Raw genomic sequence first — 45,040 nt, forward strand, 5'->3', positions numbered from 1 at the left:
CTGCAAAAAGACCAGCTTTACCGTAATAGAAAATCATCCAGAGAAGTACTAGCACTAGCGCAATACCAAATGACAGCATACCGCTATCGATAGCTTCCTGTCCTAATGAAGGACCAACGATTTCACTTGAAATAATCTCTGCTGAAGCTGGAAGTTTACCCGCCCTTAATACATTGGCTAAATCTTTTCCTTCTTCAATACTGAAATCTCCGGTAATTTCACTTCTCCCTCCAGAAATCGCTCCAGTAGAAACACCAGGAGCAGAATACACCACGTTATCTAAAACAATAGCGATTTGAGTTTGATTATTCGACGCATAGCCCGTCATTTCTTCCCAAATCTTAGCTCCGGTACCGTCCATTTGCATAGAAACGGCAACACGACCTACCTGATCGTAAGTTTGCTGTGCATCGGTAATCACACTACCACTTAATGGTGGTTGATTTTCTCTATTTGATTTTAATGCATATAATCCCGTAGCATTCGTTTCGTCATCTGGAACTCCCCATACAAATCTGGCATAACGTTGTTCAGCAGGAAGAAGATTTCTAACCTGAGGCATTGATAAATAACTATTTACCTTTGCCGTATCCTGAACATTAAAGTAGGCTAAAACAGGACCTCCTTGCGCACCAGGGCCGATTACTAAATCAAATAAAGGATTATTGGTTTGTACGGCAGTACTATCTTCAGCATCCGCAAGTAAATCATCAATATCACTATCGGTTTGTTTAGTTGTATCTATAACCTCGGTCGCTTTCTCCTCTTCAGAAACCACATTCTTTAACACCTGATTTGCCTGCGCTAAGAAACCACCGAACTCAGTATTTTTAAATACATGCCAAAATTCTAATTGTGCTGTACTTTGTAATAAATTCTGAATACGATTCACATCCTTTGCTCCAGGAAGCTCTACCAGAATTCTTCCTGAATTCCCTAAACGCTGAATATTTGGTTGAGTAACACCGAATTTATCGATACGCTTACGTAAAACTTCGAACGCAGAAGTAATAGACTCGTCTACCTTTCTTCTAATAATAGGCTTAACCTGATCATTAGACATATCATAAGTGATATCATCGCTTAAAGTTTTATTGGCGAAGATATCTGGAGACGCTAATTTAGCATCAGGAATAGCATCAAATTTCTCGAAGAAAATATCGATATAATCATCCTGACTGGTTACTGATTCTTCTCTAGCTTCAGTAAGTGCTTTATTAAAAGCAGGATCTTTAGAATCATTCGCCAGGCCTCTAATAATATCTTCTACAGAAATTTGCAGGATAACGTTAATACCACCTTTCAGGTCAAGACCTTTATTTAATTCCTTATCCTTTGCAGTATTATAAGTAATCCCGGCTATAATATCCTTATTCCCAACGGAATCAAGATATTTCTGCTCGGCCTGATCTCTTAAATCCGAATAATTCTCTACACTCGCGTCAATTTTCTGAGCGGCAAATTCTTCTGCTTCACTTTCAACATTATTGGTAATGTATGTAAACGATAACTGGTAAATACACACTAAACCAAATAAAATTGCAAAAACTTTAATAAGTCCTTTATTCTGCATTATTCCTCAAATTATAATTATATAGGTCTTTTTTAAAAACGGACAAATATAGCGTTTCAATAATGAAATCCCAATAAATTCTTTTTGAAAATTTTAACTTTTAAACATAAAAAAAAGCCACATAATTTGTGGCTTTTTGATTTATCATCAAGCATTATATGATTACAGCTCTAATAAGCCGTTAGTCTTTTTAACACCTTCTGCACTCTCTTTAATTTTAGCTTTTTCCGCATCATCCAGCTGAATCTCCACAATTTTTTCTAATCCATCTTTACCGATAATAGCAGGCACTCCTATAGATATATCATTTAAACCATACTCTCCTTCTAAGAAGGCTGAACATGGAAAAATTTTCTTTTGATCGCAAGCAATAGCCTGAACTAATGCAGAAACTGCTGCACCCGGCGCATACCAAGCGCTTGTACCTAATAGTTTGGTTAAAGTCGCTCCACCAACTTTAGTGTCTTCTGACACCTGATTTAAACGCTCTTCCGAAAGGAAAGCTGAAACAGGAACACTATTACGAGTGGCTAGCCTTGTAAGAGGTACCATACCGGTATCACTGTGTCCACCAATTACCATCCCATCTACATCAGAAATTGGGGCTTCTAAGGCCTCTGCCAATCTATATTTAAAACGAGCGCTATCTAATGCTCCTCCCATTCCGATGATTTTATTTTTTGGAAGCCCGGTAGTTTTATGTACCAAATACGTCATCGTATCCATTGGGTTACTCACAACGATTAATGTAACATCTGGCGAATGCTTGATAAGATTACTTGCAACTTCTTTTACAATACCTGCATTAATCCCGATAAGCTCTTCACGAGTCATACCTGGTTTTCTTGGGATACCACTGGTAATTACAGCTACATCACTACCTGCTGTTTTAGAGTAGTCATTTGTACTACCTGTAATTTTAGTATCAAAACTATTTAAAGAAGCAGTTTGCATAAGATCCATAGCTTTACCTTCCGCATATCCTTCTTTAATATCTAATAAAACAACTTCTGAAGCGAAGTTTTTAATGGCAACGTATTCAGCGCAGCTAGCACCTACTGCACCAGCTCCTACTACTGTAACTTTCATTTTATGAATTTATCGATTAATACTATCCCAAAAATACGAATTATGAAAATGCTTTACTAATAAAGACCAGTTAAATACTTGGAGACTATAGGCTAAAATTATTTTTTCTGAGTTCATACCCAAAAAAGGGATTTATTTAAAATAACAAAGCCCCGAAATTTTCCGGGGCTTTGTTCAATGTGATAAAATATTATTTCAATTAAGCATCGATATTAGCATATTTGGCATTTTTCTCGATAAACTCTCTACGTGGTGGAACTTCGTCTCCCATTAGCATAGAGAAAATACGATCTGCTTCTCCACTATTATCAATTGTTACCTGTCGTAATTTTCTACGCTCAGGATCCATAGTGGTATCCCAAAGTTGTTCGGCATTCATTTCTCCCAGACCTTTATAGCGTTGAATCTGGATCCCGCCACTGTATTCGTCAGCAATTTCATCACGCTCCTTTTCATTCCATGCGTAACGCTTTTTGCTTCCTTTTTTCACTAAATAAAGTGGTGGTGTTGCGATATAAATATGTCCCTGCTCAATCAACTCTTTCATATATCTAAAGAAGAAGGTTAGAATCAAGGTTTCGATATGGCTACCATCGACATCCGCATCACACATAATTACGATTTTATGATAACGCAATTTGGACAGGTTAAGCGCCTTACTATCTTCCTCGGTTCCAATTGTAACTCCTAAAGCAGTATAGATATTCTTAATCTCTTCATTATCAAAAACCCGATGTGACATGGCTTTTTCCACATTCAGTATTTTACCCCTAAGCGGTAAAATTGCCTGAAAATTACGGTCACGGCCCTGTTTCGCCGTTCCACCTGCCGAATCCCCCTCTACAAGAAACACTTCACACTTTTTAGGATCCTGCTCTGAACAGTCGGATAATTTTCCAGGTAAGCCCCCGATACTCATGGCTGTTTTACGTTGCACCATTTCACGGGCTTTTTTCGCAGCGTTACGTGCCTGAGCAGCAAGAATTACTTTTTGAACAATGGTTTTGGCATCATTAGGATTCTCTTCGAGATAATTCTCAAGCATTTCTGAAACTGCCTGAGATACCGCTGAAGTTACCTCACGGTTACCTAATTTAGTTTTGGTTTGTCCTTCAAACTGAGGTTCTGCAACTTTTACTGAAATAATAGCAGTTAACCCCTCTCTAAAATCATCTCCTGTAACTTCAAATTTCACCTTTTCAAGTAAACCTGAAGCATCAGCATATTTTTTTAAAGTTGTAGTTAATCCCCTTCTAAATCCAGAAAGGTGTGTCCCTCCCTCATGGGTATTAATATTGTTTACGTACGAATGAAGGTTCTCGTTAAAGGTGTCGTTATAAACCAGTGCTACTTCAACAGGAATACCGTTCTTTTCACCCTCCATGCTAATCACATCAGCAATAATCGGTTCTCTTGTTCCGTCCAGAAAACGAATAAATTCCTTTAGACCTTCCTCAGAATGAAATTCTTCTGAAAGAAATTCTCCTTTTTCGTCTTTTTCTCTTTTATCGGTAAGAACAATCCTTATCCCTTTATTAAGAAAAGCCAACTCTCGCATACGTTTCGCCAGAGTCTCGTAACTATATTCTAAAGTTTGCTGAAAAATTGAGGGATCAGGCTTAAAAGTAACTATAGTACCGCTAAGCTCTGTTTCCCCAACAGGTTTTACTGGGTACATAGGCTTCCCTATTTCATATTCCTGCTCCCAAATCTGTCCATCTCTATAAACTGTAGCTTTTAAGTGTGTGGATAATGCATTCACACAACTAACACCTACTCCGTGAAGACCACCTGAAACTTTGTAAGAATCTTTATCAAATTTTCCTCCTGCACCAATTTTAGTCATTACAACTTCTAATGCAGAAACTCCTTCCTTTTTATGTAGATCGATAGGGATACCTCGACCATTATCCTCTACAGTTATCGAATTGTCTTCGTTTATATCAACTTTTATAGCATCACAGTGCCCTGCCAATGCCTCATCGATTGAGTTATCAACAACTTCATACACCAAATGGTGCAAACCTCTTACACCAGTATCTCCAATATACATCGAAGGTCGCATGCGAACATGCTCCATCCCTTCTAACGCCTGTATACTATCCGCCGAATACTTTTTCTCTTTGGCTTCTTCGCTCATACTATATCAATTAAGTTCTTCTCTTTTATGAATAACGAACAAATATAACAAAACGTTAATTTCTTTATACCTCTACCTGACAACAAAGCCTTTAAGTTATCAACAATTTGTGCAAAAAAAGCCCATGACACTATTGGGAAATCCCAGGCGTCACGGGCATAACAAACCACACGTTTACTTGAATATTTTTAAAACTTCACAGTGAATTGAACTAAACTAACTTAGAGTACGCCTCGGAGCATTTAATCCCGAATCGAGTAAACTAAGATTCAAACAAAATTTATAAGCACAAACTTAAAATTCGGGAACGAATATCTACAATTACTTACAATTATTAAACCATAAAGAACATTTTAATTACATTTAAAAATTTAATCTACGCAATTAGAAAATCACGTAAACATATTTTCTGGTAATTCCCAAATTGAGTTTACCAATGTAACTTCTGTAAATTTTAACAGGTTATAAACAGCCTAATTCCCAGCAGCTATTATATTTACTCAAAACATAAATGATAAAAGTCTTATGAAAAAATTACTGATACTGACTATTTTAGGTTTTGGCCTTAGCTTGCCTTCTAGCCTTATAGCCCAAACACAAGGACCTAACTTTGCCAAGATGGACGTTAGTCCTATGGACATTGCCCTTTATCGCAATGATAATAATGAACCTGTTGCAAGGGTAATCTATAGCCGACCTCAAAGAAGAGACCGGGAAGTTTTTGGAAAACTGGTTCCTTACGGTGAAGTTTGGAGAACAGGAGCAAACGAAGCTACTGAAATCACCTTCTATAAAGATGTAATGATTGCTAGTGCAAAAGTAAAGGCAGGAACTTACACGTTATATTCAATTCCTAACGAAAAAGAATGGACAATAATTCTTAACAAGAAAACACTTACCTGGGGAGCTTACGAATATAGTGACGAACTGGATTTAGTAAGAATCAATGTTCCTGTTAGACAAATGCAAAATCCTATCGATGCACTTTCTATGGCCTTTGAAAAAGAAGGCAACAATACTGCAAATCTACTTATTGGATGGGATAAATATTATGTAAAAGTTCCTATTGAAGTTGCAAAATAGTAGCAATAGTACCTAATCAAAAAACATGGTACAAGCATCTGCCGGCAGTATCATCTCTTTTAAAGGTGCTAATAAATTAAAAAAGGCGCTCTGTTTAAACAGAGCGCCTTTTATTTAAGGTATATTAAGATATTTATGTGTTTGTAAGGACACTTTCCACTTTGGGTTTCGCATTACATAATCTACGATAAGCGGAATCATTTTTTCACGGTTACTCCATTCTGGTTGTAAATATAAAATACAGTGTTCCCCTACCTGAGCCGCCTGCTCTTCAGCAAACTTGAAATCATGCTTATTGAAAATAATTACTTTTAATTCGTTAGCTACTGGATAAATCTCTGGTTCCGGTAATTTTATCTTTTTAGGCGATAAACAAATCCAGTCCCAAATTCCCGTAAGAGGGTAAGCACCAGAAGTTTCTATATGAATTTGGCAGCCTTGCTTTTTAAGACTATCAGTAAGCGTAGTCATATCCCATGTTAAGGGCTCACCACCGGTTATTACAATAGTCTTACTGTATTTCAATGCATTTTCCACAATCTCACCCACATGTGTTGGTGGATGCAAACCGGCATTCCAGCTTTCCTTAACATCGCACCAATGGCAACCCACATCACAACCCCCTATTCTTATAAAATAAGCAGCAGTACCTTTATGATATCCTTCTCCTTGTATAGTATAAAACTCTTCCATTAAAGGAAGCATAATACCTCTATCTACCAGCTCCTGTGTCTCTTCTGTAATCATAGCCTGCAAAGATATGTAATCTTTCACTTTATGATGCATGCCTTTTCGATAAATCTAAATCACTGCTATATCGCTCCTTTTAGATCAAGATACTGTGTTGCCTTCCTAACTTTCTTCATAAAATTTACCCCCGGGTCTATCTTATTTGTCCTATAATTATCATCCTTTTCTAACCATAGATTTGAATTTTCAAAAGTTTTATACTCATAATGCCCAATAAGATATTCTATCGTTTCATATTTTGCTTTCAAATACTCAACCAGCCAGATATTCGATTTTAATTGCGCTTTAGTTAAAGGCTTTTTTGCACCTCCTACATTTTCTACTCCTATAGCAACATGATTCAACCCAATAACATGTCTTGCCATCCAGGTCTCTGGCATCAATCTATAAATTTGACCATCTCTATCAATCAAAAATTGAATAGAAACATTTAACGTACTTGCATCTTTAATCTCAGTTCTCGCGTTCGGTAGATGTACATCGTCAAACGCATCAAAGGATTTTTTAAAGGAAGGAATGGCCGTCCAGTGCAAAACAATCATTCTAGGTGTAATAATTGGCTCTTTTTGCGCTATACCATAATGTTGCTCTAAATATTCTAAACTTAATTGCTTTCTCTCTTCTGTAAATTGAATTGGTTTATCAATAATTTCTTGCGAAAAAAGTATTGATTTCACAACAATATTAAACAGCAGAAAAATTATAATTGATCTATTGATCCCACCAAACTCGCCCATAAATCAAGTCTTCTCCGTTAAACTGCCTATTTACCGCCTCCTCATAGTTATCAGAATTATTGAAAGATTCATTATCAGGGTAACTTAAACGTAATGGGATTTCAGCTCCATTAGGAGTCGTAAAACCAGTTGGAAATCCTGTTCTCCGCCATTCAGACCAGGCTTCGTAACCATGCATGTATAAATGAACCCATCTTTGGTTGGCTATACTTGCTATAGCGTTGTTCGCATCGAAGGCAACTTCTGGCTGGCTTAAGAATGAATCTACACCTTCACTACTTCCCGTCCACTGTAAAAATGACTGCTCTATAGCCATATTATAATTCTCTTCAGCACTTTCTCCAACCCAACCACGTGAAGCGGCTTCAGCAATTGCAAAATAAACCTGAGCAGCAGTGACAAGATAAACAGGCGCGTCCTGAGCATAAATAGCTGAACCTAAAAGAGAATATTCTTCTGTCCCTATCGCCTCTTCTTCCCCATATCTAAGCCCTACAAAATTATTATTCGCTCTTGCAGGATTTCCATACACTTCTAATCTTGGATCATCAAAAGGCAACATATGAGAAACCAGTTTCTCTGTTAACGCCCACCATTCTCTATTTTGGTTCACTACCTGTCCATACCAGTAATTCTGATTATTTGCTTCTGCCAAATGACTGTATACCAGATTATCAGCATTATCTAAAATTACTCCATCGCTCAAAGCTTCTTTGAATTCGGTTTGCGCAAGATCGGGATCCACTTCAGATAATCTTAAAGCCATAAATAACCTAATGGTATTTGCCAGCTTACGCCATTTATCCATATTTCCATCGTATACAATATCGTTATTGATTTTTCCAGCCATCATCATAGAAGTAGCTTCTTTTAGTTCTTGAAAGAGATCTAAATAAATTGATTGCTGAGTATCATAAACTGGTGTAAAATTTTCTGATCCCATCAAAGCTTCTTTATAGGGTACATCACCCCAACGATCTGTAATATTCCAGTAAAAATAAGCTCTAAGAATTTTGGCTACTGCCACCTGATTATCCACTGGCCCTTCCGTAGAACTTAAATTCTCCTGATTATTTAAAACGGTTTGTAAATTTTCCAAAGGCCCCTGATAATAAGAATAAAAACTTGTACTTTCTTGTGGATACAAAGAAGTTCCTACATACTGTGTTTCTGCGAGATATTGAGCGAAAAACTCACCTCTGGGCGATGAGGATAGGCCAGGCAAATAAAGCTCTGCATTAGCTATTAACTGGGTACCTGAAGCCTGGCTGGGAAGATTAGGATTTATATTAATATCCTCGTCGAAATTATCACAACTCTGAAAAACCAAAGCCAGTAATAAAATACTATATATTTTTTTTATCATTTTTATTTTGCTTAAAACGTAATATTAAGATTGATTCCATAAGATCTAACGGTAGCCAACTGTCCCGACTCATACCAACTAATCGATTGTGATCCGGTAGAAATTGCCGAGGGATCAATACCGTCTGGCGCATTTTGCCAAATCATTGCAGGGTTGCGCGCTATAAAAGCCACATTTACAGCCTCAAAAGGAAGCACCTCCATTATTTTTGCTCCAAAAGTGTAGCCTAATCTTAATTCGCTTAATTTAATGTATGAAGCATCATATAACCACTCTTCATAAATCCTTCGACCTAACACATTCCTATAGTAAGAACGTGCATCTACAAAATTTTCTACTTGTTCTCCAGTTTCTGCTGAAATACCAGCTACTCGCACTCCTCCTCCATCTTCTAATGCATCTCTAACATTCATTCCGTTTTCATTGATTGCTACTGTTAAAGGATCCTGTCCCGTCCTTACCCCTAACATTTTAGATCGACTAAAAAACTGTCCGCCTCCCTGAAAATCGATCATTGCATTTAGGCTTAAGTTTTTCCATCTAATAGTATTTTGAAAACCACCGGTAAAATCGGGCAAAACCGTTCCAAAATCATGAGTAGCATCAGTGTACAAAGGCATCCCATTATCATCGATCAAGATATCGCCAGTCGCTTCATCTCTTTGGTAAGCCTGCCCTACAAGACTCCCAAAAGGTTTGCCCTCATAAGAGTTCAGATAACTGGTCACACTAGAATAGGTTGTAGCACCATAAGTATAAACATCGATACCTGGAGCAAGCTCGACTACTTCACTTTTATTTCGGCTTATATTAAAAATCGCATCCCAGCTAAAATCATTGGTCTGAATTGGTTTTCCTGATAAGCTAATCTCTACACCATCATTTTCTATCAACCCTGCATTGATAGTACTCGATTCATAACCGCTAGCTCCAGAGACATCTAGGCTTATTATCTGATTTTTATTACGCTGCTTATAATATGTAAAGTTCAATCCCAGTCTATTTCCAAAAAAGCGCAGATCCAACCCTGTTTCATAAGAATGAGAGAATGAAGGTTCTATATCTGGATTATTTAAATTATCTGGAACATATAGTGTATTTATTCCATCATAAACAGTTCCTACTCCATAAGCCACTGTAGTTCTATAGGGACTTAGATCTGATCCAGCCTGGGCATAACTTGCTCGAAACTTACCAAATGACAGGATATCCAAATTTATTAGCTCACTAAATACCAAACTACCAGAAATTGAAGGATACCAGTACGAATTATTATCTTCTGGCAGAGCCGAAGAATTATCATTTCGAATAGAGGCATCCAGAAAATAAGTATCCAAATAACCTAAAGAAACCATAGCAAAAAGGCTACGTATTTGTTTTTCCAACTTGTACGATGTCGTAGATGGACGATCTATAGAAGCATCAATATTATAAAATCCAGGGGCAGAAAGCCCACCAACAGTCGCCTGCGATAGATACGAATAATTTCTATTAAATATATTCCCTCCCAGGGTTCCATCTATGGAAATAGCGCCAAACTTCTTATTGTATTGTGCCAGCAACTCATAATTCCATTCTTTATTTTGGTATTTCCCAACAGAGTAAGAAGGCACTCCGGTACCGCCAAATGCAGTACGATTTTCGATATTCTGAGTATACATATCAGACCGAATCGCTCCTCTTATCTCCAGTTCCGGCAAAATATTATAACTTAAAGTTACATCCCCAAAAAACCGATCTCTACTATCGTTCGACAAGTTCTCGTAGGCATTAAAATAAGGGTTATTCCAGTATAAAGGATTAAAATTCGTGATTTCACCGGTCTCTGAATCCGGTCTTCTTAAATTCCAGTGCAATATCGTACCATCATCATACCTATAATCTTTTAACCTATCCATATCAAGATTTCTTTGAAACCACTGGTTAAGATATGCTACTCCGTATTCTGAACCCTGCCCTGGTCTCTGCGCTTCATTTCTGGCATAATTAATAGTAGTAGAAACTGTTAGATTTTCCGCCAAATCCAAACTTGCATTTACCCCGAGGTTATTCCTATTAAGCTCTGTATTGGGTTCTACCCCTTCAATTCGGGTATCATTAAGACTTAAACGATATGTCGAATTTTCATTTCCTCCAGATACGGTTACTCCATTATTTAAGTTCACTCCCGTTTCATAATAATTTTTAACATTATCTGGGTGCGGTACAAATGGTGTTAACTGCCCATAAGTAGGATCTTGTGGATAAAAACTAAATACCTGGCGTACCGGCGTACCATCCATTCTAGGCCCCCAACTTTCATCTACGTTAAGGTCTACATAAGGATCGCCATTAGGTAAAGTTCTAAATGACTGACTAGATCCTCCTCCATACATATTTTGCTTGGGAAGAAAATTACCTGCAAATTCCAACATCAAAGAAGAGTTTACCTGTACCCTAACTTCTTTTGGTCCTTTTTTACCTTTTTTGGTAGTAATCATGATCACACCGTATTGCCCCCTAATACCATACAACGCCGAAGCTGCAGGACCTTTCAAAACATTTACAGATGCTATATCACTAGGGTTTATATCCTGAGCAAGGTTCCCATAATCTGCTCCTGAACTCCCAGAGAAATTACTGTTTGAAATTGGTGTACCGTCGATAACAATTAATGGTTCATCTCCACCATTAATAGAATTTACACCTCTGATCTTAATTTTTTGGGTTCCTCCCATACTTGCCCCCGAGGAACCGGTTACCTGAACACCAGCTACCCTTCCTGATAATGTCCCCAAAACATTTTGCTGATTTGTAATATTCAGATCTTCCCCTTCTACTTCTTGCGTGGCATAACCCAGAGACTTTTTATCTCTTGAAATTCCTAATGCCGTCACCACAACTTCATCAAGACTTTCGGTATCCTGAACCAAGCTTACATTTAATTCCTCCTGTCCACTAATTTCAATCTCCTGACTTACGAAACCAATTGCAGAAAATACCAATATAGCATTTGGCATAACCTCTAAACTATATTTACCTTGCATGTCTGTAACGGTCCCATTATTGGTACCTTTTATAATAACATTTACTCCAGGTAAAGGCATATTATCCTCTGAGACTTTTACAGTTCCAGAAATAATTCGATTTTGTGCAAAAAAGGGAGTCGTTATCATAATGCTCATAAGAGCGAAAAGAATTAATTTTTTCTCCATTCCTTTTGTGTTAAATTTTAAAATTACAAAAAGAAATATACGTACTTTATGATTTTATTCACATTTATAATCAACAATAAAAAAATTTTTAACAAAAAAATGCTTTTAAAGCTAAAAAAAATAACATTGCCATTTTAAACCGTTAAGATTCTAAAAAATGCAAATTAAAATAAAACTCTTCTTTCTCTTACTCTCCATTTCCTGTCTTAGCTGCGCCTCTTTAAAAAACACAAAAAATATTAGTCAGATTTTTGACCATTCGCCTGCTTTTAAACAAGGTTTTACAGGACTCGTAATTTATGATCCAGGAAGTAACAAGATTTTATTCGATAAAAACGGCAATAAATACTTCACCCCGGCCTCAAACACAAAATTATTCACCTTTTACACAGCACTTAAAATTATAGGTGATTCTGTGCCAAGCTTAAAATATGCAACTCACGGAGACAGTCTAATTTTTAAAGGAACAGGCGACCCTGGTTTTCTTTATGCCGAATTTGATGCTAAAAATACACTTGATTTTTTACGAAATTCCGATAAAAAGCTGTTCTTACTTTCCCCTGGCTTTACTGAAAAAAGATTTGGTCCCGGTTGGGCATGGGATGATTATAATGATTATTATTCGGCAGAAAGAAATGCCTTCCCACTATATGGAAATGTAGTTGAATTTCGGTTTAAAAATGGTCAAAATTTACCCAATAGCTATCCGGTGATCTTTAAAGATTCAATTTCTACCGAAACAATTAAAGACTTAGGAATGGGTGTTTACAGGGATATCGACAGTAACGTCTTCAGGTTAAAAAACATAAAAAGAAAGGAAGATGCTACCCGTGCTGTACCTTTTATTACATCTGAATTTACTTCTGCTAAATTATTAAGCGATACACTGCAAAAAGAAGTTATGCTTTTGCAGCAAAACCCGAAAAACTTAGCGTTAGATCGAATTATATACAATACCTCTTCAGACAGTTTATATAAAAAAATGCTTCAGGATAGTGATAATTTTATTGCAGAACAGCTTTTACTGGTTGCAGCAGGAGAAATTTCAGACACTTTAAAAACAGCTATTGCAATAGATTATGCTCAGAAAAATTTATTAAGCGATCTTCCTGACAAAATAAACTGGCATGACGGCTCTGGCCTAACTCGCTACAATCTTTTTACTCCACGCAGTATTGTGAAGTTAATTTCAAAAATCACTGATGAAATTGGGGAAGAAAAATTTAAAGCCTTATTACCGGCAAGTGGTGAATCCGGCACGCTTAAAAATTTCTATAAAGCAAGTAAACCTTATATTTACGCTAAAACGGGGACACTTAGAAACAATCACTCACTAAGCGGACTTTTAATCACCAAAAGCGGAAAAACCTTATATTTTAGTTTTATGAACAGCAACTACATCGTTCCTAATTCGCAGCTTAAACAAGCAATGGAAGAAGTTTTAACCACTGTTCGTGATCAATATTAATACTTGAAATACTCATCATGCAAAGACGTAAATTTCTACAAAATATTGGACTAAGCAGTCTTGCTATTCCTTTAAGTTCCTATGCGACCACAAGTTTCTATAGAAATTATGAATCTAAATATATCATTAAACCTAAGGCTTTAAAAGTAGGAGATACTATAGGAATTGTGAGTCCGGCAAGTGCTATTTTTGAAACCGAACCTTATCAAATCGCTAAAGAATCTTTTGAAGCGATGGGACTAAAAGTAAAGTTTGGCGAATTTGTCAAAAATAGATATGGTCACCTGGCAGGTACCGACAAAGAACGGGCGGGTGAATTAAATGCCATGTTTAAAGATAAATCTATAGATGCGATTATTGCTTTACGCGGTGGCTCTGGTTCTGCCCGAATTCTGGAACTTTTGGACTACCAGGCCATTAAAGAGAATCCAAAAATCTTTATTGGCTATAGTGATATTACCGCTTTACATTTGGCTATTTTCGAGAAAACAGGTTTAGTAACTTTTCACGCTCCGGTGGCAGTTTCTACCTGGAACACTTTTAGCGTTTCCCATCTAAAAGCTATTTTATTCAATAAAGAAAGTCCGCTATTGGAGAATCCAAAATCACTTGGCGATAATCTCACGCAGATCGCCAATCGAACACGTACTATAACACCGGGAACCGGAAAAGGTAGGCTATTAGGAGGCAACCTTTCTGTGTTAACAGGGATTATGGGCAGCAAATATTTCCCTGACGACTGGAATAACAAAATTTTATACATCGAAGATGTTGGCGAAAAAGTATATGCTGTAGATCGCATGATGACGCAACTACAACTTGGCGGTGTTTTTAAGCAAATTACAGGTTTTATTTTTGGGAAATGTACAGAATGTGACCCTGGAGGAAGTGGCTATGGAAGCTTGACTCTGGAAGAGGTACTGGACCATTATATTAAACCTTTGGACATTCCGGCTTTTAGCGGAGCCATGATCGGACATATCGATGATAACAGCACGATCCCTAATGGAATTGAAGCTAAAATAGATGCTAGCGCGGGAACAATTCAATTATTGGAAGCCGCCGTAATCTAATTGCATACTAAAAAAATCTTTGCCCGCCATTACAAGGTATTGTTTACTTTTATAAAAATTTAAGAAATCTAAACCGATTGAAATCCGAAAAATTTAGCAGGTATTTTATATTCAGGAAATACCAAAATTTAAGTTTTTCCGTTAATCCAGATACGCCAAATTCAATAAATAGAAAAGTAATTAAATTAACTATGAAGAAACACTTACTGGCAATTTTCACTTTAACTGCCATATTCCTAAGTTCTTGCCAAAAAGATGAAAACAATCCCTTTTTAATTACCGCCACACAGGTTGGAAAATTAAAAAAAGACATCAAAATCAATCAGTTAGATTCGTTATATCACGAAGATTCCCTGGTAAAAGAAACCAGTGGTCCAATGCAATTAAGAGCAACGAATGAGGTTAAGGTTTTCGAAAAAGGAGGCGATCCTTTGCTCATCCTTGAACCTGCACAGGAATTCGATAGCACAAGCACTATTGGTTATATACGAGTTTTGGACCCACGATTTAAAACCAAGGCGGGTTTAAATACCGCAAGTACTTTTAAAGATATTGTAGAAAATTATCAAATCTCAAGAATTGAGAACACGATTAGTTCAGCCGTGGTATTTCTAGACGAAATAAACGCCTACATCACCATTGATAAGAAAGAATTACCATCCAGTTTACGTTATGATACCGATACACAAATCAGATCTTCACAAATTCCAGATGATGCTAAATTTAAATATTTTATGATCTACTGGGACTAAGATATCAATCATGCAAAAATTAAAGATTCTCATATTCTGTAATATATTCATCGCTTTTAGTTGTAACACTCCTCCAGATTATGAGAATCTCCCTTTAAAAGACAAAAACGGAAATTACCAGGCCGTAGTCGAAATACCTTCTGGCACTAACCTAAAACTGGAGTTTAATCATTCATCAAAGAAGTTTATTCCCGATCAACGAAACGGAATCGACAGGATTATAGAATTTCTCCCTTATCCCGGCAATTACGGTTTTATTCCTTCAACTTATTCAGATCCTGAAAAAGGTGGTGATGGGGATGCCTTGGATGTGCTTATTTTAGGACAATCTGTAAAAACAGGAGAGATTATCCCCATAAAACCAATAGCAGTTTTAAAATTACTGGATGAAGGAGAGCAGGATGATAAGATTATCGCCGTACCTGCGCTAAAAAAAGATCAAATTTTTAAAGCTGAGTCTTATAAAGTTTTCCTAAACAATTATCCCGAAGCTAAAGAAATTATTGAGCTTTGGTTTTTAAGCTATGATAAAGATAATAATCTGAAAATAAAAGGATGGGAAGATGAAAATGAAGCTATAAACCAAATTAAAAAATGGTCTATTCCATCTACATAGAATTTTCTAAAAAGCCTTACAATTTGTTAATTACAAACTGAATATCAGTTAATTATATAAATTAGTGCAACAATTAAATAAAATCGACAATTATGATTAAGATTTTTGCACTTATATTAACCGTAGGAGGCGCTATTGCACTAGTGATGGGAATATTAGGTATCTTTGGTAGCCTTGCGTTAGCATTAAGCCCGTGGGCTTTGAGCATTATTGGGTTTATTTTTTTTTAGCGGGTATTAGCCTTCTTAAATATAGAAAAGACACAGATGTGATTCAGGCAGAGAATAAAAAAGATTTATAATCCGCAGCGATTTAATACAAAAAGAAAGGAGGCAAATTGCCTCCTTTCTTTGTATATAATAAATGATTGGTTATTTAGTCCACATTATCATGTAAAAACGAATTGTTTCTTCTAAACTGAAGATCGTTATTTTCGTCTTGCCCTAAACTGGTTCTGGACATTTTATTCTCACCGTAATTTGTGCTATCCAGATTAATCCCGGCTCTTTTATAAGCAGGTTGTTTTTCAATTTCCTCTATCTGCGAAGCATTACCTCTAAACTTATAATTAAATTCCTTCATTTTAGCGCGACGCTCTGCAGCACGTTCTACCACATGCTCTGGAATTGGATTATTAAAAGGATTTTCATCCTGCTCCTCTTGCTTTTTTGGTGTTGGCTGTACCGTACGCTTCTCAAAAGCAATAGTTTCATCTTTAGGTGCTTCGCTCTCTTGTTTCTTTGCAGGCTTAGAGTTTTCTAATTGCTGCTCGAATTCCATATAATCATCCAGGCTATATCTTTTTACCGTTCCGTTAGAAGCATTCTCAGTGGCTGGAATAACTTCTACCGGCTCGTTTACTTCGATATTCTTTACCTCGTAACTGGGCTCTTCAGCATCTTCAGTATTCAGCACATGTCTTTTTACCGTTTCCTGCTTAGGTGTTTGTTCTACCCCTGGCTTAGGAATCTCAGCTTTTGGTTGCTCCCGCTTTTCTTCTTCCTGATTTATCGGAAAATCGAAAGTGAACATAAATTGTTCTTCATCGTTCTCATCATCCTTTACTTCCACTTCATCAACTTCTGCATTGGTATCATTGATCACAAAATCTTCAGGGTTTACCTCATCATAAAACACATCCATGTTATATGCTGAAGGCGGAGTATAAAGATCTGGATCTTTAGCAGGTGTTGGCTGCACCTGTTTTACCTCAGTAGTTTTAGCCTCTTGCTGAACTTGTTTTTGGACTACCTGCTGGGGACTTTTAGGTGTGGGAGCTTCAACTTCATCCAAATTTTCATCTAAGGTATGAACGATCTTTTTTGGCTGTTCCGGTTCTTTCTTTTCCTCTGGTAAAGGAAGTTCGGTAAACGAACCTGCATGAGAACGATTAGAAGGGAATTCATGCTCCGCTTTCTGCTCGTCTTCCAGCGTATGGATAATTTTTTTAGTTTCAGTATTGGTGATTTCATCCTGCTGCTCTACATTGAAACCAGTCGCAATGATCGTAACAGAAATCGCTCCTTCTAAGGCTTCATCTTCACCAACCCCCATAATGATATTGGCACTGTGACCAGCTTCTGCCTGAATATGATCGTTAATTTCACCAATCTCATCAATAGTAATTTCTTCGGAACCGGAAACAATTAATAGCAATACATTTTGAGCACCGGTAATCTTGTTATCATTTAATAATGGCGAATCTAAAGCTTTGGCAATAGCATCCTGAGCTCTATTTGCCCCTGACGCCGACGCAGATCCCATAATCGCCGTACCACTATTACTCAATACAGTTTTAGCATCCCTAAGGTCAATGTTTTGAGTATAGTGATGGGTTATAACTTCAGCAATACCACGGGAAGCAGTTGCTAAAACTTCATCGGCTTTAGAGAAACCGGCTTTAAAACCTAAGTTTCCATAAACTTCACGAAGCTTATTATTATTAATCACAATTAAAGAATCTACATGAGAACGAAGTTTTTCGACACCTCTTTGAGCCTGCTCATTTCTCATTCTACCTTCAAACTGAAAAGGAATAGTTACGATACCTACCGTAAGAATATCCATTTCTTTAGCTTGTTTTGCTATGACCGGAGCGGCACCAGTACCGGTACCTCCTCCCATACCTGCGGTAATAAATACCATTTTGGTATTTACATCGAGCATATTTTTAATCTCATCAAAACTCTCTACTGCGGCCTGTTCTCCAATTTCAGGATTTGCTCCCGCTCCAAGTCCTTCGGTTAGGCTAACTCCCAACTGGATCTTATTAGGAACAGTACTGTTTTCCAGTGCCTGTGCATCGGTATTACAGATTACAAAATCTACTCCTTTAATCCCTAATTGGAACATGTGGTTAATAGCATTACTACCGCCACCACCTACACCAATAACTTTGATGACGTTCGATTGATTCTTAGGTAAATCGAATGAAATGTCTCCGAATTCTGTATTGCTCATAAATTCAATTTTACTGGTTCTCTATTGTGCTATGTATTACTCTGCGTTATCTAAAAAATCTTTGAACTTTTCTGCCCATTTATCGAAAATACTTTTTCGGGGCTTAGGCTGTTCTACCTGTACTTGCGGTTCTTCTCGCTCTGTTTCTGCTTCTTCAGCCACTTTTACCGGCTCCGGCTCTTTCTCCTTAAGAACGGCTTCTTCCTGAAAACTACTTTTGCTGGTTTCTAAACTATTCATTACCAATCCTACTGCCGTTGCATACATCGGACTGGTAGTTTCACTATCATTATTTCCTGCCAGGTGCTCATTAGGAAAACCTATTCTGGTATCCATTCCGGTGATATACTCCACCAGTTGCTTAAGATGCTTTAACTGTGCACCTCCGCCGGTTAACACAAGACCACCAATCAGTTTTTTCTTCTGATCTTCGTGTCCGTAATTTTTTATTTCTAAATACACCTGTTCGATAATCTCTACCACACGCGCGTGAATGATTTTCGAAAGGTTTTTAAGCGTAATTTCTTTGGGTTCCCTTCCTCTTAATCCCGGAATAGAAACGATCTCGTTATCCTTATTCTCTCCGGGCCAGGCTGATCCAAATTTTATTTTTAGCAATTCTGCCTGCTTTTCAATAATCGAGCAACCTTCCTTGATATCTTCAGTAATTACGTTCCCTCCAAAAGGAATTACCGCAGTATGCCTTATAATACCATCTTTAAAAATTGCAAGATCAGTAGTTCCGCCACCTATATCTATAAGTGCCACCCCTGCTTCTTTTTCTTCCTGACTAAGGACTGCATTTGCTGATGCCAAGGGCTCCAGGGTAACGGCTGAAAGATCTAAACCTGCACTTTTTACACAGCGACCAATATTTCTTATAGAAGAAACCTGGCCAACTACAACGTGAAAATTGGCTTCAAGGCGACCACCATACATCCCGATAGGCTCTTTAATTTCAGCCTGCCCATCTACTTTATATTCCTGCGGAAGTACGTGAATAATCTCTTCCCCGGGTAACATTACCAGTTTATGTACCTGATTGCATAAGCTATGAATATCTTCAGCATCGATGACCTCTTCAGGGTTTGGCCTGGTGATATAATCACTATGCTGTAAACTTCTAATATGCTGCCCCGCAATTCCTACCACTACATCTTTAATCTTTTGACCAGAGTCTGCTTCAGCTTCCTGAATCGCCTGCTGTATAGATTGAATAGTTTGTGTAATATTATTTACCACACCACGGTGCACACCAAGGCTTCTGGACTTCCCAATCCCAACGATCTCTACTTTACCATACTCATTCTTCTTGCCAATCATGGCAACAATCTTTGTCGTCCCTATATCTAATCCTACTGCAATATCCTTTTGCTCCATATCTTACTTTTTAGTGCATACAACCTGATTACCAAACTGTAGATTCACTCTTTTATAGGTATCTAACTTTTTATCTTTTAATGCCTTTTTATAAAATGCTTTGAAATTATTGAATTTTAAAGCTATGTTTTTAATCTCTCCAAAATAAACTACAAAATCTGCTTTTCGCAGTTTCAGCTCATATCGTCCGTTTTCCAAACGTTGGATAGTAGTAATATGCTTACTTAAGAAACTATCATTTTTTATATAGCTTACCAACGGATAAGCCGTTAAAATATTCGATTCATCAAAACCTAACATAAGAGGCACTCTTGCTGAAAAATTTTCTGATAACGGCATTACCTCCCCATTTTTATCCAGGTAAAATGAAGTATTTCCTACAGCTCTTCCAATAGGCTTACGCTGCGTAACAGTTGCTGAAAGTTTCCCATCTAACTTTAAGAAAACCTCGGCATTCTCTATCATATCATGACTATTGAGCAGTGTTTCTACCTTATTCAAATCTAAAGTTTCCTGCCCCAAGTTTTCGTTGGCCTCTTCATTTTGTATCAACAACTTATTAACCGCATCTACAGTAACATACAGGTTTTCGTTATCTGTAAAATGAACTTCAGAACCTGTTAATTTTCGTTGACTGTGCCTTTTTTCAGCAAAGCCATATAAAAAAGCCATTAAAGCCAGCAAAAGCACAAATTTTATGTAACCTAATTTAGATTTCATCTTCCAGGGCTCTTTTTACGGTTTCAACTTCATTCCCTATATCTCCGGCGCCAAGCATTAAAACAATCTTAGCTTTAGATGTAATGATTTTAGCCGATAATTCTTCTCGCTTTACCAATTGCTTATTAGGATTATTTATTTTCTCTAATAACCATTGGGAATCTACTCCTTCTATTGGCTTTTCTCTGGCCGGATAGATATCCATAAGCATTACCTCATCAAATTGTGATAATTTTTCAGCAAAGTCATCTACAAAATCTCTGGTTCTGCTAAATAAATGTGGCTGAAAAACCACCAAATTCTTCATTTTAGGATACATTTCCCTTACCGCTTCAAAAACGGCTTTAATCTCGGCCGGATGGTGCGCATAATCATCAATTAAAACTTTTTGATCTGTCTTAATTTTATAAGAAAAACGTCTTCTTATTCCTTTAAAGCTTTGTAACGCATCCCTCAACTGTTCTGCTGGGCTACCATACTCCAGCGCCATAGCCAGTGCGGTTACAGCATTAAGAACATTATGCCTACCGGGGAGGTGTAGCGTAAATCCTTCAATAATTTCTGTAGGCGTCTTAAGATCAAAATGATAATTTCCACCTAGTATTTTTATGTTGATTGCTGAAAAATCAGCATCATCTTCAATTCCAATTGTTTTTCCTTCAAGTGGAAGTCCGTTTTTAACGAAAAGTATTCCATCTTTAGGAAGCAAGGCTGCAAAAGCTTTAAATGAAGCCTGCAAATGTTCGTTCACACCATAGATATCCAAATGATCAGCATCCATAGAATTTATGGCAGCGATATTTGGCGAAAGATGAAGAAAGGAGCGATCAAACTCATCAGCTTCAGCCACTATAACCTCATCGCCTTTCAAAATTAAATTACTCTGTATATCTTCACTCACTCCACCAAGAAATGCCGTTACCGGAGCATTGGTTTCTTTTAGTAAATGACCTAAGATTGCGGTTGTTGTGGTTTTACCGTGTGTACCCGCAACAGCAAGTGTAAAGCGATCACTGCTAATCAAGCCCAGTACCTCAGCACGCTTTTTCAGGATAAACTGCTCTTCAATAAAATATTGAAGTTGCAAATTCTCTTTAGGAACTGCAGGAGTATATACCACCAGTGTCTTTTCTGAATCTTTGAATTGCTTAGGAATTTCACTAATATCATCCTTAAAAGTCACTAAAATACCTTCAGCCTCCAGTTCCTTGGTAAGCACTGATGCTGTTTTATCGTAACCGGCAACATATTTACCCTGGGATTTAAAAAAACGCGCCAACGCACTCATCCCAATACCGCCAATACCGATAAAATAATAGTTTTGTATGTGACTTAAATTATTCAAATTAGGCTTTTCTGATAATTAGCTTTTCAATTTCATCTACAATACTGGACGTTGCGTTTGGCAAAGCCATTTTCTTAATATTTCTACTTAATTCTTTTTGCTTACTTTGATTCTTAAGCAAATCGAAAAAAACACTTTCAAATTTTTCTTCCAGCTGAGTTTCTGCTATGGTGATAGCCGCTTCATTCTTTGTAACCGCCATCGCGTTTTTAGTCTGATGATCTTCAGCTACATTAGGGGACGGAATAAAAATTACCGGTTTTCCCACGATGCACAATTCTGAAACACTACCCGCTCCTGCTCTGGAAATAATCACATCTGCCGCAGCATAGGCCAGATCCATTCTATTTAAAAACTGATGCACCTGAACAGTACCTTCAGTATAAGATATATAGTCCTCATAATATAATTTCCCACATTGCCAGATTAACTGAATATCTTCTTTTTTTAATTTATCAGCATACTCAGCGATTAACTGATTCACCCTTCTTGCCCCCAAACTTCCTCCAAGTACTAATACTGTTTTTTTGTCTGCATCCAACTTAAAGAACTGCTGGGCTTCTTCTCTTTTAGTATCAATATTGAGTAAGTCCTGCCGTACCGGGTTTCCGGTTTTTTTCACCTTTTCCTGCGGAAAAAATCGCTTTACTTCATCATAGGCCGCACAAATAATATTAGCTTTTTTTGCCAGGATCTTATTGGTAATTCCTGGAAATGAATTTTGCTCCTGAAGCAAAGTTGGTATTTGCTGTTTATTAGCTACATGCAGTAAAGGACCACTGGCAAATCCACCTGTACCCACCGCAACATTTGGTTTAAAGTCCTTAATAATCCTTTGGGACTTCCTAATACTGCTTATTAATTTAAATGGAAACATCAGATTTTTAAGCGTAAGCTTTCGCTGCAAACCACTTATCCAAAGACCTTCGATCTCGTAACCGGCTTGTGGCACTTTCTCCATCTCCATTTTATCCTGTGCTCCAACAAATTTGATCTGCGCATCGGGATAGCGGCGCTTTACCTCATCGGCAATAGCGATAGCCGGGTAAATATGACCACCCGTTCCTCCACCGGATAATATGATGCGTAAATCTTTACTCATATTGCTTCACTTAAAATATCCAAAGGATTTTCGTCCTCCGCATTTCTTTCAGCTTCCTCAGTTTCTTTTTCTTCTTCTCTTTTTGCACTTACACTAAGAATAATTCCCAATGAAAGGCAGGTCATCCAGATTGAGGTCCCCCCACTACTCACTAGCGGAAGTGTTTGCCCCGTTACCGGAAATAATTCTACCGCAACTGCCATATTCACCAATGCCTGGAAAATAATGGGAATACCTACCCCCATTACTAATAGTTTTCCAAATACGGTATTAGCCTTAGTGGCCACGATAATAATCCTGAACAAAATCATCAAATACGCCAGCATGACTCCAAGAGCACCAATAAGCCCCATTTCTTCGACAATTATCGCATAGATAAAATCCGAAGAAGATTGTGGCAAAAAGTTTCGCTGTACGCTTTTTCCAATCCCAGTACCCGCAATACCACCTCTGGCAATGGCTATCTTTGCTCTTTCAATTTGATAATCGGCTTCGGTATCTTCGTCGTTCGTAAAATTTTCTATCCTACTTGTCCAGGTATCTACCCTGTTTGGTAAAAAACCGGGAAACGCCTTAGCCGCTAAAACAAAAATTCCGAATAAAATCACTCCCGCAAACACAATTGCTAACAGGTATTTTACCGGATAACCACCTAAAAACATGAGTACCAAAACCATAGCAAAAATGATCGCAGTAGTGGAAAAATTGGCCGGCAAAATTAACATTAATACTGAACCTACAGGCACCCAAAGCGGTAAAATTGTTTCTTTAAAAGTGATTTTCTTCTCGGTAATTTTAGACATATACCTTGCGACATAAATCATTAAAACCACCGCTGCAAACGTAGAAGACTGAAAGGTAACCCCTAAGACAGGAATCCTTATCCATCTACTGGCATTTGCCCCGTCGATAACCGTTCCCTGCGCCATGGTGTAAATCAATAATACAATGACCACCGGCAACATTAAAATCGATAAGCCCCTATAATAATGGTATGGCACTTTATGTGCTGCGAACAACACACAAAAGCCCAGTAGTAAATGAAAAAAATGAACGATCAAATATTTAAAAGTACTTCCATCTCCATACAGGTACGCGATGTTACTACTGGCGCTGTAAACCGGCAAAAATGAAAATATCGCAAGTAGCCCGGCAGTAGCCCAGATTACCTTATCTCCTTTAATATTTGCAAAAATGTTTCCCATTCCGCTTTTTCAGTTTAACTAACTGATCCTACTATTCTATAAATTTCTAACCGCTTCTTTAAACTGCCTTCCGCGATCTTCATAATTCTCAAAAAGATCGAAACTTGCACAGGCAGGAGAAAGCAATACCGTATCTCCTTTTTCAGATAGTCTATATGCCATTTTAACCGCTTCACTCATACTTTGGGTTTCTATCAAGGTTTCTACACAATTCCCAAAAGAATTCATGATCTTGGTATTATCTACCCCAAGGCAGATAATTGCTTTTACTTTTTCGTTCACCAGGGGTAAAAGTTCGTCATACACATTCCCTTTATCAACCCCGCCTAAAATCCAAACAGTTTGACCTTCCATACTTTCTAAAGCATAGTAAGTAGCATTTACGTTTGTTGCTTTAGAATCGTTGATATACTGAACATTATTAATTTTAAGTACTTTCTCCAAGCGGTGCTCCACTCCCTGGAAACTCTCCATACTTTCACGGATTGTATTCTTCCTTATTTTTAAAAGCTTTGCCACAGTAGCAGCCGCCATTGCATTTTTTGTATTGTGTTTCCCTTGTAATGTTAAATCTGAAGTAGCCATAGTAAGCTCTGTATTTTCTGTCTTTATAATAATTGTATCGTTTTCTAAATAAGCGCCATTCTCCAGCTTTCTCTCCAGCGAAAATGGCAATAACTGCGCTTCAATTTTGTTGTTTTTTAGCCAGTTTGTGATAACCTCATCATCTGCGTCATAAATAAAATAATCGTCCTTAGTTTGGTTCTTCGTAATCCTGAATTTAGCTTCAATATAATTTTCAAACTTATACTCATATCGATCTAAATGATCTGGAGTAATATTGGTTAATACTGCTATATGTGGCCTAAATTTTTCAATTCCGTCTAACTGAAAGCTACTCAGCTCTAACACATAGTAACCTGCATTAGTTTCGGCCACCTGTTTTGCAAAGCTATCTCCTACATTACCGGCCATTCCCACCTGCAAACCACCATCCTTTAATATATGATGGGTTAATTTTGTGGTCGTTGTTTTCCCATTACTCCCGGTGATCCCCACAATCACAGCACTGGTATATTCGGCAGCAAATTCTATTTCAGAAATTACCGGAATTCCTTTTGCTCTAAGCGCTTTAATCATGGGCACCGTATCTGGAATACCCGGACTTTTCATTACCACATCGGCATCAAAAATCTGCGATTCGGTATGCTTTTCTTCCTCCCAGTCTATTTCAAGATGTTCAAGAACATTTTTATATTTCTCTTTTATTTTTCCTTTATCTGAAAGCCAGATCTTATAGCCTTCTTTTTTAGCCAAAATAGCAGTACCAACACCGCTTTCTCCACCACCAAGTATGACAATCTTCTTCTTCAATGTTATCGAAGTTTAAGTGTCACAATGGTTAGAATAGCCAGGAAAATACCTACTACCCAAAAGCGAACAACAATTTTACTTTCGTGATGTCCTTTCTTTTGGTAATGGTGATGCAAAGGAGACATCAGGAAAATCCTTCGTCCTTCGCCAAATCTTTTTTTGGTGTATTTAAACCAGGCCACCTGAAGCATTACCGATAGATTTTCTACCAGAAAAATTCCGCATAAAATAGGGATCAATAATTCTTTTCTGGTAGCAATAGCCAGTACAGCGATAATTCCACCAATCGTTAAGCTTCCAGTGTCTCCCATAAAAACCTGAGCCGGATAAGTATTATACCATAAGAAACCAACCAAGGCTCCGGCGAATGCCGTAATATATATGGTCATTTCCCCAGAATTTGGGATATACATGATATTCAGGTAATCTGAAAAAATGATATTACCAGAAACCCATGCAAAAATGCCCAATGCCAGTACAATGATTGCGGAAGACCCTGCAGCTAAACCGTCAATTCCATCGGTTAAATTTGCGCCGTTAGACACTGCGGTTACAATAAAAATCACAATCGGAATAAAAATAATCCAGGCGTATTTCGCCAAATCCGGATTTATCCAGGAAATGATCTTAGAGTAGTCGAACTCATTATTTTTTACAAAAGGAATAGTCGTGGTTAGTGTTTTTTCCTCTGGCCCCATTTCAGGTAATTTTTCAGACCCTAACATCATTTCCTGAGAGATTACTTCTTTAGGGTTTGCCTTTTCTTTAACGGTAATACCGTCATTGAAATACATAATGCACCCCACGATCAATCCCAAACCTATCTGCCCGATAATTTTAAATTTACCTGGCAAGCCTTCTTTATCCTTTTTAAACGTCTTTATATAATCATCCAGAAAACCAATGGCTCCCATCCAAAGCGTGGTAATGATTAATAAAATCACGTAAATGTTCTCTAATTTAGCGAGAAGCAACACGGGGATAAGAGTTGAAATAATAATGATAATACCACCCATGGTTGGTGTACCAGCTTTTTCACTCTGCCCCTGTAAACCCAGTTCTCTTACACTTTCTCCAATTTGTTTGGTTTGCAAATAGTTGATAATTCTTTTACCATAGATAGTAGAAATTAACAGTGACAAAAGTATAGCCATTGCCGAGCGGAATGAAAGATATTCAAACAGCTGAGCTCCTGGGAACTGATATTTATCTTCTAAAAATTGAAATAAATAATAAAGCATATTCTAATATTCTGCCTTTTGGCATTACTTTTTTAGCTGTTTTAAAAATTCGCTCACTATCTTATAATCGTCAAACTCATGTTTTTGACCGTTCACTTCCTGATAGGTTTCATGACCTTTCCCTGCGATTAATATGATATCATTGGCTTGTGCCATTTGGCAAGCGGTTTTTATCGCCTGTTTTCTATTGGTTATTGAAACTGTTTTATTAAAATTCTGAGGCTCCACCCCTTTTTCTATCTCTTCAATAATAGCATCTGCATCTTCAGTTCTTGGATTATCACTGGTAAAAATCACTTTGGAACTTAATGCCGAAGCAATATGCCCCATTTTTGGTCTTTTAGTACGATCCCTGTCACCTCCACAGCCTACAACCGTAATCAGTTCTTCATTTTTGGTTCTAATTGCATTAATGGTGTCCAGTACATTTTTTAATGCATCTGGTGTATGCGCATAGTCCACTATTGCCGTAATTTTTTCTTCCGGAGAGATAAAGTACTGGAAACGACCATTCACAGAATGGAGCTCACTGATGAATTTCAGGTTTTCTAAAGTTTCTAATCCTAATAATTCCGCAGCGGCGTAAATCGCCAAAATATTATAAGCATTAAAACTTCCTATTAGTCTTGACCAAACTTCCTGATCGTTGATTTTAAGTAATAATCCGGTAAATTGATTTTCGAGGATTTGTGCTTTATAGTCCGCGTAATTCTTTAACCCGTAGGTATACTGCTTAGCTTTGGTATTTTGAAGCATAACCTCTCCATTCTTATCATCTACATTTGTTAACGCAAATGCTGAAGCCGGTAACTCGTCAAAGAACCGCTTTTTCACATCGCGATATTCCGCAAAACTGGAATGATAGTCTAAATGATCATGACTAAGATTGGTAAAAATCCCGCCGGCAAAGACTAATCCCGTGGTACGATGCTGGTCAATCCCATGAGAACTTACTTCCATGAAGCAATATTCCACACCTTCTTCGTTCATCTCAGCTAAATAATGATTGATGGTTAACGAATCTGGTGTTGTTCTCTCGGCATCATAAAGTGTATCGCCCACCATAACTTTTACTGTAGAAAGTAAGCCTACTTTAAAACCTGCTTTGGTAAATAAATCATACAATAAAGTGGCGATAGTCGTTTTCCCATTGGTACCGGTAACGCCAACCAATTTTAGTTTATCTGAAGGATTTTCATAAAAATTGGCTGCCATATAGGCCAGCGCTTCCTTAGAATTTGCTACCTGTACATAAGTAACGCCATTTACAATATCATTTGGAAGCTTTTCGCAAATAATTACCAAAGCTCCCTGGTTAATGGCTTTTTCTATAAAATCATGTCCGTTGGAAACGCTACCCGTAATTGCTACAAAAACATCATTCATTTCAACTTTTCTCGAATCAAAATGAATATTCTTGATCGCAACTGCGGTATTTCCTACCACAGATTCCATACTTACTTTATATAATATATCCTTAAGTATTATCAACTTAATTTCAGATTTACTTTTTGGTTACTTTTTATTTTTTGTCCAGCGGTGATCGACTGACTTTTAACAATCCCATCACCATTAACCTGCACTTTTAAACCTAGATTCTCTAAAAGCGGAATAGCATCCATTGCCGGCATCCCTTTTACATTGGGCATAAGTACTTTTTCGTTCTGAACCTTGGTATAATATTTTTCAAAATCCTTTTCTACCGCTTCGCTTTCTACTTCTAAAGAAGGAAGCTCATCCATAATTGGCGTATCGGTATAAATTTTTTGCGCTATTCTTTTAAAAACCGGTGCTGCTACGGTGTTCCCGTAATAGCCCTTGCTTCGATTTGGTTTATGTATCACGACAATACAGGAGTATTTTGGATTATCGGCAGGAAAATAACCGGCGAAAGAAGCAATATATCTTCCCGGCTCTATCCAGTATTCGGTTTGGCAGGTACCGGTTTTTCCCGCCATCGAAAAATTTGATGTGTAGATATTAGCGGCTGTACCGCGTTTTACGGTATTTTTCATCATTTCCCGCACTTTCTTTGCCGTCTCTGGAGAACAGATAGCGGGATTCATCACCTCACGCTCCATTTTCACAATGGTTTTATCCCACTCTTTTACTTCTTTTATAAAACGGGGCTTTACCATTTCGCCATCATTGGCTATCGCATTATAAAAAGTTAAGGTTTGTAACGGAGTAACCGCTACACCATAACCAAACGCCATCCAGGGAAGACTTAAACCATTCCATCCCTTATCATCGGGATGTGGAATTCGAGGAGTTCCTTCCCCTTTTATTTCTAAACCAATTTTTCGGGTCACCCCCATATCGTCAAGCCGATCTACAAATTTGCCGGGATTATTTTTATATCCTTCAGAAATCATTTTTGTGAAAGCCGTATTTGAAGAAACCTCGAAAGCTCTTGCCGCAGAAATTTTACCGTAACCTCCATGATGCGAATCCCGCACTGCTCTCCCGTAAAAACGAACAACACCATTTTCTGTATCCACAATCTGGCTGGTATCGATCACTCCATCTTCAAGGGCAGCCACCATCGCCATTAACTTAAATGTAGAACCGGGCTCGTGTGCTTCGTACACCGCATAGTTTCTTTTTTCGTAATATGTCCCTTCGTCTGTACGACCAAGATTGGACATCGCTTTGATCTCGCCGGTTGCGGTTTCCATAACGATCACGGTACCATGCTCAGCTTCAAAATCTTCAAGCTGCTTTAACAAAGCATGATGGGCAATATCCTGAATATTCACATCGATGGTAGAAATTACGTCATAGCCATCTCTAGGTTCCACTTCATTATTATCACTAATAGGTTTCCATTGTCCTTTAGCTATTTTTTGCTTTAAACGATGACCATCCGTCCCTCTTAAATAAGGTCCAAAAGCCCCCTCGAGACCTACTCTTGTAAAATACCCTTCCTCATCCTGACGCTCGTAACCCACGGTACGCTCGGCCATTTTACCCAAAGGATGTTCCCTTACCGTCCGTTGCTCCACAATGAGTCCGCCCTTATAGGCTCCCAAATTAAAAATCGGAAAGGTCTTGATCTTCATATATTCAGAATATCCAAGACCGCGGGTGATTAATACGTATCGTTGATTGTGTGCTCTGGCAGTTCTTAATTTATGTACGTAATAAGAAGAGGTATTTCCCAGCATCTTAGCTAACTCTTTAGAAAGCAGTAGCACATTCTCTTCAAAAACTTTATCTGAAACTGTTACCGCATCAAACCTAATATCATATTTAGGTACTGAAGCTGCTAAAAGGCTTCCATTAGAATCATAAAGATTACCACGGTTTGCAGGAATGGTAAAGTTACGATATACACGTTCTTCAGAAAGCTGCTTATAATGCTCCCCTTCTACAAACTGGATATCCATTAGCTTCACACCAACAGCTATTGCAAAGATGAACATACATCCTGCAACGAAATATAATCTGTTTAATATGCCTTTTTCAGTGGTTGCCATACTGCTTAACTACTCGCTAACTTTTACTCTTAATTTATAAGGTGGATTATCTGAAGGGCCAATACCAATTTTCTTCATTTCACTGGTGACGGTAGATTCCATTTTGATTTTCATCAAATTAGAACGTCCTTCTAAAAATTCACTTCGTAACTCTAAAACCTCTTCATGCAATCGTGCAATTTGATGAACTTTACGCTCGGCGCTATGTGAACTGGCGATCATGATAATGGCCAAAACAGTACAGAATACGATAAAACGCCAGTTTTTAAAGGCGTCTTCATTAATTAAAAAATTGGCTTTAAGAATATTGTAAAAACCCTTTTTCATAAATCATTACCGGTTTTTATAGCTTCTTCGCTATTCTTAATTTCGCACTTCGTGCTCTGTTATTTTCACTAATTTCTTGTTTTGAAGGCACAATTAACCCTCCTACTTTTTTAAAAGGCACTGAAATGTTTCCGTAGAAATCTTTTTCTGGCTCTCCTTCAAAAAGTCCGCTTCTTATATATCTTTTTACCAAACGATCTTCTAAAGAGTGGTATGAGATCAAACTAATTCTCCCATTTTTCTCCACTATGTCTTCCGTTTGAAGTAAAAATTCTTTTAGCACTTCTATCTCCTGATTTACCTCTATACGAATCGCCTGATAGATCTGTGCTAAAATTTTATTTTCTTTTCCTTTAAATAAATGAGGCTTTAAAAGTTCATTTAAATCCTCGCTATTTTCAATGGGTTTGTTTTTACGTTCACTAACAATAATCCTTGCTAGTTTTGGAGCATTTTTTAAATCAGCATATTGATAAAACAAGCTTTTTAATTGCTCTTCGTCATATTCATTAATAACCTGATAAGCGCTAAGCGAATTGCTTTGGTCCATACGCATATCCAACTTTGCATTAAAGCGCGTCGAAAAACCACGTTCAGCTTCATTAAACTGATGAGAGGAAACTCCAAAATCACCTAAAATCCCGTCTACTTTTTTTACACCGTAAAACCTCAAAAATCGCTTTAGAAACCTAAAGTTCTCATTGATGAGTGTAAAACGGGGATCCTCTATTTTGTTTTGCAAAGCATCGGTATCCTGATCGAAAGCAAAAAGCTTCCCATGCTCGCCAAGCCTTTTTAAAATTTCCCTGGAGTGACCACCGCCACCAAAAGTGACATCTACATACACGCCATCGGGTTTGATATTCAAACCGTCTACAGACTCTTTTAATAATACCGGATTATGATACTCCATCAACATCGAAATCGTCGTTTCCCATTACCTCTTCTGCCAAATCTGCAAAATCATCACTTGCAGCCTCGATTGCTTCTTCGTACTTATCTTTATCCCAAATTTCTACAATATTAATTGCCGATGACAATACGATTTCTTTCGTAATACCGGCAAAACCAATAAGGTCTTTTGGAATAAGCAACCTGCCATTCCCATCTACCTCTACGGTTTTTACGCCAGCTGTGAACCGTCGGATAAAGTCGTTGTTTTTCTTTTTAAAGCGATTAAGTTTGTTCATTCGTTGCATCAGTTTATTCCACTCTTCCATGGGATACAACTCTAAACAATGCTGAAAGACAGCTCTTTTAATCACAAAACCTTCTTGAAGCATAGGCATAAGTTGTTTCTTAAGGGCTGAAGGCACCATTAGCCTACCCTTAGTGTCCACTTTACACTCATATGTTCCAATAAGATTTACCACAAATTTGCTTTACAAAGTCAAATATATTGAAAATATTACCACTTTTTACCACATCTTACCACTTTGTTGATAAGTTTTCACAGCGTATTTCACTGAAACACTATTAAATAGCGCTATTCTCTTCGGTTCCAAGAGTTTATTTTATCCGCTTAAATTTGTGTTAAAATTCCCACTTCTTAATTGCTTTAATAAATATTATCTAAAAGCGGGAATCACTTTGCTATTACGTAAAAATGATTATACTTGTAATGAAATCGCTATATTTGCGATTGCTAACCGCAAAGGGTATCAATGAAAAATAATTTAAGGAAAGAGGGAAAATTCACATATTTAGAGATAGGCGAAGGAACTCCGATAGTTATTTTACACGGACTTATGGGCGGCCTTAGTAATTTTGACGGAGTGGTAGATTATTTCCCTTCTAAAGGATACAAAGTTTTAATCCCAGAACTTCCGCTTTATTCTATGTCCCTTCTTAAAACAAGTGTTGGAACTTTCGCAAAATATTTAAAGGAGTTTGTAGATTTTAAGGATTTAAACAAAGTTATTCTGTTAGGAAATTCCCTGGGTGGGCATATCGCTCTTTTAACCACTAAACTTTATCCTGAAATTGTAAAAGGTCTTGTAATTACTGGAAGCTCTGGTCTTTACGAAAATGCCATGGGCGAAAGTTATCCACGTCGTGGTGATTACGATTTCATTAAGAAGAAGGCTCAAAATGTATTTTACGATCCTGCTGTGGCAACCAAAGAAATTGTAGATGATGTTTACGAAACTGTGAGCGATCGCAATAAACTGGTAAAAACACTGGCTATTGCTAAAAGTGCTATTAGGCATAATATGGCAAAAGATTTACCAAAAATGACAACACCTACCTGCATTATCTGGGGAAAAAACGATAATGTTACCCCACCGGAAGTTGCGGAAGATTTTCATAGACTATTACCAGACTCTGATCTGTATTGGGTAGATAAATGTGGACATGCCGCTATGATGGAACACCCAGATCTTTTTAACGAGTTATTATGTGACTGGTTAACGAAAAGAAATTTCTAAAAATTAAATCATGAAGATTAACACTGCTGAATTTGTAGTTAGCAACTCGAAAGTTGCTAAGTGCCCCAACAGCCCATTACCGGAATATGCTTTTATTGGCCGTAGTAATGTGGGGAAATCTTCATTAATCAATATGCTTACCGGCCGGAAGAATCTGGCAAAAACCTCAGCAAAACCTGGGAAAACTCAGCTTATCAATCATTTTTTGATCAATAAAAACTGGCACCTCGTTGATCTACCGGGGTATGGGTATGCAAAAGTTTCTAAATCTGCGAAAAAGGTTTTTCAGAAATTTATCACTAATTATTTCGAAGAACGCAAACAACTGGTTTGCGCTTTTGTATTGATTGACAGTCGCCATAAACCACAACCAATAGATATTGAATTCATGCAATGGCTAGGCGAACACGCGATCCCGTTTTGTATGATTTTCACCAAAGCCGATAAGCTAAAGCCTAAAGAACTTGAAAAAAATATCCTTAATTATCAGGAAGAAATGCTTCAGGTTTGGGAACAAATGCCACACTTTTTTGTAACCTCGTCTACCGCTAAAACAGGTAGCGACGACATTCTGGAATTTATTGAAAACCTGAATAATGAGGTTACCGAGTAATCACAATCGATCCTGCATCATTTCGATAAGTTCTTCTACGGAAGAAATTTTAGCAAATTCTTTCGCAGAAATTAAAACCTCTAGTTCCTCATTTTCCGCAAAAAGTATTACTGGGAATTCAAATCTTAGTAAATATTTTGAAGCAAAAGTTTTAAGAAACTCATCCTTGTGATAAAACTCCATATCGATATTCGATGATATTCGATAGTTTTTCCAGACCTTACTTTCACCGGCCAGGCCATGAGTTACCGCACAAAGCTTACAGGAATAAGTATCTGGATTTAGCACTTTACGAGCAGTATCTAAAACCGAATTCCATATACCTGAATTTGCATTGTAAACAAAGATGAGTTTCTTATTCAAAATTTATTTTTTGGCGATATCTAATTTCTCAGCGAAATAGTCACAAAAATCGCCCATAGTATCAGCCATTTTATCATCCTGAGTTGCTCGATAGTAGGTTTCCTTCATAGAAACTAAAGTTTGATGAAAGAATTTTTTCATTTCATCTACCGGCATTTCTTTTGTCCAAAGGTCGATTCTTAAAGTTTCCTGAGACTTGCTATCCCAAACAGAAAGCATTAAAGCTTTTGCTTCTTCTTTATAAATATTTCCATCTTCGGCACTCCAATAAATTTCTTCAGGAACCTTATTTTCATCGGTTACCACTTCAATATTTATATCAGATTTTTTAAAAGCTGCCATTATTTCTTTGGTTTATAGTTTGCGTTATTAAAAATTGTTTCGGCATCGGCCTGTAGCATTTGTTCGATAGAAACCTCATTTCTACCCATATACGATTTCACCATCTGCCAGCCAATATACTGTCCCAGTCTGTCGGGAGTTTCGGCATCTAATGACAAATAAAATTTAGAAAATGGTGCGGGATATAAAAACCGGGGAGCTAAATTAGAATCGGTATCAAAAATAAGCTCATTATCCACAAAATATCGCCAGATCATTTCTTCATTTGCTTCGGCAAATTGCCACTGTTCTTTTGTATATCCAATTTTTCGCCAATTTGATAACTTAGGAAGCCATATATCTTTAAGATAAAGTAATTTTCCATAGTAGATCATATTCGCTAAAAAAGTCCTTGATTTTGCACGCGGCACATATTTTTCAGCTATACTATTGGCTGCATCCGGCACAATTTGGTCTTTGGTAAAGTTCCGTTTAAAATATTCTACAATCCCAATATAAAATTTGTGATCTTCACCCAGATAGGTATCCAACGAAACAAAAAGATAATCTCCGGTATAAATTGTTTTATTTTTATAATCAACCTCTGAAGTTACCGTAATCACATCAGGCACTTCAAAATCTGGAAAGTAAAATTTTATATGCTGAAAAAGAGCATAAAACTCATCTTCAGATTCACTAAAATCGGGATATTTTTTTTCGACTTCCCTGTTAATCTCAAGTTGAATGGTATCTTTCATTTTATGAATCCATACGCTATCAGGAAACTGTTCTGGAAACAGGTAGGGAAATTCTTCTTTTAACCGCGGCAGTTGCTTTGGCGAAGCTTCAGCAAAAAGCTTATCGAATCTTATAGTTTTAAAATCTACGTTTACTTTCGCTATTTCCTCCTCTCGTTTTGATGCAGAATTGCACGAAATCAGGCTAAGAAATAAAAAAAAGGCAAATAAAATTCTCTTCATCATAAGCTTTTATCAAAAATCACGGGTTTTAGCTTTTGCCCTTTTATTAGTAATGTTTAAGTATTAGATTTGTGTGCAAAGGTATTATTTACAAACTAATTCACCCAAAATTATGCAAACCACAAAAGTAATCGATCACATTGTAAACTGGTTAAAAGACTATGCTAAAAACGCCAAAATGAACGGATTTGTTGTTGGTGTTAGTGGCGGAATAGATTCGGCTGTGACTTCGACACTTTGTGCAAAAACGGGAATGAACGTTTTAGTACTGGAAATGCCTATCCATCAGGATCCTTCGCATGTTAGCCGCGCCCAAAAACATATCGCCTCTCTAAAAGAGCGATTTTCTAACGTAAGCAGTGAGCGTGTAGACCTTACACCGGTTTTCGATAATTTTAGAGACGCTTTGCCCAACGTTGAAGAATCGGCCAATGTAGATCTGAGTCTAGCAAATTCAAGAGCCCGCTTAAGAATGACCACCTTATACTATTTTGCCGGGTTACACAAATACCTAGTTGGTGGCACAGGCAATAAGGTAGAAGATTTTGGGGTTGGCTTTTACACTAAATACGGTGATGGTGGTGTGGATCTTAGCCCAATTGCCGATCTCATGAAAAGTGAAGTATACGCTCTGGGAAAAGAGTTACATGTTATCGAAGATATTATGCTTGCTGCGCCTAGCGACGGTCTATTTGGTGATAGCCGTAGTGACGAAATGCAACTGGGTGCCAGTTATGATGAGTTGGAATGGGCAATGAAAATGCAGGATTCTGGAAAAACCAAAGAAGATTTTAAAGGGAGAGCGCAAGAAGTTTACGCTACCTATATCCGCTTAAATACAGCAAATTCCCATAAAATGAATCCAATCCCGGTATGCGAAATACCTGTTCATCTTAAAAACTAAGCGCTTTATCGAAATTGCGATGAATACAGGCGGTTTATTGGCATTATCTCTTAATTTTAGGTTAAAGTATTACTTTAAACAAAGCATAACCATCCCTAAATGAGTACTGTTTTAATCGCGGATCAACATCCTGTAATTGCTGAAAGTATTAAATATATCCTGGAAACCAACGATTTTATAAACGTTATTGGCCAGGTTCTTACCGGCAAAGAATTATTTAAATATCTTGAAAACAGGGCGCCCGATGTATTAATGATCGAGATTGATCTGCCGCAATTGAATGGGATCCATGCGCTACGGCAAATAAAGCAACAATATCCTCATATTAAAATCCTGGTATTTAGTTGTCACCCTGAAGAAATGTACGCACTAAGTGCCATTAAAGCGGGCGCTGCCGGATATATTTCGAAAACAAACCCGGCAGATATTGTGCATAAAGCAATAAAGCAGGTGACCCGTGGCGGAATTTACTTAAACGAAGAAATCACCCAAAAGTTAAATAGCGGCATTTCTAACGGACAAAATCAGATTTCCAGATTTAAGAAGCTTTCTTCCCGGGAGACCGAGGTTTTAAATCTTCTTAGTAGCGGCAAACGAAACAAAGATATCGCTGAAGCACTTAGTATTAATGAAAAAACGGTAAGCACTTATAAAGCAAGATTGCTAAAAAAATTAGATGCCGATAGCGTTGCAGAGCTTATTACTCAATCCCGACTATTACAAATAAACCCGGTTGTTTAACTGGTTACCCTGTTTAGTTTTTCTTCGATAGTTTTACGAAGCTGAATATAATCCATAATTTCTTCCAGCTTTTCTGAATTATCAACCTCAGCATTCAGCTCGGTAATCGAACTTTGCAGTTCTTTTATTTTACTCATTAATAAATGACGCCTAAAATTCAGTATGGTTTCCGAAACCAAACGATCGATTTGCTCATTTTTAGATTTTACAGGAATATCCTGACGCATCCAGTCACTTAGCTGATATTGCTCCTCGGCCATTAAAATATCGGTAACAATAGCCGATTTTTCTGGTGGGATTTCACTAACAAACTTCTCGATAATCAGCTTCTCCTCGCGGTTATAATATTCGATCAAATGCTCATAAATCGCTCTAAAATCAGGATTAGCTAAAGCCACCTCATCTTCCTGTAAGTCTAAATAGATCTTTCGCGATACCTTTCGTTCTACATGGGCGCTTTTTAAAACCGGCTCTCCAGATTCATCGGCTTCCAGAAACATTTCTTCGAATTCCCGTTTTTCATTCCCATAGAGTAATAACGCGCTTACAATACCTCTTTCCAATACATGTAATTCATCTACCCGCCTTATGGTTTGTTGCTCTTGGTTTGGTTGATTATCCCTTACAACCTTAAAGCTCTTTTGGTCTTTTTTCGCCGCTCTCTTTTGATCTTGTTCTCCTTTTTTAGTGAGCTGTGCCAAGGTCGAAAACAATACATCTTCTGAAATGTCCATAATCCTTGAACATTCCTGGAGATACACTTCCTGCTGGATAGTATCAGGAATTTTAGCAATACTACTTACCATATCACGAATAAGAGCTGCCTTTTTCACCGGATCGTTCTTCGCATCTTTCATTAATAAAGATGCCTTAAAACTTATAAAATCGGTTGCATTTTCTGCCAAAAATTCCTTAAGCTGGTCTTCTGAATTTTGTCGGGCAAAACTATCGGGATCCTCACCTTCGGGAAAGGTACAAACTTTCACATTCATCCCCTGCTCCAGGATCAAATCGATACCGCGTAATGAAGCTCTTATTCCTGCGGCATCACCATCAAAAAGTACGGTGATATTTTTGGTCAAACGACTTATTAACCGAATTTGCTCGGTGGTCAACGCAGTTCCTGAAGAAGACACCACATTCTCTACCCCGCTTTGATGAAACTGGATCACATCAGTATATCCTTCTACCAGGTAGCAATTATCTTCTTTTGCAATGGCCTGTTTGGCATACGAAATTCCGTAGAGAACCTTACTTTTATGATAAATCTCACTTTCTGGTGAGTTTAGGTATTTTGCTGCTTTTTTATCTGAAGTTAAAATTCGGCCTCCAAAGCCCAAAACCCTGCCAGACATCGAATGAATGGGAAACATCACTCTGCCTTTAAAACGATCGAATTGCCTTTCCCCTTTTACGATAGACAAGCCAGTTTTCTCCAGATAATCGAGCTTATAACCTTCAGCCAAAGCTTCTTTGGTAAAGGCATCCCAATCGTCTAAACAATAGCCAAGCTCAAATTTTTTAATGGTTTCATTGGTAAAACCACGTTCTTTAAAATAACTAAGTCCGATCGCCTGACCGGCATCGGTTTTATGAAGGATCTTCTGAAAATATTTATTGGCAAATTCAGAAACCAGATACATACTTTCACGCTCATTGGCCTGCTCTTTTTGCTCGTCGGTTTGCTGCGTTTCCTCAATTTCGATCCCGTATTTTTTTGCCAGGTATTTAATAGCTTCTGGATAGGTATAATGTTCATGCTCCATTAAAAAAGCCACAACATTACCTCCTTTTCCACTAGAAAAATCTTTCCAAATCTGCTTTACCGGCGATACCATAAAACTAGGTGTACGCTCATCGGTAAACGGACTCAATCCTTTAAAATTTGTGCCCGACTTTTTAAGCTGAACAAAATCCTGAATCACCTCCTCTACCCGGGCGGTTTCGAAAACACTGTCTATGGTACTTTTAGAAATCAAATTTGGATAATTTTTGAAGGTTTTCTTATTTTCAGAAAATAGAAAAGACCTCATCGCATAAGCAACAAGGTCTGCAAAAATACAAATTATATAGTGACTAGTCTACATCAAATCTTAAGCCTAAAGAGAAATTATTAAGCTCTGTATTTGGACTGGAAAATATTGGATTTAAATCGTATTTAGCATAAAGTGCTGTACCTCCAAAACTTAAGTAACCGCTTAAGCCATATACAAGATCATTAGTATTAAAACTGCTTTTATCCTTTTTCTTCTGGTCGTCACCATCATTAAATTTTAGTTTTTGGCGTTCACCAATATTGAATCCACCATATCCCCCAAAGCCAATTTTGAATTTACCCTCAGTAGAATATTTACGATAACCATTGGCTTCTCCTCTTGAGGAAGGCCCGATTTCGAAATGAATAGGCATTACAAGATTATCCATTCTAAATTTTGATTTATCTAAATCGTATTCAAATTCTTCTAATCTTGTGATGTCTCCATCTTGTACAAAGTAGCGATTATCTGTAGGTTTTAATCCGTTTAACTGGAAAGAAAATCCATACTTTACTCTTAACCAATTTGAGTTTTCAAAAACTCTGGTAGTCCAAGCCAGACCAATTTCAAAAAATCGACTTCCTGCTAATTTAAAATCCGAGTCATTTATTGATTGTCCATCCTCCAATGCATTATTAAAACCAAAGGCTAATACTAAATCACTTTTAGTTCTTTTAGTATCTGGATCTTGTAATTCTGTATCATTTATTCGTTTTTTTATATTTAAATCGGCTATTTTTCCATTTTCAGCAAATTCCATTGTCATTAAATAACTACCGTGATATGATGTTGTATCTTCCTGCTCTCTTAGTAAAAGTTCAGCGTTATTTTCTGCAATAGCGATTCGATTTTTAATATTTTCTGCTGCACGCTTTGCTGCTTTTTTCTTTTTTTCTTCGCCTTCTTCTTTAGACAGCTTTCCTTCTCTAACTAAATTATCAATATATCTTATCTCTTTCTCTAAATTATGCTTCTCTTCTTTTGTTGCATTTTCAATGGCTTCTTTTCGGGTTTTTTCTATATTCTCAATTTTCTCTTGTTCTGTGATTTTTTGTTTTTGTGCGTTAACTGTATTAATTGTAAATACCGATAATAAAAAGGCAACATAAATGATAATTGTTTTCATAATAAGTATTAGTTTTTAGTGTCTTGGAGCAACTGCTCTAAAACCGATTGATAAATGACCCTTTTAGGGTGATGATTAGTATATAAAAGCTTTAAAATTCAGGTTTTTAATCGAGTGCAACAGCATTTTTAGCTTTGCTGTACCCCTCTTTAAGTAGATCGAATATCTTATTTCTAAAAGATTGTTCTATTTCCTTTTCGGCTTCAGCTAGTAGGGCTTCTGCACTATATTGATTGCTATATTCTTTTTGATAATTCTCTTGCAAATCGCTTGCCGCAGCCAGCAACAAGGCATTAACCTCAGCATCAGTAATAGAATCTTCGGCATTTGTTTCCAGAGAGCGCAGTACTTCTTCAATTTTATGCTGAATTAAACTCTCATTCTGTGCGATATAATCTTTTTCGGTTTCCGTAGGATTTATAAAATTAGGGTTGATTTTATCGATTTTCGCCATTGATTTTTCAGATGCTTCTGTATTCGCTTCCTTTACCTCTACTTCCGCCAATCCTGTTTTATTATGTACCGAAATACCTTTTTTAAGCTGATTTTGGATAATTTCAGGCTTATTTTTTTCAGTTTCTCTTTTAATTTCTTCCGCAGTAATAGCCGAACTATTTTCTTTTTCTTCGGAAGGAATTCCTGAATTCTCTACTGGTTTAAGGATTTCTTCTGAAGTTTTTTCATTAGGTGTATTTACAATTTGTTCTTCTATGGTTCCATTTTCAGACTTCAGCATAAAACCACCTACCGCAATGGCAATTACAAGCAAAGCTGCAATCCCTAACCACCATTTTTTATTCGATTTTTGCCGATTTTCGTTTTCGTCTAATCTCGCACTAAGCTTCTCCCAACTTGCTGCGGACGCAGAAATACGACGCTCTTCCAACTGCTCCTTTATATGCTCTTCAAATTTAATTGGCGCCATAACCTGTTTCTTTATTCGTTAATTTTTCCTGTAATAATTTTCTCGCTTTAAAAAGCTGAGATTTAGAAGTTCCTTCACTAATATTTAGCATTTTAGAAATTTCCTGGTGCTTATAACCTTCTACCGCATACAACACAAACACCATTTTATAACCTTCAGGCAACTCGTCGATGAGCTGCTGTATGTGCGCTACGCTTAATTGCTCGTCGATGTTATTAGAACTTTCTGTATAATTACTAAATTCATCTTCCTGAAATTCGAGATTCTTTTTCTTCCGAAGAAAACTTATCGCTTCCCTAATCATAATCCTGCGAACCCAACCTTCAAAACTTCCCTCAAACTTAAAATCCTTTAAATGGGTAAAGACTTTAAAAAAGGCGCTTAACATCACATCTTCGGCATCGTGTAAATCTCTAATATACTGCCGGCAAACGCTAAGCATTTTCCCCGAATGAATCTCATACAGCTTTTGTTGCGCTTCGCGATTGTTTTGCGCAGCACGTTTTATAAGCTGAGATTCGTTTTTAAAGAGTTGAATTACTTTCACCTGATGATTTTAATAATTGGTGTTTTTTGTTGATCGCTATCTTATCAAAAGACCTTCTATTTACATAGACGCAGAAAAGTTACAAAAGGTTGCCTGGGTTTTAATTTTTTTTGAAAGTTTTTAAATATGGGCATCAATTCTTAATCTTGTATCTTTGCGAAACACTTGTTTTATAATGGCTGAAGAGAATTTAACCCGAATAAATAAATTTTTAAGTGAAGCTGGATATTGCTCCAGAAGAGCTGCAGATAAACTTATCGACCAGGGTCGCGTAACCATAAATGGGCTCGTTCCAGAAATGGGTACAAAGATCGCTCCCGGAGACGAAGTTAAAGTGGATGGTGAATTAATTGCCACAGAAGAAAAAGAGAAGCCAAATGTGTATATCGCATTTAATAAACCTATAGGGATTGTTTGTACAACCGATACAAAACGGGAGAAAAACAATATTATCGATTATATTAATTATCCTGAACGTATTTTCCCTATTGGTCGTTTAGATAAGCCCAGTGAAGGCTTGATTTTTTTAACTAGTGATGGCGATATCGTCAATAAAATTTTACGTGCCCGTAACAACCACGAAAAGGAATATATTGTAAAGGTGAATAAACCTCTTCAGCCAGACTTCGTAAAAAAAATGAGCAAGGGTATACCCATTTTGGACACGGTGACCAGAGAATGTTTTGTAGAGCAAACCGGTGAAAACGAGTTCAGAATAATCTTAACGCAAGGGCTTAACCGCCAAATTAGGCGCATGTGCGAATATTTAGGCTATGCAGTAACCAAACTTAAGCGTATTAGGATTATGAATGTTCCTTTAGATATTCCTGTTGGAAAATGGCGCCATATCACCAAGGCAGAACTTAAGGAAATCGACCGTTTAGTAAATACTTCTTCTAAAACCGAGGAAGCTTCGCAGCTTTCCGAAAACAATGACAATAAAATAGCGAAACCAAAAGGAATTAAACCTAAAACTCCAAATAAGCACAAAAGACCTCGCAAAAAATCTTAACAGAGAATTAGCGAAAAACCTGATTTGAATCGCGTTTATCTTCCTATTTTTAATAGAAAAATATGGCGAAACGTGTAAAAAATCAGGAACAGTACGAAGCCTTAAGGGATCAGGGGTACAGTAAAGAAAAGTCGGCCAGAATTGCTAATACTGAAAATTCTGGAGAAAAAGGTGGCGCAGCTGAGAAATATGAAGACCGTACTAAAGAAGATCTATACCAACAGGCTAAAAAAGTAGGTATAGAAGGACGCTCTAAAATGACGAAAAACGAACTGATAAAAGCATTAAGAAATAACTAATATGAAAGTACAACCATTTCATCTGGCCATACCTGTTTATGATTTAAAATCCTGTAGAAAATTTTATGGGGAAACTTTAGGCTGTGGTGAAGGCCGTAGCAGTGATCACTGGGTAGATTTTAATTTTTTTGGACATCAGCTCGTTATACATTATAAACCAAAAGAAGAAATTGCCGGAGAACATAGTAATCCAGTAGATGGCAAAGAGGTACCTGTACCACATTTTGGGGTGGTATTAGAATGGAAGGTATTTCAAGAATTTTCGAAATTATTAGCCTCTAAAAATATCGATTTTATAATCGAACCTTATGTTAGGTTTGAAGGACAGGTGGGTGAGCAAGCCACTATGTTTTTTAAAGATCCCTGCGGGAATGCACTTGAATTTAAATCTTTTAAAAACATGGATCAGCTTTTCGCAAGCTAACCTAGAAAAACAACAACTACTAATCAAATCTATATATGAATAAATTAAGACCAGCTCTGGTACGGCAGATTTTTGTCTTATTGCTTATTCTTTTTTTAGGAATTTTAATCTTCCGTGAACTGGTTCCCTATTTAACCGGGATATTAGGAGCTATAACGCTATACGTGTTAATGGCCAGTTGGATGCAAAAACTACTTAAAAAAGGTTGGAAGCCATCTGTTGCTGCCGGCGTACTCATGTTTGGTTCGTTTATAGGTATACTTATTCCTGTAAGCGGAATTATTATCATGCTTACTTCAAAAATTGGAAAAGCAGTGAATAATTCTGAAATGGTGGTTTCGGCAATAAAAAAACAGTTACAGCATCTGGAAGAATATGTAGGTTACGACATCACTGGCGCGATAGATACCTCTGCAATATCTGGCTGGGTATCAGAAAAACTCCAGAATTTGGCAGGAGGAACTTTTAATGTGTTTGTGGCAGTAGGTTTAATGTATTTTATGCTCTATTTTATGCTGATAAACCGGGAGAAAATGAAGACGGCACTTATAGACTATATTCCTCTTGGAAAAGCAAATTTAAGTACTATCGCTAAAGAGAGTAATTTACTGGTAAAATCTAATGCTCTTGGGATTCCTTTAGTAGCCTTTGTACAAGGTTTAATTGCACTTATTGGATATCTTGTTTTAGGGGTTCCAGATCCGTTCTTTTGGTTTGGTATCACCGCAATTGGCTCTATGATTCCTTTTATTGGCACGGCCATAGGTATTGCCCCAACCACCATACTTTTATTTGCCGATGGACAAAACTGGCAAGGTGTGGCCCTTCTTATCTATGGTATTGTAGTAGTAGGATCTACAGATAATTTAATTAGAATAATGGTTTTAGATCGATTGGCCAAAGTACACACCTTAATAACGTTGGTGGGAGTGATTGTAGGAGTGCAAATATTTGGCTTTATAGGATTAATATTTGGTCCTTTACTGGTGTCGTTATTTTTACTAATTCTGAAGATCTATAAAAAAGAGTATGGTAACGAAAATGATCGATTATAAATCAAGAACCACCAAATAGAGCTGTTTCTAACAACACGAAATTTAAAAAAAGACCTGGAAATTAACCCCTTTATAAAAAATTAAAACTAACCTATAACAACTAAAAATATGTTCAGCAAAAAGAAAAAAGAAGTTAACGAAGAGTACTTTAAAGAAGGAGTGGTAAGTGTTGACGAAGGCGATGTAGAACTTGCTGCTGAATCGCAGGAAGAAGTAGCTGATAAGATCATCAATTCTGGTATGCTTAAAAAATATACCGAAATTGGTAAATTAATGTATGCGATGCTTAACGATTATAGAAAAGGAATTTATAAAGACATCCCATGGTTTACCATTGCGGCGATAGCCTTTTCTTTTTTATATATTCTAAACCCTTTAGATGTTGTTCCGGATTTTATCCCGGGATTAGGATACATTGATGATTTTGCTATCATAACCTTTGCTATTCGGTTTATAGAATCCGATATTCATAGATATTTAGATTATAAACTGGAAGAAACTAAATAGTTAAAAAAGTTTAGTAGATAAAAAAAGCCCGCAATTTGCCAGTCATGGTCCGAAGATTATTCTTCCGACTTTTTTGTTATAAAGACTTTTTTCTTAATTATAATACCGAAGGAAATATATGAATAACCTACTGGTTATCAGATAAATAACTTGCTTTTATTCTTTGTTTTTTGTATCTTTAATATTGATAATCAGTCTTATATGTCAGTTTTTAAAGATCATAAGGTAACTGTAAATGAGTTACTTCAAGTTATACCTGAAGCCCTGTTATCCCAACTAGCTAC

The 45,040-nt window shown here is 37.1% G+C and carries 41 protein-coding genes (1 of these 41 running past the window's edge); 14 read left to right on the plus strand and 27 right to left on the minus strand.

Annotated features, from left to right (window positions below; all coding sequences use genetic code 11):
• The 3 genes from secDF to gyrB form a co-directional block, all read right to left on the minus strand.
• Positions 1–1,573: the 5' portion of a protein translocase subunit SecDF gene (gene secDF, locus AC13DP_RS03235; protein WP_228250357.1), read on the minus strand. Its footprint begins 1,418 nt before the window's first position; the window shows 1,573 of its 2,991 coding nt (coding positions 1–1,573); it begins with the start codon at positions 1,571–1,573; its stop codon lies off the left edge, out of view.
• 162 nt (positions 1,574–1,735) lie between these two features.
• Entirely contained in the window at positions 1,736–2,662 is a 927-nt protein-coding gene (mdh, locus tag AC13DP_RS03240) for a malate dehydrogenase (RefSeq protein ID WP_013073182.1), read from the minus strand.
• A gap of 199 nt (positions 2,663–2,861) precedes the next feature.
• Positions 2,862–4,802 carry a DNA topoisomerase (ATP-hydrolyzing) subunit B gene (gene gyrB / locus AC13DP_RS03245; RefSeq protein WP_013073183.1) on the minus strand — a complete coding sequence of 647 codons (1,941 nt, stop codon included), beginning with the start codon at positions 4,800–4,802 and terminating at the stop codon, positions 2,862–2,864.
• A gap of 525 nt (positions 4,803–5,327) precedes the next feature.
• Here gyrB and AC13DP_RS03250 point away from each other — a divergent pair.
• Positions 5,328–5,885: a DUF2911 domain-containing protein gene (locus AC13DP_RS03250; RefSeq protein WP_228250356.1), complete on the plus strand. Its 558-nt coding sequence runs from the start codon at positions 5,328–5,330 to the stop codon at positions 5,883–5,885.
• A gap of 114 nt (positions 5,886–5,999) precedes the next feature.
• Here AC13DP_RS03250 and AC13DP_RS03255 read toward each other — a convergent pair whose 3' ends face one another.
• From AC13DP_RS03255 to AC13DP_RS03270, 4 genes are all read right to left on the minus strand, one after another.
• Positions 6,000–6,632 (minus strand): 7-carboxy-7-deazaguanine synthase QueE, encoded by a 633-nt coding sequence (locus tag AC13DP_RS03255; protein WP_041580103.1) that lies wholly within the window; start codon positions 6,630–6,632, stop codon positions 6,000–6,002.
• 65 nt (positions 6,633–6,697) lie between these two features.
• The gene (locus AC13DP_RS03260) at positions 6,698–7,372 is read right to left on the minus strand and encodes a peptidoglycan recognition protein family protein (protein ID WP_483067304.1); all 675 of its coding nucleotides are present in this window, start codon (positions 7,370–7,372) and stop codon (positions 6,698–6,700) included.
• The gene (locus AC13DP_RS03265; RefSeq protein ID WP_483067305.1) at positions 7,347–8,738 is read right to left on the minus strand and encodes a SusD/RagB family nutrient-binding outer membrane lipoprotein; all 1,392 of its coding nucleotides are present in this window, start codon (positions 8,736–8,738) and stop codon (positions 7,347–7,349) included. The genes AC13DP_RS03260 and AC13DP_RS03265 overlap by 26 nt, the downstream gene beginning before the upstream one ends.
• An 11-nt stretch (positions 8,739–8,749) precedes the next feature.
• Positions 8,750–11,932 (minus strand): SusC/RagA family TonB-linked outer membrane protein, encoded by a 3,183-nt coding sequence (locus AC13DP_RS03270; RefSeq protein ID WP_483067306.1) that lies wholly within the window; start codon positions 11,930–11,932, stop codon positions 8,750–8,752.
• Between the two features lie 157 nt (positions 11,933–12,089).
• Here AC13DP_RS03270 and AC13DP_RS03275 point away from each other — a divergent pair, with 157 nt between their 5' ends.
• The 4 genes from AC13DP_RS03275 (at position 12,090) to AC13DP_RS03290 (ending at position 15,841) form a co-directional block, all read left to right on the plus strand.
• The gene (locus AC13DP_RS03275) at positions 12,090–13,400 is read left to right on the plus strand and encodes a D-alanyl-D-alanine carboxypeptidase/D-alanyl-D-alanine-endopeptidase (RefSeq protein ID WP_483067307.1); all 1,311 of its coding nucleotides are present in this window, start codon (positions 12,090–12,092) and stop codon (positions 13,398–13,400) included.
• A gap of 17 nt (positions 13,401–13,417) precedes the next feature.
• On the plus strand, positions 13,418–14,473 hold the full coding sequence (locus tag AC13DP_RS03280) for a S66 peptidase family protein (protein ID WP_347406559.1): 1,056 nt from the start codon (positions 13,418–13,420) through the stop codon (positions 14,471–14,473).
• A gap of 191 nt (positions 14,474–14,664) precedes the next feature.
• Positions 14,665–15,225 (plus strand): hypothetical protein, encoded by a 561-nt coding sequence (locus tag AC13DP_RS03285; RefSeq protein WP_347406558.1) that lies wholly within the window; start codon positions 14,665–14,667, stop codon positions 15,223–15,225.
• Positions 15,226–15,235: 10 nt separating this feature from the next.
• A complete protein-coding gene (locus AC13DP_RS03290; RefSeq protein ID WP_483067308.1) occupies positions 15,236–15,841 on the plus strand; it encodes an inorganic diphosphatase in 606 nt (201 codons plus the stop codon).
• A gap of 375 nt (positions 15,842–16,216) precedes the next feature.
• Here the strand turns inward: AC13DP_RS03290 and ftsZ are convergent, their stop codons facing one another.
• The 13 genes from ftsZ to mraZ are packed head-to-tail and all read right to left on the minus strand — an operon-like array spanning position 16,217 to position 31,847.
• Positions 16,217–18,301, minus strand: coding sequence for a cell division protein FtsZ (gene ftsZ, locus AC13DP_RS03295; RefSeq protein ID WP_483067309.1), 2,085 nt, complete (start codon positions 18,299–18,301; stop codon positions 16,217–16,219).
• Between the two features lie 36 nt (positions 18,302–18,337).
• The gene (ftsA, locus tag AC13DP_RS03300; protein WP_347406556.1) at positions 18,338–19,681 is read right to left on the minus strand and encodes a cell division protein FtsA; all 1,344 of its coding nucleotides are present in this window, start codon (positions 19,679–19,681) and stop codon (positions 18,338–18,340) included.
• 3 nt (positions 19,682–19,684) lie between these two features.
• Positions 19,685–20,401, minus strand: a complete 717-nt coding sequence (locus AC13DP_RS03305; RefSeq protein ID WP_228250343.1) for a cell division protein FtsQ/DivIB — start codon at positions 20,399–20,401, stop codon at positions 19,685–19,687.
• Positions 20,391–21,746: a UDP-N-acetylmuramate--L-alanine ligase gene (gene murC / locus AC13DP_RS03310; protein WP_339809746.1), complete on the minus strand. Its 1,356-nt coding sequence runs from the start codon at positions 21,744–21,746 to the stop codon at positions 20,391–20,393. The genes AC13DP_RS03305 and murC overlap by 11 nt, the downstream gene beginning before the upstream one ends.
• Before the next feature lies 1 nt (position 21,747).
• Positions 21,748–22,848, minus strand: a complete 1,101-nt coding sequence (murG, locus tag AC13DP_RS03315; RefSeq protein ID WP_347406555.1) for an undecaprenyldiphospho-muramoylpentapeptide beta-N-acetylglucosaminyltransferase — start codon at positions 22,846–22,848, stop codon at positions 21,748–21,750.
• Positions 22,845–24,053 carry an FtsW/RodA/SpoVE family cell cycle protein gene (locus AC13DP_RS03320; RefSeq protein ID WP_347406554.1) on the minus strand — a complete coding sequence of 403 codons (1,209 nt, stop codon included), beginning with the start codon at positions 24,051–24,053 and terminating at the stop codon, positions 22,845–22,847. The genes murG and AC13DP_RS03320 overlap by 4 nt, the downstream gene beginning before the upstream one ends.
• A 36-nt stretch (positions 24,054–24,089) precedes the next feature.
• On the minus strand, positions 24,090–25,427 hold the full coding sequence (gene murD / locus AC13DP_RS03325; RefSeq protein WP_339811528.1) for a UDP-N-acetylmuramoyl-L-alanine--D-glutamate ligase: 1,338 nt from the start codon (positions 25,425–25,427) through the stop codon (positions 24,090–24,092).
• A gap of 2 nt (positions 25,428–25,429) precedes the next feature.
• The gene (mraY, locus tag AC13DP_RS03330) at positions 25,430–26,668 is read right to left on the minus strand and encodes a phospho-N-acetylmuramoyl-pentapeptide-transferase (RefSeq protein WP_339811526.1); all 1,239 of its coding nucleotides are present in this window, start codon (positions 26,666–26,668) and stop codon (positions 25,430–25,432) included.
• Positions 26,669–26,692: 24 nt separating this feature from the next.
• Positions 26,693–28,159 (minus strand): UDP-N-acetylmuramoyl-L-alanyl-D-glutamate--2,6-diaminopimelate ligase, encoded by a 1,467-nt coding sequence (locus AC13DP_RS03335; RefSeq protein WP_347406553.1) that lies wholly within the window; start codon positions 28,157–28,159, stop codon positions 26,693–26,695.
• Positions 28,156–30,147, minus strand: coding sequence for a penicillin-binding protein (locus AC13DP_RS03340; RefSeq protein WP_347406552.1), 1,992 nt, complete (start codon positions 30,145–30,147; stop codon positions 28,156–28,158). Before AC13DP_RS03340 ends, AC13DP_RS03335 begins: the two co-directional genes overlap by 4 nt.
• 9 nt (positions 30,148–30,156) lie before the next feature.
• Positions 30,157–30,474 (minus strand): FtsL-like putative cell division protein, encoded by a 318-nt coding sequence (locus tag AC13DP_RS03345; protein WP_013073204.1) that lies wholly within the window; start codon positions 30,472–30,474, stop codon positions 30,157–30,159.
• A gap of 16 nt (positions 30,475–30,490) precedes the next feature.
• Entirely contained in the window at positions 30,491–31,387 is an 897-nt protein-coding gene (rsmH, locus tag AC13DP_RS03350; RefSeq protein WP_228250467.1) for a 16S rRNA (cytosine(1402)-N(4))-methyltransferase RsmH, read from the minus strand.
• On the minus strand, positions 31,374–31,847 hold the full coding sequence (mraZ, locus tag AC13DP_RS03355; RefSeq protein WP_041579077.1) for a division/cell wall cluster transcriptional repressor MraZ: 474 nt from the start codon (positions 31,845–31,847) through the stop codon (positions 31,374–31,376). Before mraZ ends, rsmH begins: the two co-directional genes overlap by 14 nt.
• A 291-nt stretch (positions 31,848–32,138) precedes the next feature.
• On the opposite strand from mraZ, the gene AC13DP_RS03360 reads away from it, so the two are divergent.
• Complete coding sequence (locus tag AC13DP_RS03360; RefSeq protein ID WP_013073207.1) at positions 32,139–32,903, plus strand: alpha/beta fold hydrolase; 765 nt, start codon at positions 32,139–32,141, stop codon at positions 32,901–32,903.
• A 10-nt stretch (positions 32,904–32,913) separates the two neighbouring features.
• A complete protein-coding gene (gene yihA / locus AC13DP_RS03365; protein ID WP_347406551.1) occupies positions 32,914–33,516 on the plus strand; it encodes a ribosome biogenesis GTP-binding protein YihA/YsxC in 603 nt (200 codons plus the stop codon).
• On the opposite strand, the gene AC13DP_RS03370 is transcribed toward yihA, so the two are convergent.
• The 3 genes from AC13DP_RS03370 to gldB are packed head-to-tail and all read right to left on the minus strand — an operon-like array spanning position 33,517 to position 35,183.
• The gene (locus AC13DP_RS03370; protein WP_228250332.1) at positions 33,517–33,879 is read right to left on the minus strand and encodes a GTPase; all 363 of its coding nucleotides are present in this window, start codon (positions 33,877–33,879) and stop codon (positions 33,517–33,519) included.
• 3 nt (positions 33,880–33,882) lie between these two features.
• A complete protein-coding gene (gene gldC, locus AC13DP_RS03375) occupies positions 33,883–34,221 on the minus strand; it encodes a gliding motility protein GldC (protein ID WP_013073211.1) in 339 nt (112 codons plus the stop codon).
• The gene (gene gldB / locus AC13DP_RS03380) at positions 34,221–35,183 is read right to left on the minus strand and encodes a gliding motility lipoprotein GldB (protein ID WP_013073212.1); all 963 of its coding nucleotides are present in this window, start codon (positions 35,181–35,183) and stop codon (positions 34,221–34,223) included. Before gldB ends, gldC begins: the two co-directional genes overlap by 1 nt.
• A 109-nt stretch (positions 35,184–35,292) precedes the next feature.
• Here gldB and nadE point away from each other — a divergent pair, with 109 nt between their 5' ends.
• The gene (nadE, locus tag AC13DP_RS03385; RefSeq protein WP_347406550.1) at positions 35,293–36,084 is read left to right on the plus strand and encodes an NAD(+) synthase; all 792 of its coding nucleotides are present in this window, start codon (positions 35,293–35,295) and stop codon (positions 36,082–36,084) included.
• A 99-nt stretch (positions 36,085–36,183) separates the two neighbouring features.
• Complete coding sequence (locus tag AC13DP_RS03390; protein WP_347406549.1) at positions 36,184–36,825, plus strand: response regulator; 642 nt, start codon at positions 36,184–36,186, stop codon at positions 36,823–36,825.
• Here AC13DP_RS03390 and dnaG read toward each other — a convergent pair.
• The 4 genes from dnaG to AC13DP_RS03410 form a co-directional block, all read right to left on the minus strand.
• The gene (gene dnaG / locus AC13DP_RS03395; protein WP_228250327.1) at positions 36,822–38,804 is read right to left on the minus strand and encodes a DNA primase; all 1,983 of its coding nucleotides are present in this window, start codon (positions 38,802–38,804) and stop codon (positions 36,822–36,824) included. The genes AC13DP_RS03390 and dnaG overlap by 4 nt on opposite strands.
• Before the next feature lie 97 nt (positions 38,805–38,901).
• Complete coding sequence (locus tag AC13DP_RS03400; protein ID WP_228250326.1) at positions 38,902–39,987, minus strand: hypothetical protein; 1,086 nt, start codon at positions 39,985–39,987, stop codon at positions 38,902–38,904.
• A gap of 106 nt (positions 39,988–40,093) precedes the next feature.
• Complete coding sequence (locus tag AC13DP_RS03405; RefSeq protein ID WP_347406548.1) at positions 40,094–40,912, minus strand: hypothetical protein; 819 nt, start codon at positions 40,910–40,912, stop codon at positions 40,094–40,096.
• Entirely contained in the window at positions 40,899–41,459 is a 561-nt protein-coding gene (locus AC13DP_RS03410) for an RNA polymerase sigma factor (protein ID WP_347406547.1), read from the minus strand. The genes AC13DP_RS03405 and AC13DP_RS03410 overlap by 14 nt, the downstream gene beginning before the upstream one ends.
• 175 nt (positions 41,460–41,634) lie before the next feature.
• On the opposite strand from AC13DP_RS03410, the gene rluF reads away from it, so the two are divergent.
• The 5 genes from rluF to AC13DP_RS03435 all read left to right on the plus strand — a co-directional run bounded on the left by rluF (position 41,635) and on the right by AC13DP_RS03435 (position 44,756).
• A complete protein-coding gene (rluF, locus tag AC13DP_RS03415) occupies positions 41,635–42,471 on the plus strand; it encodes a 23S rRNA pseudouridine(2604) synthase RluF (RefSeq protein WP_347406546.1) in 837 nt (278 codons plus the stop codon).
• Positions 42,472–42,533: 62 nt separating this feature from the next.
• Positions 42,534–42,770 (plus strand): DUF7218 family protein, encoded by a 237-nt coding sequence (locus AC13DP_RS03420; protein ID WP_272959710.1) that lies wholly within the window; start codon positions 42,534–42,536, stop codon positions 42,768–42,770.
• Position 42,771: 1 nt separating this feature from the next.
• Positions 42,772–43,194 carry a VOC family protein gene (locus tag AC13DP_RS03425; RefSeq protein ID WP_347406545.1) on the plus strand — a complete coding sequence of 141 codons (423 nt, stop codon included), beginning with the start codon at positions 42,772–42,774 and terminating at the stop codon, positions 43,192–43,194.
• Between the two features lie 35 nt (positions 43,195–43,229).
• A complete protein-coding gene (locus tag AC13DP_RS03430; RefSeq protein ID WP_347406544.1) occupies positions 43,230–44,249 on the plus strand; it encodes an AI-2E family transporter in 1,020 nt (339 codons plus the stop codon).
• 108 nt (positions 44,250–44,357) lie between these two features.
• Complete coding sequence (locus AC13DP_RS03435; protein ID WP_347406543.1) at positions 44,358–44,756, plus strand: YkvA family protein; 399 nt, start codon at positions 44,358–44,360, stop codon at positions 44,754–44,756.
• Positions 44,757–45,040: the final 284 nt, after the last annotated feature.

It is taken from the genome of Zunongwangia sp. L-65 (assembly GCF_056859415.1).

Excerpts from the sequence above, each read along its gene's own strand:
- gldC (WP_013073211.1), bottom strand. The coding sequence starts at position 34,221 with ATGGCAGCTTTTAAAAAATCTGATATAAATATTGAAGTGGTAACCGAT.
- AC13DP_RS03345 (WP_013073204.1), bottom strand. The coding sequence starts at position 30,474 with ATGAAAAAGGGTTTTTACAATATTCTTAAAGCCAATTTTTTAATTAAT.
- gyrB (WP_013073183.1), bottom strand. The coding sequence starts at position 4,802 with ATGAGCGAAGAAGCCAAAGAGAAAAAGTATTCGGCGGATAGTATACAG.
- AC13DP_RS03435 (WP_347406543.1), top strand. The coding sequence starts at position 44,358 with ATGTTCAGCAAAAAGAAAAAAGAAGTTAACGAAGAGTACTTTAAAGAA.
- AC13DP_RS03250 (WP_228250356.1), top strand. The coding sequence starts at position 5,328 with ATGAAAAAATTACTGATACTGACTATTTTAGGTTTTGGCCTTAGCTTG.
- AC13DP_RS03405 (WP_347406548.1), bottom strand. The coding sequence starts at position 40,912 with ATGGCGCCAATTAAATTTGAAGAGCATATAAAGGAGCAGTTGGAAGAG.
- mraY (WP_339811526.1), bottom strand. The coding sequence starts at position 26,668 with ATGCTTTATTATTTATTTCAATTTTTAGAAGATAAATATCAGTTCCCA.
- AC13DP_RS03400 (WP_228250326.1), bottom strand. The coding sequence starts at position 39,987 with ATGAAAACAATTATCATTTATGTTGCCTTTTTATTATCGGTATTTACA.
- rluF (WP_347406546.1), top strand. The coding sequence starts at position 41,635 with ATGGCTGAAGAGAATTTAACCCGAATAAATAAATTTTTAAGTGAAGCT.
- AC13DP_RS03320 (WP_347406554.1), bottom strand. The coding sequence starts at position 24,053 with ATGGGAAACATTTTTGCAAATATTAAAGGAGATAAGGTAATCTGGGCT.
- AC13DP_RS03430 (WP_347406544.1), top strand. The coding sequence starts at position 43,230 with ATGAATAAATTAAGACCAGCTCTGGTACGGCAGATTTTTGTCTTATTG.
- AC13DP_RS03255 (WP_041580103.1), bottom strand. The coding sequence starts at position 6,632 with ATGATTACAGAAGAGACACAGGAGCTGGTAGATAGAGGTATTATGCTT.
- murG (WP_347406555.1), bottom strand. The coding sequence starts at position 22,848 with ATGAGTAAAGATTTACGCATCATATTATCCGGTGGAGGAACGGGTGGT.
- nadE (WP_347406550.1), top strand. The coding sequence starts at position 35,293 with ATGCAAACCACAAAAGTAATCGATCACATTGTAAACTGGTTAAAAGAC.
- ftsA (WP_347406556.1), bottom strand. The coding sequence starts at position 19,681 with ATGGAGCAAAAGGATATTGCAGTAGGATTAGATATAGGGACGACAAAG.
- AC13DP_RS03265 (WP_483067305.1), bottom strand. The coding sequence starts at position 8,738 with ATGATAAAAAAAATATATAGTATTTTATTACTGGCTTTGGTTTTTCAG.
- AC13DP_RS03285 (WP_347406558.1), top strand. The coding sequence starts at position 14,665 with ATGAAGAAACACTTACTGGCAATTTTCACTTTAACTGCCATATTCCTA.
- AC13DP_RS03260 (WP_483067304.1), bottom strand. The coding sequence starts at position 7,372 with ATGGGCGAGTTTGGTGGGATCAATAGATCAATTATAATTTTTCTGCTG.
- AC13DP_RS03425 (WP_347406545.1), top strand. The coding sequence starts at position 42,772 with ATGAAAGTACAACCATTTCATCTGGCCATACCTGTTTATGATTTAAAA.
- rsmH (WP_228250467.1), bottom strand. The coding sequence starts at position 31,387 with ATGGAGTATCATAATCCGGTATTATTAAAAGAGTCTGTAGACGGTTTG.
- gldB (WP_013073212.1), bottom strand. The coding sequence starts at position 35,183 with ATGATGAAGAGAATTTTATTTGCCTTTTTTTTATTTCTTAGCCTGATT.
- AC13DP_RS03360 (WP_013073207.1), top strand. The coding sequence starts at position 32,139 with ATGAAAAATAATTTAAGGAAAGAGGGAAAATTCACATATTTAGAGATA.
- AC13DP_RS03280 (WP_347406559.1), top strand. The coding sequence starts at position 13,418 with ATGCAAAGACGTAAATTTCTACAAAATATTGGACTAAGCAGTCTTGCT.
- AC13DP_RS03390 (WP_347406549.1), top strand. The coding sequence starts at position 36,184 with ATGAGTACTGTTTTAATCGCGGATCAACATCCTGTAATTGCTGAAAGT.
- ftsZ (WP_483067309.1), bottom strand. The coding sequence starts at position 18,301 with ATGAGCAATACAGAATTCGGAGACATTTCATTCGATTTACCTAAGAAT.
- AC13DP_RS03340 (WP_347406552.1), bottom strand. The coding sequence starts at position 30,147 with ATGGCAACCACTGAAAAAGGCATATTAAACAGATTATATTTCGTTGCA.
- AC13DP_RS03275 (WP_483067307.1), top strand. The coding sequence starts at position 12,090 with ATGCAAATTAAAATAAAACTCTTCTTTCTCTTACTCTCCATTTCCTGT.
- mdh (WP_013073182.1), bottom strand. The coding sequence starts at position 2,662 with ATGAAAGTTACAGTAGTAGGAGCTGGTGCAGTAGGTGCTAGCTGCGCT.
- AC13DP_RS03270 (WP_483067306.1), bottom strand. The coding sequence starts at position 11,932 with ATGGAGAAAAAATTAATTCTTTTCGCTCTTATGAGCATTATGATAACG.
- AC13DP_RS03290 (WP_483067308.1), top strand. The coding sequence starts at position 15,236 with ATGCAAAAATTAAAGATTCTCATATTCTGTAATATATTCATCGCTTTT.
- yihA (WP_347406551.1), top strand. The coding sequence starts at position 32,914 with ATGAAGATTAACACTGCTGAATTTGTAGTTAGCAACTCGAAAGTTGCT.
- AC13DP_RS03305 (WP_228250343.1), bottom strand. The coding sequence starts at position 20,401 with ATGAAATCTAAATTAGGTTACATAAAATTTGTGCTTTTGCTGGCTTTA.
- AC13DP_RS03420 (WP_272959710.1), top strand. The coding sequence starts at position 42,534 with ATGGCGAAACGTGTAAAAAATCAGGAACAGTACGAAGCCTTAAGGGAT.